General features: G+C 64.0%; 48 protein-coding genes (2 of these 48 running past the window's edge). 24 read left to right on the forward strand and 24 right to left on the reverse strand.

Going from position 1 to position 57,671, the window contains the following annotated elements; genetic code table 11:
* From ACQY4T_RS24470 to ACQY4T_RS24495, 6 genes are all read left to right on the forward strand, one after another.
* A protein-coding gene (locus ACQY4T_RS24470; protein WP_428535978.1) for an acyl-CoA dehydrogenase family protein crosses the window boundary here: on the forward strand, positions 1 to 848 show its 3' portion. The gene continues 280 nt to the left of window position 1, outside the view; 848 of the gene's 1,128 nt are visible here — the last part of the coding sequence; its start codon lies beyond the left edge, outside the window; the stop codon is at positions 846 to 848.
* Positions 849 to 858: 10 nt separating this feature from the next.
* Entirely contained in the window at positions 859 to 2,094 is a 1,236-nt protein-coding gene (locus tag ACQY4T_RS24475; RefSeq protein WP_428535980.1) for an acyl-CoA dehydrogenase family protein, read from the forward strand.
* Positions 2,091 to 4,205, forward strand: a complete 2,115-nt coding sequence (locus tag ACQY4T_RS24480) for an acetate--CoA ligase family protein (RefSeq protein WP_428535982.1) — start codon at positions 2,091 to 2,093, stop codon at positions 4,203 to 4,205. The genes ACQY4T_RS24475 and ACQY4T_RS24480 overlap by 4 nt, the downstream gene beginning before the upstream one ends.
* Before the next feature lie 13 nt (positions 4,206 to 4,218).
* Entirely contained in the window at positions 4,219 to 5,130 is a 912-nt protein-coding gene (locus ACQY4T_RS24485) for a TauD/TfdA dioxygenase family protein (RefSeq protein ID WP_428535984.1), read from the forward strand.
* Between the two features lie 179 nt (positions 5,131 to 5,309).
* On the forward strand, positions 5,310 to 6,038 hold the full coding sequence (gene aqpZ, locus ACQY4T_RS24490; RefSeq protein WP_428535986.1) for an aquaporin Z: 729 nt from the start codon (positions 5,310 to 5,312) through the stop codon (positions 6,036 to 6,038).
* 151 nt (positions 6,039 to 6,189) lie between these two features.
* Positions 6,190 to 7,056 (forward strand): SDR family NAD(P)-dependent oxidoreductase, encoded by an 867-nt coding sequence (locus ACQY4T_RS24495; protein WP_428535988.1) that lies wholly within the window; start codon positions 6,190 to 6,192, stop codon positions 7,054 to 7,056.
* Between the two features lie 130 nt (positions 7,057 to 7,186).
* Here ACQY4T_RS24495 and ACQY4T_RS24500 read toward each other — a convergent pair whose 3' ends face one another.
* The 3 genes from ACQY4T_RS24500 to ACQY4T_RS24510 are packed head-to-tail and all read right to left on the reverse strand — an operon-like array spanning position 7,187 to position 9,373.
* On the reverse strand, positions 7,187 to 8,182 hold the full coding sequence (locus tag ACQY4T_RS24500) for a Gfo/Idh/MocA family protein (protein WP_428535990.1): 996 nt from the start codon (positions 8,180 to 8,182) through the stop codon (positions 7,187 to 7,189).
* A complete protein-coding gene (locus tag ACQY4T_RS24505; protein WP_428535992.1) occupies positions 8,179 to 8,847 on the reverse strand; it encodes an HD domain-containing protein in 669 nt (222 codons plus the stop codon). Before ACQY4T_RS24505 ends, ACQY4T_RS24500 begins: the two co-directional genes overlap by 4 nt.
* Positions 8,848 to 8,866: 19 nt before the next feature.
* Positions 8,867 to 9,373, reverse strand: a complete 507-nt coding sequence (locus ACQY4T_RS24510; RefSeq protein WP_428535994.1) for a hypothetical protein — start codon at positions 9,371 to 9,373, stop codon at positions 8,867 to 8,869.
* 171 nt (positions 9,374 to 9,544) lie between these two features.
* Here ACQY4T_RS24510 and ACQY4T_RS24515 point away from each other — a divergent pair, with 171 nt between their 5' ends.
* A complete protein-coding gene (locus ACQY4T_RS24515; RefSeq protein ID WP_428535996.1) occupies positions 9,545 to 10,414 on the forward strand; it encodes an SMP-30/gluconolactonase/LRE family protein in 870 nt (289 codons plus the stop codon).
* Here ACQY4T_RS24515 and ACQY4T_RS24520 read toward each other — a convergent pair.
* Entirely contained in the window at positions 10,408 to 10,689 is a 282-nt protein-coding gene (locus ACQY4T_RS24520) for a cell envelope biogenesis protein OmpA (protein ID WP_428535998.1), read from the reverse strand. The two genes, ACQY4T_RS24515 and ACQY4T_RS24520, sit on opposite strands and share 7 nt — an antisense overlap.
* An 88-nt stretch (positions 10,690 to 10,777) precedes the next feature.
* Positions 10,778 to 12,184, reverse strand: a complete 1,407-nt coding sequence (locus ACQY4T_RS24525; RefSeq protein WP_428536000.1) for an alpha,alpha-trehalose-phosphate synthase (UDP-forming) — start codon at positions 12,182 to 12,184, stop codon at positions 10,778 to 10,780.
* Positions 12,185 to 12,384: 200 nt separating this feature from the next.
* Between ACQY4T_RS24525 and ACQY4T_RS24530 the strand changes: the two genes are divergently transcribed.
* From ACQY4T_RS24530 to ACQY4T_RS24555, 6 genes are all read left to right on the forward strand, one after another.
* Positions 12,385 to 13,437: a glycosyltransferase family 4 protein gene (locus ACQY4T_RS24530; RefSeq protein ID WP_428536002.1), complete on the forward strand. Its 1,053-nt coding sequence runs from the start codon at positions 12,385 to 12,387 to the stop codon at positions 13,435 to 13,437.
* A 94-nt stretch (positions 13,438 to 13,531) separates the two neighbouring features.
* Positions 13,532 to 15,136 carry a GMC family oxidoreductase gene (locus tag ACQY4T_RS24535; protein ID WP_428536004.1) on the forward strand — a complete coding sequence of 535 codons (1,605 nt, stop codon included), beginning with the start codon at positions 13,532 to 13,534 and terminating at the stop codon, positions 15,134 to 15,136.
* Positions 15,133 to 15,894, forward strand: a complete 762-nt coding sequence (locus ACQY4T_RS24540; RefSeq protein WP_428536006.1) for an SDR family NAD(P)-dependent oxidoreductase — start codon at positions 15,133 to 15,135, stop codon at positions 15,892 to 15,894. The genes ACQY4T_RS24535 and ACQY4T_RS24540 overlap by 4 nt, the downstream gene beginning before the upstream one ends.
* A gap of 72 nt (positions 15,895 to 15,966) precedes the next feature.
* On the forward strand, positions 15,967 to 17,544 hold the full coding sequence (gene guaA / locus ACQY4T_RS24545) for a glutamine-hydrolyzing GMP synthase (protein WP_428536008.1): 1,578 nt from the start codon (positions 15,967 to 15,969) through the stop codon (positions 17,542 to 17,544).
* 265 nt (positions 17,545 to 17,809) lie between these two features.
* Positions 17,810 to 18,664: an alpha/beta fold hydrolase gene (locus ACQY4T_RS24550; protein WP_428536010.1), complete on the forward strand. Its 855-nt coding sequence runs from the start codon at positions 17,810 to 17,812 to the stop codon at positions 18,662 to 18,664.
* A gap of 96 nt (positions 18,665 to 18,760) precedes the next feature.
* Positions 18,761 to 20,011, forward strand: a complete 1,251-nt coding sequence (locus tag ACQY4T_RS24555; RefSeq protein ID WP_428536012.1) for a flavin-containing monooxygenase — start codon at positions 18,761 to 18,763, stop codon at positions 20,009 to 20,011.
* Here ACQY4T_RS24555 and ACQY4T_RS24560 read toward each other — a convergent pair.
* The 10 genes from ACQY4T_RS24560 to ACQY4T_RS24605 form a co-directional block, all read right to left on the reverse strand.
* The gene (locus ACQY4T_RS24560; protein WP_428536014.1) at positions 19,995 to 20,501 is read right to left on the reverse strand and encodes an aromatic-ring-hydroxylating dioxygenase subunit beta; all 507 of its coding nucleotides are present in this window, start codon (positions 20,499 to 20,501) and stop codon (positions 19,995 to 19,997) included. The genes ACQY4T_RS24555 and ACQY4T_RS24560 overlap by 17 nt on opposite strands.
* A 46-nt stretch (positions 20,502 to 20,547) precedes the next feature.
* Positions 20,548 to 21,885, reverse strand: coding sequence for an aromatic ring-hydroxylating oxygenase subunit alpha (locus ACQY4T_RS24565; RefSeq protein ID WP_428536016.1), 1,338 nt, complete (start codon positions 21,883 to 21,885; stop codon positions 20,548 to 20,550).
* 93 nt (positions 21,886 to 21,978) lie between these two features.
* Complete coding sequence (locus tag ACQY4T_RS24570; RefSeq protein WP_428536018.1) at positions 21,979 to 22,884, reverse strand: VOC family protein; 906 nt, start codon at positions 22,882 to 22,884, stop codon at positions 21,979 to 21,981.
* A gap of 120 nt (positions 22,885 to 23,004) precedes the next feature.
* On the reverse strand, positions 23,005 to 24,045 hold the full coding sequence (locus ACQY4T_RS24575; RefSeq protein WP_428536020.1) for an ABC transporter ATP-binding protein: 1,041 nt from the start codon (positions 24,043 to 24,045) through the stop codon (positions 23,005 to 23,007).
* Positions 24,045 to 25,061, reverse strand: coding sequence for an ABC transporter ATP-binding protein (locus ACQY4T_RS24580; RefSeq protein ID WP_428536022.1), 1,017 nt, complete (start codon positions 25,059 to 25,061; stop codon positions 24,045 to 24,047). Before ACQY4T_RS24580 ends, ACQY4T_RS24575 begins: the two co-directional genes overlap by 1 nt.
* A 1-nt stretch (position 25,062) precedes the next feature.
* Positions 25,063 to 26,073: an ABC transporter permease gene (locus ACQY4T_RS24585; protein ID WP_428536024.1), complete on the reverse strand. Its 1,011-nt coding sequence runs from the start codon at positions 26,071 to 26,073 to the stop codon at positions 25,063 to 25,065.
* Positions 26,073 to 27,116 (reverse strand): ABC transporter permease, encoded by a 1,044-nt coding sequence (locus ACQY4T_RS24590; RefSeq protein ID WP_428536026.1) that lies wholly within the window; start codon positions 27,114 to 27,116, stop codon positions 26,073 to 26,075. Before ACQY4T_RS24590 ends, ACQY4T_RS24585 begins: the two co-directional genes overlap by 1 nt.
* Before the next feature lies 1 nt (position 27,117).
* Positions 27,118 to 27,837, reverse strand: coding sequence for an SDR family NAD(P)-dependent oxidoreductase (locus tag ACQY4T_RS24595; protein WP_428536028.1), 720 nt, complete (start codon positions 27,835 to 27,837; stop codon positions 27,118 to 27,120).
* A 51-nt stretch (positions 27,838 to 27,888) separates the two neighbouring features.
* Positions 27,889 to 29,514, reverse strand: coding sequence for an ABC transporter substrate-binding protein (locus ACQY4T_RS24600; protein ID WP_428536030.1), 1,626 nt, complete (start codon positions 29,512 to 29,514; stop codon positions 27,889 to 27,891).
* 54 nt (positions 29,515 to 29,568) lie between these two features.
* Positions 29,569 to 30,315, reverse strand: coding sequence for an SDR family NAD(P)-dependent oxidoreductase (locus ACQY4T_RS24605; RefSeq protein ID WP_428536032.1), 747 nt, complete (start codon positions 30,313 to 30,315; stop codon positions 29,569 to 29,571).
* 486 nt (positions 30,316 to 30,801) lie between these two features.
* Here ACQY4T_RS24605 and rutA point away from each other — a divergent pair, with 486 nt between their 5' ends.
* Entirely contained in the window at positions 30,802 to 31,884 is a 1,083-nt protein-coding gene (gene rutA / locus ACQY4T_RS24610; RefSeq protein WP_428536034.1) for a pyrimidine utilization protein A, read from the forward strand.
* Between the two features lie 20 nt (positions 31,885 to 31,904).
* Here the strand turns inward: rutA and ACQY4T_RS24615 are convergent, their stop codons facing one another.
* Positions 31,905 to 33,359, reverse strand: a complete 1,455-nt coding sequence (locus tag ACQY4T_RS24615) for an amidase (protein WP_428536036.1) — start codon at positions 33,357 to 33,359, stop codon at positions 31,905 to 31,907.
* Between the two features lie 549 nt (positions 33,360 to 33,908).
* Here ACQY4T_RS24615 and ACQY4T_RS24620 point away from each other — a divergent pair.
* Genes ACQY4T_RS24620 through ACQY4T_RS24640 form a run of 5 tightly spaced genes read left to right on the forward strand, consistent with a single transcriptional unit; the run spans position 33,909 to position 39,077 of the window.
* Positions 33,909 to 35,483, forward strand: coding sequence for an ABC transporter substrate-binding protein (locus ACQY4T_RS24620; RefSeq protein ID WP_428536038.1), 1,575 nt, complete (start codon positions 33,909 to 33,911; stop codon positions 35,481 to 35,483).
* A gap of 9 nt (positions 35,484 to 35,492) precedes the next feature.
* A complete protein-coding gene (locus tag ACQY4T_RS24625) occupies positions 35,493 to 36,521 on the forward strand; it encodes an ABC transporter permease (protein ID WP_428536040.1) in 1,029 nt (342 codons plus the stop codon).
* The gene (locus ACQY4T_RS24630) at positions 36,518 to 37,372 is read left to right on the forward strand and encodes an ABC transporter permease (RefSeq protein WP_428536042.1); all 855 of its coding nucleotides are present in this window, start codon (positions 36,518 to 36,520) and stop codon (positions 37,370 to 37,372) included. Before ACQY4T_RS24625 ends, ACQY4T_RS24630 begins: the two co-directional genes overlap by 4 nt.
* On the forward strand, positions 37,369 to 38,259 hold the full coding sequence (locus ACQY4T_RS24635) for an ABC transporter ATP-binding protein (protein WP_428536044.1): 891 nt from the start codon (positions 37,369 to 37,371) through the stop codon (positions 38,257 to 38,259). Before ACQY4T_RS24630 ends, ACQY4T_RS24635 begins: the two co-directional genes overlap by 4 nt.
* Positions 38,256 to 39,077 carry an ABC transporter ATP-binding protein gene (locus tag ACQY4T_RS24640; RefSeq protein ID WP_428536046.1) on the forward strand — a complete coding sequence of 274 codons (822 nt, stop codon included), beginning with the start codon at positions 38,256 to 38,258 and terminating at the stop codon, positions 39,075 to 39,077. The genes ACQY4T_RS24635 and ACQY4T_RS24640 overlap by 4 nt, the downstream gene beginning before the upstream one ends.
* A 501-nt stretch (positions 39,078 to 39,578) precedes the next feature.
* Here the strand turns inward: ACQY4T_RS24640 and ACQY4T_RS24645 are convergent.
* A complete protein-coding gene (locus tag ACQY4T_RS24645; protein WP_428536048.1) occupies positions 39,579 to 41,270 on the reverse strand; it encodes a hydantoinase B/oxoprolinase family protein in 1,692 nt (563 codons plus the stop codon).
* A complete protein-coding gene (locus ACQY4T_RS24650; protein WP_428536050.1) occupies positions 41,270 to 43,354 on the reverse strand; it encodes a hydantoinase/oxoprolinase family protein in 2,085 nt (694 codons plus the stop codon). The genes ACQY4T_RS24645 and ACQY4T_RS24650 overlap by 1 nt, the downstream gene beginning before the upstream one ends.
* A 369-nt stretch (positions 43,355 to 43,723) precedes the next feature.
* Here ACQY4T_RS24650 and ACQY4T_RS24655 point away from each other — a divergent pair, with 369 nt between their 5' ends.
* From ACQY4T_RS24655 to ACQY4T_RS24665, 3 genes are all read left to right on the forward strand, one after another.
* Positions 43,724 to 44,707, forward strand: coding sequence for an isopenicillin N synthase family dioxygenase (locus tag ACQY4T_RS24655; protein WP_428536052.1), 984 nt, complete (start codon positions 43,724 to 43,726; stop codon positions 44,705 to 44,707).
* A gap of 118 nt (positions 44,708 to 44,825) precedes the next feature.
* Entirely contained in the window at positions 44,826 to 48,626 is a 3,801-nt protein-coding gene (locus ACQY4T_RS24660; protein ID WP_428536054.1) for a hydantoinase B/oxoprolinase family protein, read from the forward strand.
* A gap of 357 nt (positions 48,627 to 48,983) precedes the next feature.
* Entirely contained in the window at positions 48,984 to 49,322 is a 339-nt protein-coding gene (locus tag ACQY4T_RS24665) for a hypothetical protein (protein ID WP_428536056.1), read from the forward strand.
* A 473-nt stretch (positions 49,323 to 49,795) separates the two neighbouring features.
* On the opposite strand, the gene ACQY4T_RS24670 is transcribed toward ACQY4T_RS24665, so the two are convergent.
* The 6 genes from ACQY4T_RS24670 to ureE are packed head-to-tail and all read right to left on the reverse strand — an operon-like array spanning position 49,796 to position 54,808.
* Positions 49,796 to 50,632, reverse strand: a complete 837-nt coding sequence (locus ACQY4T_RS24670; RefSeq protein WP_428536058.1) for an urease accessory protein UreD — start codon at positions 50,630 to 50,632, stop codon at positions 49,796 to 49,798.
* Positions 50,629 to 51,255, reverse strand: coding sequence for an urease accessory protein UreG (ureG, locus tag ACQY4T_RS24675; protein WP_428536060.1), 627 nt, complete (start codon positions 51,253 to 51,255; stop codon positions 50,629 to 50,631). The genes ACQY4T_RS24670 and ureG overlap by 4 nt, the downstream gene beginning before the upstream one ends.
* On the reverse strand, positions 51,252 to 52,958 hold the full coding sequence (gene ureC, locus ACQY4T_RS24680) for an urease subunit alpha (RefSeq protein WP_428536062.1): 1,707 nt from the start codon (positions 52,956 to 52,958) through the stop codon (positions 51,252 to 51,254). Before ureC ends, ureG begins: the two co-directional genes overlap by 4 nt.
* Before the next feature lie 15 nt (positions 52,959 to 52,973).
* Positions 52,974 to 53,669 (reverse strand): urease subunit beta, encoded by a 696-nt coding sequence (gene ureB, locus ACQY4T_RS24685; protein ID WP_428536064.1) that lies wholly within the window; start codon positions 53,667 to 53,669, stop codon positions 52,974 to 52,976.
* 25 nt (positions 53,670 to 53,694) lie between these two features.
* The gene (locus ACQY4T_RS24690; RefSeq protein WP_428536066.1) at positions 53,695 to 54,369 is read right to left on the reverse strand and encodes an urease accessory protein UreF; all 675 of its coding nucleotides are present in this window, start codon (positions 54,367 to 54,369) and stop codon (positions 53,695 to 53,697) included.
* Positions 54,359 to 54,808, reverse strand: coding sequence for an urease accessory protein UreE (gene ureE, locus ACQY4T_RS24695; protein ID WP_428536068.1), 450 nt, complete (start codon positions 54,806 to 54,808; stop codon positions 54,359 to 54,361). Before ureE ends, ACQY4T_RS24690 begins: the two co-directional genes overlap by 11 nt.
* A 512-nt stretch (positions 54,809 to 55,320) precedes the next feature.
* On the opposite strand from ureE, the gene ACQY4T_RS24700 reads away from it, so the two are divergent.
* Positions 55,321 to 56,868: an ABC transporter substrate-binding protein gene (locus ACQY4T_RS24700; protein WP_428543064.1), complete on the forward strand. Its 1,548-nt coding sequence runs from the start codon at positions 55,321 to 55,323 to the stop codon at positions 56,866 to 56,868.
* 50 nt (positions 56,869 to 56,918) lie between these two features.
* Positions 56,919 to 57,671, forward strand: the 5' portion of a protein-coding gene (locus ACQY4T_RS24705; RefSeq protein WP_428536070.1) for an ABC transporter permease. It continues 204 nt past the right edge of the window; 753 of the gene's 957 nt are visible here — the first part of the coding sequence; the start codon lies at positions 56,919 to 56,921; its stop codon lies beyond the right edge, outside the window.

A 57,671-nucleotide genomic window follows, 5' to 3' on the forward strand; every position in this document is an offset into this window, starting at 1 on the left:
CGACCGAGGCGATCATGCTGTTCGGGTCGGAGCAGCAGAAGCAATCCTGGTTGCCGAAGCTGGCGGCGGGCGAAGTGATCGGCACATTCGCATTCGCCGAACGGCCCGGACCGTTCGATGCGACCAGACTGACCGCATCGGTCGCCGCCGGTCGCCTGACCGGAACCAAGCTGGCGGTGCCGGACGGCGACATCGCCGACCTTGCCGTGGTCGCCACCCATGGCAGCGGCGGCGGCGCCTGGCTGCATCTGGTCGACCTGAAGGGCGCCGGCGTGACCCGAGAAACGGTGGTTACGTTCGATCCGACCCGATCGCACGCCAAGATCGAATTTTCCGCTGCCCAGGCCGAACCGCTGCCCGGCAGCACCGGCGCCAGGACGGTGCGCACGCTGCTGGACTATGCGGCGGTGCCGATGGCATTCGAGCAGGTGGGCGGCGCGCAAGCCGCGCTGGACATGGCGAACGCCTACGCCAAGGAACGTTTCGCTTTCGGCCGGCCAATCGGATCGTTCCAGGGGATCAAGCACAAGCTCGCCGATATGTATATACAGGTCGAGCTGGCCCGGTCGAATGCTTATTACGGCGCCTGGGCGGTGCACAGCAATGCGGCCGAACTACCGATCGCGGCCTCGGTCGCCAGGATCGCCGCCTGCGAAGCCGGCTGGTTCGTTACCAAGGAAAACATCCAGACCCACGGCGGCATGGGCTTCACCTGGCAGATGGACTGTCACCTGTATTACCGGCGCGCCAAGCTGCTTGCCCTGAGCCTGGGCGGTGCGCGGGAATGGAAGCACCGCCTGGTGAACGAATTGCGCGCCCGCAACACCACCGACCTGGAAGCGGCATAGGAGCAGCCCCATGGATTTCGACGACACCCAAGAAGAAGCCGCATTCCGCGCCGAGGCTCGGCGCTTCCTGGACACCAACGCCGAACGGCGCAAGCCCGGCGCAGTAGAGGGCTACCGGCGCGGCCAGGACGCCCCCGGCGCGATGCAGCGCGCCAAGGACTTCCAGCGCCGCAAGTACGAGGCCGGCTTCGTCGGCATTCATTGGCCCGTGGAATGGGGCGGCCGCGGCGGCAGCCAGATCCAGAACGTCATCTACAACCAGGAAGAAGCAAAATACGACGTGCTGTCGGGCATCTTCACCATCGGCGTCAGCCTGGCGCAACCGACGATCTGCAGTTGGGGCACCGCGGAACAACGCGACCGCTTCGTCAAGCCGGCGATGCGCGCCGATGAGGTCTGGTGCCAGTTGTTCAGCGAACCGGGCGGCGGATCCGACCTCGCCGCGCTGCGCACCAGGGCCGAAAAGCATGGCGACGAATGGGTGGTCAACGGCCAGAAGATCTGGAACTCCGGCGCCCACTACAGCGATTTCGGCATCCTGGTCGCCCGCAGCAATCCCGACGTGGCGAAGCATGCGGGGCTGACGTTCTTCATCCTGGACATGAAGACGCCCGGGATCGAAATCCGCCCGATCCGCCAGGTCTCCGGATCGTCCCATTTCAACGAGGTGTTCTTCGACAATGTCCGGATTCCCGACAGCCGCCGGGTCGGTCCGGTCGGCGCCGGTTGGAAAGTCGCGCTGACCACGCTGATGAACGAACGTCACGGCATGCGCGATGCGCCCGGCCCCGATGTCACCGAACTGTTCCGGCTGGCGCAATCGATCGACCTGGAAGACGGCCCAGCGATCGACGACTCGGCGGTGCAGGAAAGGCTGGCCGAGTTCTATACCCGCTCGCAAGGACTGAAATACACCAAGTTCCGCGGCATGACGGCGCTGTCGCGCGGGCAAACGCCGGGACCTGAGTCCTCGATCATCAAGGTCGTCGCGGCGAACAAGCTGCAGGACATCTTGTCATACGGCCTGGACATGATCGGCATGGCCGGACCGACGATGGGCGAGGCAATGCCGGTCGCCGGCATATTCGAGGAAGCCCTGCTGTATTCTCCGGCGCTGCGCCTGGCCGGCGGCACCGACGAGATCATGAAGAACATCATCGCCGAACGGGTGCTGAGGCTGCCGCAGGATCCGCGTGCCGACAAGGGACTGCCGTTCCGCGACATCCCGACCGGGGCGCGAAAGTGACCTCCCACAAGCTGCACAGCTTCTTCTGGCCCGAATCGATCGCGGTGCTGGGGGCGTCACCCGACCTCCATCGTATCCGTGGCCGGTTGTTTCGTCAGTTGCGCGACAACGGCTATCCCGGCCGCGTCCTGCCGATCAACCCAAGCTATCAGGAACTCGATGGACTACGCTGCTACCCCTCGATCTGCGCCGTCGAGGGCAGTATCGATCTTGCGCTGATCGCGATCCCCGCCGCCGGCGTCGCCGCCGCGGTCGACGAATGCGCCCGCGCCGGCGCCAAGAACGTGCTGATCATCAGTTCGGGATTCGCCGAGGAAGGCGGTGCCGCGGGTGACATGCAGGCCGACCTTCTTGCGGTAACAAAACGGACTGGAATCCGAGCCTGCGGGCCGAACTGCGAAGGCTACTATAACGCACTGGGCCGCGTCGCGACCACCTTCAGCCCGACGGTGGAAACCAAGGAACAGGACGATCGCACCTTGGTCTCGCAACGCCGTGTCGGGGTCATCGCCCAGTCCGGTGGTATCGGCTTCGCACTGTTCAACCGCGGCGCGGCGGCCGGGCTCGGCTTCAGCTATGTGATCTCCACCGGCAACGAAGCCGACCTGACAATGGCCGACTTCCTGGACTACATGGTGGAAGACCCGCAAACCCACGCGGTGATGCTGTTCTGCGAAGCGGTGCGCGACGGACCCGGCTTCGTCGCGGCGCTGGAAAAAGCTCGTGCGCTCGGCAAGCCGGTGATCGCCATCAAGGTTGGTCGTTCCGATGCCGGCAAGCGAGCCAGTGCATCCCATACCGCATCGTTGTCCGGATCCCACACCGCCTATCACGCGATCTTCGAGCGCTACGGCGTGATCGAGGCCGAGGATGCCGACGAAGCGGTCGCCATCGCCGGCGTCGTGCTGACCTGCCCGCTGCCGACCGGAAGGCGCGCCGGGATCATCACCGTTTCCGGCGGCGGCGGTGCCTGGATGGCTGATACCCTGTCGGCGCACGGGCTGCTGGTGCCGAACCTCTCGGCGGCATCGCAGGCCGCGCTGCGCCCGCTGATGCCGTCTTATGGCGCATCGGGCAATCCGGTCGATGTCACCGCGCAAGGGTCCAACACCGGCCCCGCCATGATGACCGTGATGGAACACCTGGCTCGCTCGGACGAGATCGACATCATGGTGCTGGTGACCTCCCTCGCCAGCGAGACAAGGGCGTCGCTGGACGCCGACCGGATACGAGCGGTGGCGGATCGCTGCGGCAAGCCGATGACGGTCTGGAGCTACACGCTGCCCTCGGCGTTCGGACGATCCGCGGCGGCCGGGTGCGGGCTCTTCGTGCACAGCGATCTGCGCAACGTCGGCGTGGCGATGGGCAAGTTGGCCAGCTACGCCGAGGCGTTGCGGCGGCCGTTGCCGGACCCGTTCACCCCGGTGTCCGGCCGATTGTATCCCGGACTGCCACCGGTGGTGCCGGAGTATCTGGCCAAGCAGGTGCTGGCAGCCTGGCTGCCCGATACGCCGGAACAACTAGCAGGGTCGCCGGAGGAAGCCGCCGATGCGGCGGACCGCCTGGGTTTCCCGGTGGCGCTGAAACTGCAGTCGCCAGACTTGCCGCACAAAACCGAGGTGGGTGGGGTGAAGCTGGCGCTGGCCGACCGCGCCGCTGTCGCCGGTGCATATACAAATATGCTGACGAATGTGGGACACCGAGCACCGGGGGCAAAAATCGACGGCGTGCTGGTGCAGCGGATGGCGCCGCGCGGGTACGAACTCGTCATCGGCATGGTGAACGATCCGACCTTCGGCCCGATCATGATGCTGGGCTTCGGCGGCACCACGGTGGAACTGTTCGGCGACGTGGTCCACGCGCCGGCCCCTCTCGATGAAGCCGAGGCCACACGCCTGATCCTGTCATTGAAAGCCGCTCGTCTGCTGACCGGTTTCCGCGGCGCCGAACCGATCGATCTGGCGCCGCTGGCGGCCTTGGTCGCGGCGCTGTCGCGAGCGGCACTGACTTTGACCGATCAGGTGCGGGAATTCGAGTTGAACCCGGTGATCCTGCACGCAGACGGATCCGGGCTGACGGTCGCCGATGCGCTGCTGCTGATGAAACAATAACGGAGGGCGTGGCATGCTGGGCATCGAACCGACCGGCGCGATCCTTGGCGCCACCGTTCGCGGCATCGATCTCGCGCAGCCCATGCCCGAAGCCGCCTTCGGCCAAATCCTGCTGGCGCTGGGTCAGCACGGCGTGCTGCGGTTTCCCGACCAGCTTCTGGACATCGGCGACGTCAAGCGTTTCTCCGAACGGTTCGGCGAAATCCAGGGCAATCCGATCCGCTCCGTCGATACCACCCAGCCGTACCCCGAGGTCGGCATCCTGTCGAACGTCAAACAGAACGGCGTCTATATCGGCAGTCCCGACGCCGGCCAGGACTGGCACACCGACATGTCGTATCGGGAGACAATCGGCTTCGTCAACGTGCTGTATGGCATCCGCATTCCTCGTCGCGATGGCAAGCCGCTGGGCGGCACCGCGTTCGCCAACATGGCCGCGGCGTACGATGCGCTGCCGCCCGACATCAAGACCAGGCTGGACGGCATGACCGCCACCCACGACTTTGAAAAATTCTGGGAGCACATGCGCCAGCACAAGGCAAGTGGCCGGCCGGCGATGACCGACGAACAACGCAGGTGGCGTCCGCCGGTGGTGCATCCGGTGTTCCTGACCCATCCGATCACCGGGCGCAAAGTGCTGTACTGCAACGAAGGCTATGCGGTAAGGATCAACGAACTGAAGCAGTCGGAAAGCGACGACATGCTGGATTTTCTGTTCCGTCATCAGTTGGAAATGCGATTTCGCTACAAGCACGACTGGAACGAAAACGACCTGCTGATCTGGGATCACCTGGGGACCATTCATCGCGCCATTGCCGATTATGGCCCCGACGAGATCCGCCTGATGCGCCGTTGCCAGGTGATGGCGACAAAGGTTTTCGATCCGGCGTTCCTGCGACCGGCGTTGCAAGCCGCCTGCGCCTGAGGCTCCGCCTTGAAGCTGTCACGCATCCTCACGGGATCGTTAAATGCCAAAGGCATCAAATACATATCAGATGCTATAGGCCCGAAAACGTTGGGCCTGCGTCCGGAAGTTGGCTGTCTACAGGGTGATCCGCGGCGGCCGTTTCTTGTATGTAGTGGGGGGAGCTAATGCAGGACGATATGGCACGTCGGGTGACCGCCGAGCTGTTCGGTACATTCTGGCTGGTGTTCGGCGGATGTGGCGCGGCGGTTTTGGATGCCGCGTTTCCCGAGTTGGGGATCGGCTTTCTAGGGGTGGCGTTCGCGTTTGGGTTGACCGTGCTGACGATGGCCTATGCGGTCGGGCCGATTTCCGGCGGCCATTTCAATCCGGCAGTCACCCTGGGCCTGTGGTCGGCCGGCCGCTGCGCGAACAAACACGTGGTCCCATATATCATTGCTCAGCTTATCGGCGCGATCGCAGCGTCGGCGGTATTGTGGCTGATCGCATCGGGCAAGCAGGACTGGGCCCCGAAGGGATTCGCGGCGAATGGCTACGGCGACCTCAGCCCGGGCAAATATTCGTTGACCGCGTGCCTGATCTGCGAACTGGTGATGAGCTTTTTCTTTCTCTATATCATCATCGGAACGACATCGAAGGGTGCCGCGTCGGGCTTCGCCGGCATTCCGATCGGGCTGGCGCTGACGCTGATCCACCTCGTTTCGATCCCGGTCACCAACACCTCGGTCAATCCCGCGCGCAGCACCGGCCCGGCGCTGTTCGCCGGTGGCGCCTACATCGACCAGCTCTGGCTGTTCTGGGTGGCGCCGATCGCCGGTGCGATGTTGGCCGGCGCGGTGGCGCGTTGGATGTATGAGCCGGACACAATGGTGCACACGACCGTCATGGAGGATCGTCGGACCGCCTGACCTGGCGGTCGGCGCCTCCGGCCGCCCGGCCACGCATCAGCCAACACGGGTGACCTGAGCAAGCACAGCTAGACTCACGTTCGCGACGGCTGACACACTGGCCACCAAGGCGATATCGGGCGAAGATAGCGTGAAATAGGGAAACCGTCCGATGCTCAAGCCGTCAGAGGCCAAGCTCTCAGGGAAAGTCGCGATCGTCACCGGCGCCAGCCGGGGCATCGGTCAGCAGATCGCCGAATTGTTCGCCGCGCAAGGCGCCAAAGTGATCTGCGCCGCGCGCACGCTGAACGAAGGCGAGCACCGCATGCTCGAAGGCTCGCTGTCGCGCACCGTCGGCCTGATACGCGACAAGGGCGGCGAGGCGACAGCGGTGACCGCCGACGTTTCGGTCGAAGCCGAATGCCTGGCGCTGGTGCAGGCCGCTCGAGAAAACTACGGCGCGATCGACATCCTGGTGAACAACGCCGCACTGAACTATTATCTGCCGACCGATACCTATCCGACCAACCGCTGGGTGCGCTGCTTCGCGATCAACGTGCATGCTCCCTTCATCCTCGCCAAGGCGGTGCTGACCGACATGATCCCGCGCCGCCGCGGCGCCATCGTTAACATCAGTTCCGGCGCGGCGATCGGACCAGGTCGCGGCCCGTACGACGACAAGACCGTGCGCGGCGGCGTGATGTACGGCGCCACCAAAGCGGCGCTGGAGCGCTTCACCCAGGGCCTGGCACAAGAGGTCGAGCAATACGACGGCATCAGCGTCGCCGCGGTGTCGCCGTCGCAGGTGGTGCCGACGCCGGGCACCATCCACCACAAGCTGGTCAGCGGCATCGACGACCCGAAGGGCGAGCACCCGATGCTGATGGCCCGGGCCGCGCTGCTGCTGGCGAGTGAACCGGCGCACACCGTCAACGGTCGGGTGACCTACAGCCAGCAGATCCTGAAAGAATTCGGCTGGATCGAGCAAGCAACCGGCCGCGGCGTCACCACCAGCGGGTCGGGCTATTCCCTGGTCTGACCAGAGGCGGCCACCAGAGGCGGTCTCACCAGAGGCGGTCTCACCAGAGGCGGTCTCACCAGAGGCGGTCTCACCAGAGGCGGTCTCACCAGAGGCGGTCTAACCAGAGGCGATCTGAGCAGCGGCACCGTCACCCGACGGAGACCGGCGCTCCGCCGGCCGCCGACGCCGCCACCGCCTCGAACACCGCGACACCGTGGATGATCTGATCCAGCGGTGTCGGGAAAGGCCGCTTGGCGACGATGCTGGCAGCGAACGCCTCCAGCTCGGCGTTCAGCATGTTGAAGCCTTGGGTCTCTGTTACCTCGGGGTCACCGGCGCCATGCGCGCCGCCACCGGCCGCCGGGACGAAACGGAACAGCGTCATCGGATGTCCGAGCACCTCGGCGAAGCCCTTGGTGCCATAGACCGCCATGCGGTAGTGCGGTGTCGCGGCGGTAGAGCAGAAGATGTGGCCCGAGGCGCCGTTGGCGAAGCGCAGCAGGACATCGGTGGTGTCATCGGCGAGCGGCGCCGCGCGCCTTGCCACCTCGGCATAAACCTGGCGGATCGGGCCGAACAAATCGATCATCCCATCGACCAGGTGCACCCCGATCGCGGTCATCGCACCCGCCGGCGTCTCCTCGGGACTGGCGCGCCAGGACTCCTGCGCCATGGAGATGCCGGCCAGCGCGGTCTGCTCGGCGCTGATCGTCACCAGGGTGCCCAGCCGGCCACTGCTGACCGCTTGCTTCAACAGACGCATCGACGGATGGAAGCGTCGGTTGAAGCCGATCGCCAACACGACACCGGCGGCGTCGGCCGCCTGCCGCGCACGCGCCGCCTCGGCAAGCGACAGGCTGAACGGTTTCTCGACGAAGACATGCTTCCCGACGGTGGCAGCGCGGATCACCTGACCGGTATGCTGGGTGTGAGGCGTGGCGAAAACCACGGCGTCGATCTGCTTATCGTGCAGCGCCTCCTCCAGTGACCCAACCCAGCGCAGCCCGGCCTCGGCGCAGAACGCGGCAGCGGTCGCCTGGGCGCGGGTCTGGGCGATGGTGAAGCGGATCGCCTCACTGCCGCGCACGCTGTTGACCAGGTTCTGGCCCCACCAGCCAAGTCCGACGATCGCAGCCCGTATCATTCACTTTTCCCTTCGATTTCATCCAGCAGAGCCTGCACGAAGCGCCGCATGGTGCGGGTTCGCGCATCAGCCAGTGCCTGGCCGGCCTCGGTCTGAAAATTCCCCGCCACCCTGAACAGCTTGGCGCCGAAATGGTCCAGTGCGAAGCGGCGGTCGTCCAGATCCCGCCTGCCCGCCGGCGGGTCCGCCGGATCATACAGCCCAGACCCCATGCGCCCGGCCACATAGAAACAGCGGGCAATGCCGATGGCACCGATCGCATCCAGCCGGTCGGCGTCCTGCAGGATGCGCGCTTCCAGCGTTTCCGCCGCTATGCCGGCAGAGAAGCTGTGTGCCTCGATCGCGTGCGCAGCGGCGTCGATCCTCGGTGCTTCCCAGCCCAACCCCGCCAATATGGCGCGCGCTCGGGATGCCGCCAGACGCGAGGCCTGGGACCGCAGCGGCGAGTCTTTTTCCACCGCCACGCAATCATGCAGGATGACGGCCGCGGTCAGCACGGCACGATCACAATCCGCTTCGCGACCAGCGATCGAGGTCGCATTTTGCCAGACCCGCAGCAAATGCGACCGGTCGTGCGAGCCGTCGTCGCCGTCAGGACCCAGCGCCGCCAGCAAGAGCGCCGCGAGCCCCGCCTGATCAGTGAAATTGGCTTCGATCCAGTCCATGCGTCCGCTGCGGCGGCGTTCAGCGATCGCGTTTGCGTTGCGCCACCTTGATCGCCTGGGACACCCGCCCGATCTCGCGCGGGTCGCTTTTGACAGTCGGCCGCGCGCTGACTTTCGGCGCCATACCCTTGTTCGCCGAACGGCCAGGGGCGGGATGCTGCGTGGCCGCGGCAGCGCGCTTGCGCGCCACCGCCTTGCGCATGACCTCGGCCTGGGTCGGTGCGTTCAGTTTGCGCAGCGCCGCCGTCACCCGCTGCAACGCCTCGACCAGCGCCTGAGCCTTGGCCTCGGTCCCGGTGTTGTCGCGCGCCGGGGTGGCGCCGCGAGGCTTCCCCTTGCCGCTGATTTCGCGGCTCTGCTGGCGGCCGATGCGGCGGGCTCGGTCGCGAGCATTGCGCAGCCGTTTTCCCAAGGCCTGAAGCTGATCCTTCGAAAGATTGGCAACGCCGGGTGGCCGGGTCTGATCCACCATCTCGCGTTCCGCCACACTGAGCAGGCGATCGTCGGCGTTGGATGGCTCGTTCATGGCACGGTTCCTATGACAGGCGGCCTATTCAAGCTCTACGAGATCTCGAAACCCACTGGTGTCGCCCAGCCGGATGCAGGATAATCCGCTCTGAAATCGGCGCAATCCGGCAACTGGCTGGATCGGCGACGGATCGGGCGCCGTCAATCTTGGGCGCAGAAGGACAGCCACATGAGTGACTTCGAACTGGTCTGGGACTCGCGCTGCGGCGTGGCCGAGTCGCCAGTGTGGGACGCCGCCGAGCGGCGGGTGATGTTCTGCGACATCGACGGCAAGCGCATCAACGCCCTGTCGATCGACAGCGGAGCCCGCGAATCCTGGGATTTCCCAGACATCGTCGCCAGTTTCGGCCTATGCCGATCAGGCCGCCTGGTGGTCGCCCAGCGTCATCACGTCGTGCTGTTCGACCCGCTATCCGGCGCGCTGACCAATCTCACGGACAAGATTGCCGAGCCGCCGACCAATCGGCTGAACGATGGCAAGGTCGGACCGGATGGCGCATTCTGGGTCGGCAGCATGGACGGCAACTCACCACGCCAGAAGGTCGCCGCGCTGTATCGCGTCACCGCGGACGGTCAGGTGACCAAGCAGGAGGATGGCATTGCCGGATCGAATGGTCTGGCCTGGTCGCCGAACGGGCGGATCATGTATCATTCCGATTCGACGGTCGGAATCATCCAGGCGTGGGATTTCAACCCGGTCACAGGCGCTCGCGACAATCATCGCATCCTGGCGCGCCTCGCCAGTGAGGACGGTCGCCCCGACGGCGCCGCAACCGACGCCGACGGCAACTATTGGTCGGCCGGACCATCGGCGGGATGCCTGAACTGCTTCAGTCCAACCGGAGAGTTGCTGCGCAAATGGCCATTCCCGGTGCCCGGCCCGACGATGCCGTGCTTCGCCGATGGCGGCTTGTACGTGACCTCGCTGCGCGACGGTAAACCGGCCGAGGTTCTGGCCGAGTTTCCCACGCTTGGCGGCCTGTTCCGAGCCGACGCGCCGGCATCCGGCGCCCGGGTCGGACTGTTCGCCGATCAATAAGACCGATACGCCGGCGGATAGTCCTGCCGATAGCGCGGCGGCGGTGGTTGTGGCGTGGTCGCCGCGCCGCCGACCGCGCCAAGCGCTCCGCCAGCCAGTCCGCCCACCAGCGCACCGCTGCCACCGCCGGCCAGGCCGCCCACCGCGGCCCCCGCCCCTGCCCCCAGCAATCCGCCACCCACGGCACGCTGGTTCGGATCATAAGGGTCGGTGCAGCTGACGACCGCCACCGCGATCCCCAGCAGCAGAGCGCCCGTCGCGACAAACCTTGGCATCCCGATCCTCGTTCCTGTAACGACACGCCATATAGGCAGCATCGTCAGCGCCGCCGAGTCGCGGAAACGTCACGATATAGCGACGAACTCAGGAAATCGCGCGCAGGCGCGGTTTCGCCGGCTGGGTATCGGGAACCCCTAAATGGTTAAGGAACACAGAACAGAACTGCCGCGCGGTACTGGTGCGGACCTTTTCGTGCAACGCCTGCCAGCGCTCCCGCCGCTCTTCCAGTTCCATCGCCAGGGCGATATGCATGGCCTCGGCGATCTCGTCGGAATCGTAGGGGTTGACGATCAGCGCCTCAGTCATTTCCTCGGCCGCCCCGGCGAAGCGGGACAGGATCAGCACGCCGGGGTCCTCGGGATCCTGCGCCGCGACGAATTCCTTCGCCACCAGGTTCATGCCGTCGCGCAACGGAGTGACCACCGCGATGCGGGACAGCCGGAAGAACCCGGCCAAGGTGTCGCGCTTGACCGCCCGCGTCATGTAGCGCAACGGCGTCCAGTCGAATTCGGAGTAACGCCCGTTGGTGTCACCGACGATCCGGTCGAGTTCACGCCGCAGACGCTGGTACGAGCCTTGCTCTTCGCGCGATCGGGCCGCGATCTGCAGGAAACTGACCTGTCTGCGATGCTGCGGATAGTTGGCGAAAAACCGGCCGATCGCCTCGAACCGGTTGATCAGGCCCTTGGAATAGTCCAACCGATCGACGCCGATCGCCAGCCCGCCCTTGCTCAGGCTGTCGCGCAGCAACCTGGCATCCGACCCGCGCGCGGCGGTGATTGCCTGTTCCGAGAACGCATCGGCATCGATACCCACCGGATCGACGATCGCGCGCACCGCATGGCCGCGCCAGTTGAAGCGGCCGTCGGGATCAGGATGGACGCCGAAGTTCTCGGCCACGCAGTCAAGGAAGGCGGCGCGGTAGCTGTGGGTATGAAAGCCCACGACGTCGTAGGCGCACAGGCTGTTGAGCAACTCGCCCGATCGCGGCAGGGCATTGAAGATCGACGGCGGCACGAACGGCGTGTGCAGGAAGAACCCGATGCGGTTGGTGACGCCCAGCGCACGCAATTCGGCGGCCATTGGGATCATGTGGTAGTCATGCACCCAGATCATGTCGTCGGGCCGCAACAACGGCAGCAGCGCCGCGGCGAACTGACGGTTCACCGAGCGATAGCCGCCATAATCCTCGGTCTTGAAGTCGAGCAGCCCGAGCCGGAAGTGCAGCAATGGCCACAGCGCGCCATTGGAGAAATTGACGTAGAACGACCGGTAGTCGGCTTCGGTCAGGTCGATCGTGGCGTAGGTGATGCCATCGGACCGCTGAATGTGCGTGGTCCCCGATCCACGCGTGGATCGCCGCCCGCTCCAGCCGAACCACAAGGACCCGGGTCGCAAGGCATCGGCCAGGGCGACCGCCAGCCCGCCGGCCTTGGCGCCGCGTTCCGACGGAAGCGGCACTCTGTTGGAAATGACAACCAGCCGCGCCATTCGCACCCCCAGTATGATCGGGGCCGCCGAGGCGGCGCCGTTTCGCCTGCCTAAACGCAAACCCGGCAGCGTGGTCTCCCTGGCGTGGTCACATCGGTGTGAAGGTGCCGAGTTTGGCGGCTTCATGACAGGTCCGCCGCAAAAAAACCCGATCCGGGCGGCATGACTGGTTGCCTTGGAAGACCGGGAGCCAGCTTATCATGCGTATAGCCCAGATCGCGCCACTGACTGAATCCGTTCCGCCGCGCACCTATGGCGGGACCGAGCGGGTGGTGTCGTACCTGACCGAGGAACTGATGGCGATGGGACACGACGTGACCCTGTTCGCCAGCGGTGACTCCATCACGACCGCGAAACTTGAATCCGCCTGGCCGTGCGCGCTGCGCTTCGACGCCACGCTGCGCGATGCGATGGCACCGCAGATGCTGTTGATGGAGAAGGTCTATCAACAGGCGCAGGACTTCGATGTGCTGCATTGTCATCTGGACTACTGGCCGTTCTCATTGCTCAGCCGGCAGCAGACGCCGTTCATGACCACCCTGCATGGCCGGCTCGACCTGCCGGAACTGACGCGGATCTATGACTGCTTCGCCACCGCGCCGCTGGTCTCGATTTCGGACGCACAGCGCCGTCCGCTGCCGCATGGCAACTTTATCGGCACCGTGCATCATGGCCTGCCGCCCGACCTGCTGACGCCGCAGCCCGGCAAGCGTGACTATCTGGCGTTCCTGGGTCGGATCTGCCCCGAGAAGTCTCCCGACAAGGCGATCCGCATCGCGCGCGCCGCTGGCATGAAGATGAAGATCGCGGCCAAAGTCGACCGGGTCGATCGCGAGTATTTTGAAACCACGATCCGCCCGCTGATCGATGGTCAGCAGATCGAAATGATCGGCGAGATCGGCGACGCCGAGAAGCCAGCGTTCCTGAGCGGCGCCAAGGCGCTGCTGCTGCCGATCGACTGGCCCGAACCGTTCGGCCTGGTGATGATCGAGGCGATGGCCTGCGGCACACCGACCATCGCTTTCCCCGCCGGTTCGGTGCCCGAGGTGATCGATCACGGCGTGACCGGCTTTATCGTCCACGACGAAAGCTCCGCCGTTGCCGCCGTGGCACGGCTCGACCGCCTCGCCACCGGCATCATCCGCGACCGCTTCGAGCAGCGCTTCACCGCCCGGCGCATGGCCGAGGATTACGTGTCCCTCTATCGCCGCATGGCGGTGAAATCCCGGCCGGCGTTGCGGGTTGTGACCTGAATTCAGCTAGGACCGGACAGCTCACGTCTGGTCAACGCCGGCCGGTTCCGCTTCACTGGCCGCTAGAACGGCGGCCAGCAGGGGGAACCGCGGCATGCAAGCGGGCAAGGACTACGACTTCATCATTGTCGGCGCCGGCTCGGCCGGCTGCGTGTTGGCCAATCGCCTGAGCGCCGACCCGAACACAAGGGTGCTACTGCTGGAAGCGGGCGGCAAGGACACCGATCCGTGGATCCACATCCCCGCCGGGTTCTACCGCAACATCTACAACCCTAAGGTCGCCTGGCATTTCGAGACCGAACCGGTTGCGCAACTGAACCACCGCCGCGTCTCCTGGCCGCGCGGCAAGGTGCTGGGCGGATCGTCCTCGATCAACGGTTTGATCTACATCCGCGGCCAACGCCAGGATTTCGACCTGTGGCGCCAACTCGGCAACACCAGCTGGTCGTATGACGACGTGCTGCCGTATTTCCGCAAGGCCGAGGATCAGGAACGCGGCGCCGACGACTACCACGGCGAAGGCGGCCCGCTCGGGGTATCGGACCTGAAGACCGACCATCCGCTACACGACGCCTTCCTGGCCGGTGCGCAAGAGGCGGGTTACCAGCTCAATCCCGACTTCAACGGCGCCGAGCAGGAAGGCGTCGGGCCGCTGCAGTTGACGGTCAAGGGCCGACGCCGGTGTTCCGCCGCCGCGGGTTACCTGAAGCCCATCCGGTCGCGCGCCAACCTGACGGTCGAAATCCACGCGCTGACGCATCGGGTGCTGCTGGACAACCAACGCGCCGTCGGCATCGAATACAGCCAGAACGGCGCAATCTATCGCGCGACGGCCAGAAAAGAGGTGTTGTTGTGCGGCGGCGCGATCAACTCGCCGCAGATCCTGCAACTGTCCGGCATCGGCCCGGGCGCGCTGCTGCAGTCGCTGGGCATCGAGGTGCAGCACGACCTGCCCGGCGTCGGTGAGAACCTGCAGGACCACATCGGCGGCCGCATCATCCACCGTTGCATCGACGGCACGGTGACGATGAACGAAATCTACCACAACTGGCTGCGCCGCCTGTACGCGGGCGCCGAATGGATCCTGGCTCGGAAGGGCCCGCTGATGACCGGCGCTGGACCGATGGGGCTGTTCGTCAAGACCCGACCGGAGCTGGACAGCCCCGACGTACAGTATCAGTTCCTCGCCGGCAGCACCGAAAAGACCGGGGAACCAATGCACCGCTTTCCCGGCTGCACCATGGTCGCCATTCCCTGCCGGCCGGAGAGTCGCGGCTGGCTGCGCATCCAGTCGCCCGATCCGACAAGGCCGCCGGCGATGCAGCCGAACTACCTGTCCACCCAGGCCGACCGCGACACCATCGTCGCCGGCCTGCGGGTGACGCGCCGGATCTTCGACACCGCCAGCCTCCGTCGATACTGCAAGGAAGAGATCTACCCCGGCCCGCGGGCACAAACCGACGAGGACCTGCTGAACCATGTCCGCGCCACCGCCGGCACCACCTTCCATCAGACCAGCACCTGCATGATGGGTCCCGGCCCGAAAGCGGTCGTGGACCCCGACCTGCGGGTCAAGGGTCTGCGCGGTTTGCGGGTGATCGACGCGTCGGTGATGCCAACCGTGGTGTCGGGCAACACCAACGCCACGGTGATCATGATCGCCGAAAAGGGAGCGGACATGATCCTGCAAGCGGCATGAGCCCGATCGAGCAAACATTCGCCGGCAAGGTCGCCCTGGTCACCGGCGCCGGCAAGAATATCGGACGCACCATTGCGCTGGACCTGGCGGCACGCGGTGTGTCCGTGGTGGTCAACGGCCGCAGCGACCGCTCCGCGGTCGATGGCGTGGTCGCCGAGATCAACGCCGCCGGCGGTCAGGCGATCGGCTGCCTGGCGGATGTGTCCGACCCGGCGGCGACCCAATCGATGATCCAGGCAGCGGTGGCGGCGTTCGGCGGCATCGACATCCTGGTCAGCAACGCCGGACTGCGCCGGCAGACCCCGTTCCTCGAGATGTCCTTCGCCGAATGGCGCGAGATCCTCTCCGTCGCCCTCGACGGCGGTTTCATCCTGGCTCGGGCCGCGGTGCCGCACATGCTGGGCCGCGGCGGCGGCGCGATCGTCGCACTGTCGGGAATCTCGACCCATGTCGGCACCCCCAACCGGTGCCACGTGTCGGCGTCAAAGGCCGGGCTGGAGGGCTTGATGCGGGCGCTCGCGGTGGAACTGGCGCCGCACGCGATCACCTGCAACACGGTCGCTCCGGGCGCGGTAAACACCGTGCGCGGGACGTCCGCCGGTGCCCTGCCGAGCAGCCTGCGCGACAGCGGACCGCCTCTGGGGCGCAAGGCCGACATGGCGGAAATTTCCGCCGCGGTGCGGTTCCTCGCCGGCCCCGAGGGGCGTTACATCACCGGCCAGACGCTGCACGTAAACGGCGGGGCTTTCCTGACCTGACACGCGCCGCTTGCAAAGCCGCCGGCCGCATGGTCCAAGGCGGCGGATCAAGCGCTGGGGATGACCCAATCGATGACCGATTCCCTGCCTGATCCGGCGAACACGCCCGAACGCATCCTGATCCTGGATTTCGGCAGCCAGGTGACCCAGTTGATCGCCCGCCGGCTGCGCGAATCCGGGATCTATTGCGAGATCTGGCCGTTCAACGCCGATGCCGCCAGGATCGCCGCCTGGGCCCCGCGCGGCATCATCCTGTCCGGCGGCCCGGCCTCGGTGCACGAGGCGGTATCGCCGCTCGCCCCGCCGGCGGTGTTCGACCTCGGTGTCCCGGTGCTGGGCATCTGCTACGGCGAACAACTGCTATGCCATCAACTCGGAGGCGCCGTAGAACCATCCGAACACCGCGAGTTCGGCCGCGCCTATGTCGAAATCGCCGATGACTGCGCGCTGTTCCACGGCACCTGGGCAAAGGGCGGCCGGGAACAGGTCTGGATGAGCCACGGTGACCGGGTGACCCGCCTGCCGCCGAGTTTCCGGGTCGTGGCGACAAGCGACGGCGCCCCGTTCGCCGCCATCGCCGACGACAGCCGCCATTTCTACGGCGTGCAGTTCCATCCCGAGGTGGTGCACACGCCGCATGGCGCGCAGTTGCTGCGCAACTTCACCCACGAGGTCGTTGGGCTGTCCGGTTCGTGGACCATGGCCGGGTTTCGCGCCACCGAGATCGCCAGGATCCGCGCCCAGGTGGGCGCTGGGCGAGTGATCTGCGGACTGTCGGGCGGGGTTGATTCCTCGGTCGCGGCGGTGCTGATGCACCAGGCGATCGGCGAGCAGTTGACCTGCATTTTCGTGGACCACGGCCTGCTGCGCCAGGGCGAAGCCGAGCAGGTGGTGGAAACGTTCCGGGAACGGTTCAACGTTACGCTGGTGCATCGCGATGCCTCCGAGCTGTTCCTGGGCGCGCTGGAAGGGATCAGTGACCCTGAAACCAAGCGCAAGACGATCGGGCGGCTGTTTATCGAGGTGTTCGAGCAGGAGGCCGGCAAGATCGGCGGCGCCGACTTCCTGGGTCAAGGCACCTTGTATCCGGATGTGATCGAAAGCGTCAGCTTCACCGGCGGTCCATCCGTTACGATCAAGTCACATCATAATGTCGGTGGCCTGCCGGCGCGGATGCGGATGAAGCTGATCGAGCCGTTGCGCGAATTGTTCAAGGACGAGGTCCGCGCGCTGGGCCGCGAGCTTGGCATGCCGGAGGCGATCATCGGGCGGCATCCGTTTCCCGGGCCTGGGCTGGCGATCCGCATCCCCGGCGCGGTGACGCGGGAAAAGGCCGATCTGCTGCGCCGGGTGGATGCGATCTACCTTGAGGAGATCCGCCTGGCCGGGTTGTATGACGCGATCTGGCAGGCGTTCGCGGTGCTGTTGCCGGTGCGCACGGTCGGCGTGATGGGCGACGGCCGCACTTACGATATGGCCTGTGCATTGCGCGCGGTCACCAGCACCGACGGCATGACGGCGGATGTCTATCCGTTCGAGATGGCGTTTCTGACCCGGGTTGCCGGGCGGATCGTCAATGAGGTCAGGGGGGTCAACCGGGTGACCTATGATATCACCAGCAAGCCGCCGGGGACAATCGAGTGGGAATGATTTTGGTCCGTCCGGAGGCTATCCCGCAGCGTCCCAAAGACCCAAACACCTCCCAAACAGAACCCGGCATGATCACCGTTGCCTGATCAGGGAGACCGGTTCGGCCTTGGTCACATACGTCGAGCAGGACCATTGTCGCCAGTGCCGGCGTCGGACCATTTGCCGGGGGCGCCCTCGCCGCCCAGCTGGAACCGCTCAATTGGTGACACACCGGGCCATCTGGTTTGTTGTAGAAAGGTTATTGGTCAGGTCATAGGAGCAAGACATGCCGTTCATCGCATCGAATGGCCTTACCGAGGCGGACACCAGCAAGACCATCGCGGCCGGTGGCATGACGGTGCACTATCACGATGTCGGTTCGGGGCAGCCGGTGCTGTTCCTGCACTCTTACGGTCCCGGCACCACAGCGTGGATCACGTTCTACAAGGCGGTCGGTGTGCTTTCGCAGCATTTTCGTTGCATCCTCATGGACATGCCGAATTTCAGTAAGACAGGCCCTATTGTCTACCAGGAGGGCGTGCACGCGCTGCAGGCTCGGACCGCAGTCGCCTTACTGGACGCGCTCGGCATCGAACGGGCGAAATGGGTTGGCAACTCGCAAGGCGGGCAGTCGGCGATGGTGGCGGCCATCAACCACGCCGAACGGGTCGAGAAGTTCGTCATGGGCGGTTCACATATCGGCACCGGCGGTGATCGCTACCTGATGGCCAATCGCCCGTCGGAGGGCAGCCGGGCCACCCGCGATGCGATCGATGACCCAAGCCGCGAGAACATCCGGCGTTATCTGCGCGTCCATATCGACGATGAGAACCTGGTGACCGATGAGCTTGTGGACTACATCCACCATGCATACACGTGGTCGCCCGAGTTGATGGCGGCCCGGAGCAAGTCGGTCAGCGTGCCGCACGACTACACACCCGAGCTTGCCGGCATTCAGGCGCCGGTACTTCTGATTCATGGGCGATACGACAGGATGGTTGCGTTCGAGATAAGCATCGCGATTCTGAACCATGTTGCCGACTCCCGGGTCGTTCTGCTGAACAACTGTGGGCACTGGGCGCCGTTCGAGAAGCCGGCGGAGTGGACGGCTCATGTCCTGACCTTTTTGCGGGGCTACTGAAAACGATCGTGCCCGAAAGCGTCCCAACCCTGTGCACCACTTCGGGTCGTAACTACAGGAGAACGATGATAGCAAAGTCGGGAAGGGCAGCCGACCGTGTCGATTGAGCAAGTCAATACCTTGATTGTTGGCGGGGGTCAGGCCGGGCTGGCAATGAGCGAGCAACTGACAAGGCGAGGCCTGCCGCACGTCGTTTTGGAACGCCACCGAATTGTCGAGCGCTGGCGGACGGAGCGGTGGGACGGATTGCACGCGAACGGACCGGCCTGGAGTGACAGCATGCCGGGCCACCCGATCCCTGGGGTCCAGCCCGACGCTTTCGCGACCCGCGACCAGATCGTGGATTATTTTATTGCCTACGCCGCAGCGATCAAAGCGCCGGTGCGATGCGGCGTGGAGGTGAGGACCCTAGTCCAGCGCGAAAACGGCGGCGGTTTCTGCGCGGAAACCTCACATGGGCCGATCGACGCAGCCAGCGTGGTCGTCGCGACCGGGCCGTTTCAACGCGCCGTGGTCCCCGCCATCGTGCCGCCGGACGCGGGAATGATCCAGTTGCACGCGAGCGGATACCGCAATCCAGGCCAGCTTCCCGACGGCGCGGTGCTGGTGGTCGGGACCGGCTCCTCGGGCGCGCAGATCGCCGAAGAACTGTTGCGGGCGGGACGCCAGGTTTATCTGTCCGTCGGTCGGCATGTCCGGCCACCCAGACGCTACCGGGGGCGTGACTTCGTCTGGTGGATGCACCAGCAGGGGTTGTGGCACCTGCCCGTCGGCGAGCTAGCGCCAATGCACGTCCCGCTCGCGTTCAGTGGCGCCTATGGCGGCGTTTCCGTCGATTATCGAGCGCTGGCCGCGCGCGGGGTGGTGCTGGTCGGGCGGGCGGAAGGGTTTCGCGATGGGGTGATGTCTTTCGCCGCTGATCTGGCGGGAAGCCTGGTGGCGGGCGACGCGTCGTGCCTCGCCTTCTTGAACCAGGCAGATGCGTTCGCGGCTGAACAGGGTCTTGAGCTTCCAGAAGAACCCGAGGCGCGAGTCATCGCACCGGATCCGACGTGCGTAGTTGATCCAATCCGGGAGTTGCAGCTGCGCGACGAGGGGATTGGTTCAATTATATGGGCGACGGGTTATACGCTAGATTTCGACTGGCTGCGGGTCCCGGTGTTCGATGAACGCGGCGCGGCGATCCATCGCCGGGGGGTGACGGAGGTACGTGGGCTGTATTTTCTGGGACTGCCATGGCTGTCCAAAAGGACGTCGTCGTTCATTAGTGGAGTCGGGCACGACGCAGCCTGGCTAGCCGGTTACATCGCCGCGGCCGGGAGCGTGCAGGCTACAGGAAAACGCTGAGGTTCTTGTCCAGCAGCACGTTCGCATCGAGCACAATCATGCGCCTAGCGACTTTCCATACCCCATCGACCTTCCGCAGCACATCCTCCCTGCATCCGGACAACAACTGAGAATCCGTCTCCAGATGGGAGCGGTAAACCATGAAGGCCGTCCTTGCCTGCACCTCACCGTTGTCCAGCTTGTCCGCCTCCAGGTTGCCGACCAGGTGACGGGTGCGCGACGGCGGTTCCTCCGCCCATGCCATCCCGGTGTCGAGCCGGGTCACCCGCATCTCCAGGTAGCGCTTGTCCTCCTCCAAAATTGCCAGGTCGCCGAGTGACGTCAGCTCTCGCTGCAACTCTCGCCGCGGAACGTTCTTGCGCCGGGGCATGAAGTACAACACGTCGTCGGTGAAGATATCCAGCCACTCTCGGAACTTGCGTTCGTCCAGCAACCAAGCCTCCCGGATGTAGAACGGCATCAGCTCCAGCCACAGTAGCTGTTGTGGCATGATGCCCCCTGCACCGCCCGCCCTCGCTTGTTCTGTCGTCACTGCGCTAACCCTGCATCGTTGCGGTGCCGTCGAACCGCGCCCGGATTGGTTCCAGCGGGATGTCGGCCCAGCTTTGCGCGTTCATGAACTGCTGCCAGCGCATATAGAACAGGCGCTGGTTGTTCTCCGAAATGTATCGTTCGGAGATCAGTCCCGGATAGTCCGGATGCTGCGCCTCGTGCCCCACGCCCATCGACAGGTCCTGGGGAAGATGACGGGACATGCGGCTGGTGCTCGACTCGGTCACCTGACGCCAATTGTCGACGTCGTCCTGCTCGAACATTCCCGCGGCGCCATTATTAGCCTGGCTGCCGATCCGGATCACGCGTTTCAGTTCCTCGGGCGCATCCCGGTCCAGCAGTACGAAGTGCCAGAACTCGGTCTTCAGCGGACCGCGCGGCAAGGCCAGCCGGAACCCGAGGACCCCGTTTGGGAAGATGGAATGATTGCCAAGCTGTACCCCGCGGGCACGCAGCGGGCCGAGCCGCCGCTCGACCTCGACCATCGTCGAGGTATGGTAATCCTCAAACAGTCGCATCGTCTCGGTCGACACGCCGTGCAGGTATCGCGGCATGTTGTCGTTACCATCCCGGAACGTGAGCGCGTGCCCGTTGACAAAAACATGCTTGTTGGGGCTCTCGAACTGATCCGCATGCGACAGCCGAGGCCTGCCCAGGAAACGGCTCTGCACCGCGGCGCTGGAGAGATGACTGGTGGGGACGTGATAGTTGTCCGAGCAGTTGTCCACCATTGTCTTCCAGTTGGCGGGCTCCAGCCATTTTGTCGGGCCCAGGGCCTGCATGCCGCCGTCCCGCCGATTGAAAACGGTATCAAGATACCACCGCGCGTCGCCCAGATACGCCTCCAGGCTCGGTGCGTCCTTGGCCCAGGTCGCGAAGATGATTCCCGCGTAAGTCTCGAGGCGCGCCTCGATGAGACCCAGGGATCGAAGGTCGAGTTCGTTATAGTAGGCCTCCGACTCGCCCGGGACGTGTTCCAGGGTGCCGTCGTTACGATAGGTCCAGCCATGATAGGCGCACATGAAGCGTTTGGCATTGCCATCGTCGCACCGCGCGACGCGGTTGCCGCGGTGCCGGCACATGTTCAACAGCGCGTGCAACTTTCCCTGGCCATCGCGGGTCAGGATGACCGGGTCTTCACCCATGTAGGTGTGGAAATAGTCATCGACCTCAGGCACCAGGCTCTCGTGTCCGATCATCAGCCAGGCGCGCCCGAAAATCTTCTCCATTTCCTCATCGTAGATCGCCTGGTCGCTGAAGATGCCGCGGTCGATTTTACCAGTGGCCGGGTCGATGACGGCGTATTTTTGAGTGGTCCCCATCGCTGCATCCTCGCTCGCGGGGTGGCATTGTCAACACAACCAGTTTACGATTGCCAAGATCTCGGAGCCATGGTTTCGCCCGTTCGAGAAGGTCTAACCGCGAGGACCGTGGCCCCATATGCTGGTGGCGCGATAATCTTGCACGGTCCATTTACTCTCGTCGTCGATAGTACGCCCGCCCCACCCGTATTCAATATTGAAGCCGGACGGCGACACCACGTAGAATGAAATCATCAGATCGTTGGTATGGCGGCCTAGACGGCCTGTTTCGATACCGCGTTGCTGCATGATGTCCATCGCTGCCCCAACATCGTCCAGCGACTCGACTTCCACCATGAAGTGCTGCAGCCGCTTTACCCCTGAGGCGAGCCCTGGCACCAATGCCATCGAATGGTGCCTGGGATTCACATGGGTGAATGTCAGTGCCACCGTCTTGCCACCGCGCTCGACATGGATGTAGTCGGTCAGCTTTACACCGAGACCAAGCATGTAGAAGCGCAATGTCTTGTCGGTGTCGTCAGCCTTCAGCACGATATGGCCGAGGCCGAGCTCCTGCGCCTTGAAACGGCCGATGCCGCGCGGCGACAGGAGCGGTGTCCGGTCGAGTAACGGCCCGTGGAAGACTTCGACTGTGAGGCCATCGGGATCCTTGAAGCGGATAAGGCCGAGGGCCATTCTCGCGGCGGCATCCTCGCGCGTCGCTTCGGTCACCTCGACGCCCATCGCGCGCACCTGAGACGCGATATCGTGCATCGCATGCGCGTCCTTGGCTTCCCACCCAGTGTGCAGCAGGTCGTCTTCACCGGTCGGGAAAAGAGCAAATCGTTGGTGGTGATCGTCGATTCGGAAATAAATTTCACCGCGAGGGCCGGCGCCGTTTTCCTGTAAGCCGAGAGCTGACGTGGCAAAGTCACGCCAGCCGAGCAAGTCGGAGACGCCGATACCCAGATAGCCAAGCTGAGTTACTCCGGTGCGTATACGTGGTGACTCGGATTTCATAATGGCTCCTTCTCGGACAGGTCGATGATCTGGCCGTCCGTAAGTTTACCTCTTAGGTGGCGTCGTTGCCCAGAACAGCGGTTGATGAGGTGGCAGGTTGACCTAGGGGGTTCGCAAGCGTCAGGAAGGCGTCGGGGCGCCCACGCTGAGGATGCGTTCGGATTCCGCCTGAAACCGGTCGAACATGTCGGAGGGTCGGCGCATCGCCTTCAGCTCCTCGTGGCGGATGCAATGCACGCGGTGGTTGTTACCCAGATCGACTGAAGGCGGGATCGCCGTTTGGCAGGCGCCGATCACGAACGGGCAGCGGGACGCCAGGAAGCATCCGGTCGGCAGGTTGATCGGGCTCGGGATTTCGCCGGACAGGCTGACATCGAAGTGTTGCTGCAGGTCGGGATTGGGCAACAAGACGGACGACAGCAGTCCGACGCTGTAGGGGTGACGTGGCTGGGCGAACAGGCTGGCGGCCTCGCCTTGCTCGACGATCATGCCGAGATACATGACGGCGATGCGGTGGCTGACGAAGCGCACGGTGCTGAGGTCGTGCGAGATGAACAGATAGGCGGTGCCGAGCTTTTTCTGGATGCCGACCAGGAGTTCGATGATTTCGGCGCGGGCGGTGGGATCGAGGGCGGAGGTGGGTTCGTCGAGCACCACCAGCTTAGGACGGGTGATCATGGCGCGGGCAATGCCGACGCGTTGCTGCTGGCCGCCGCTGAGTTCGGCGGGGTAAAGCTGCAGGGTGCGGCGGGCGAGTCCGACGAGCTCCAGTGCCTCCAACACGCGTTCGGATCTTTTCTTGGATGACACGCCGAGTGCGGTCAGCGGTTCGGCGATGCAGGCGCCGATGCGCATTCTGGGGTCCAATGCGTCGGCGGGTTCCTGGAACACGATCTGGATCTGACCGCGCAATGAGGCCGAGTTTTTTCGCCGCGTGGTCAGCAGGTCGGTGCCGTTGAAGCTGATGCGGCCGCTGGAGATGTCCGTCAGGCCAAGAATGGATCGCCCGACGGTCGTCTTGCCGGAACCGCTTTCGCCGACGATGCCAAGAGTCTCGCCGGGCTCCAGGGTGAAAGAGATGCCGTTGACCGCCTGGACGACATTGCGCGAGCCGGCGATCGGAAAGTGTTTGACGAGCTGGCTGACCTCGAGCAGCGGCATCAGCGTGACACCGGGAAATGGCAGCGAACGAAGTGACCGGAAGCGAGTTCGTGCAGGGCGGGGCGGTCGCTGCGGCAGCGTGGCTGGGCCAGGGGGCAGCGGGCTACGTAGGGGCAGGCGGTTGGTTCGCTGGTTGCTCCCGGCAGGGGTTCGGGGCGGGCCCACATCTGGCGCAAGCGCTGATTATAGGAGAACGCAGCCATCAGCATGATCGTGTAAGGATGGGCGGGGCGGAAGAAGAAGTCCTCGCGGGCTGCAAGTTCCATGATCTCGCCGTTGTAGATCACGGCGACGCGGTCGCAGAAATGCGCGGTGATGCCGATGTCGCGCGTGATGAACAGCATGGAGCTGCCGCGATCCTGGGCGAGGCGGCGGAGCAACTGCAGGATCTGTGCCTGCACGGTGACGTCGAGGCCGCTGGTGGCGTCGTCTGAGACGATGAATTTTGGCGAGCAGATCAGGGCAATGGCGATGACGATGCGCTGGGCCATGCCGCCGCTCATTTCATGCGGAAAGGCTTGCATCCGGCGCCCAGGATCGGGGATCTGCACGGCGCGGAGGATGTCGAGAGCGAGGCGGTGTGCGTCCCGCTTAGGAACTTTCAGGTGGACACGGGCAACATTGGCGATTTGCTCGCCGACCGTGAGCAGCGGGTTCAATTCGCTGCGCGGGTTGGGCACGATCATAGAGATGTCGCGGCCGCGCATGCGCTGCATCTCGACCTCCGGCAGGGGCATCAGGTTCTTACCTTCGAAGACCAGTTCTCCTGAGGCGATGCGGCCGGGTTCGGGCGGGAGGCGCAGCAGGCTGCGGGCGAGGGTGGTCTTGCCGGCGCCGGATTCGCCGACCAGGCCGAAGATCTCGCCGCGTTCGATGCGCAGATCGAGGTTCCTGATTGCGACTCTGGGGGTGCCGGTTATGGCGGGAAATTCGACCGTCAGGCGGGTGACGTCGAAGGTGGGCGGGGCTTTGGTGGTAGGCGCTTCGGTCTGGAAGTGGTCGCTTAGTTCCAGCATGTCAGCGTCCGATTCTGGGATCGATGGCGACGTAGATCAGGTCGACCACGAGGTAGACGACCAGGGAGAAGATCGCGGAGAACAGGACGAAGCCCAGGACTGGGTAGATGTCGGAATTCAGCACGCCCTGCACGGCGTATTGGCCGGCGCCCCCCCAACTGAAGACGATTTCCACCAATACCGCGCCCCCGAGCAGATAACCGTAGAGGACGCTGATGATGGTGACGACGGAGGGCAGGGCGTTGCGTAAGGCGTGGCGCACCACCATGCCGTGGGGCAGGCCGGACAGCACCTCGTAACGGCTGAAATCGGATTGCAGCATCCGGTCCATGGTGGACTGGGTCATTTTCAGGATCGGTCCGGCGTTGATCAGACTGAGGGTCAGGACGGGCAGGCACAGGTGACTGAGCGCGGACCAGAAGGCGTCCCAGTTGCCGGCCAGCAGGCTGTCGACCAGCAGAAAGCCAGTGACGGTGGGTGGCGGCAGGATGGCGAAGTCGATGCGGCCGAGTGGGGCGGGGACGACCTGGAGGACGGTGTAGAACAGGAAGATCAGCACGAGCGCCAGCCAGAAGTCGGGCAGCGAGCCAGCGGTGAGGCCATACAGTCCGGCGGCTCGGGCCACGATGCCTTTTTCATTGAATGATGAGGCGATGCCGAGCGGTATGCCGATCAGGATGGCTCCCAGCAGGCCCAGGGTGACCAGTTCGAGGGTCGCTGGGAAGCGCTGCAGCAGGTCATCGAGAACCGGCCGCGTGGTCTGCCAGGAGGTGCCGAGGTCGCCGTGGATCAGGTCGTTCAGGAAGTGGACGAACTGGATAGGCAGGGAATGGTCGAGACCGAGCTTGGTGCGCAGGCCGGCGACTGATTCGGCGGAGGCCATGGGACCGAGCATCAATACGGCCGGGTCGCCGGGGACGGATTTGATGAGGAAGAAGCTGACCAGAAGGATGCCGAACAGTTGCGGCACAATGAATAGCAAGCGATGGCCCAGGAAGGAGATGATCCGCATCAGACATTCCTTGCCATTCTTGCGCTGTCCCCGCGCGTTGCCGTTCCTGCGTGGTCCCCACGCGTTGCCGTTCCTGCGTGGTCCCCACGCGTTGCCGTTCCTGCGCTGTCCCCATGCGTTGCCACTCGGGCGCGGTCGCAGAGGCTGACGTCACGGATCAGCCGACGCACTTTGACTGGGTCGCCGAAGACCTCGACGCTGTTGCCGACCAGGGAGAAGCCAAAGACGGTGGTGGCCAATGCCAGGCCGGGAAAGACTGACGGCCACCATTCGCCGGTTACGACGTTTTGGAAGCCGGTGGCGATCATGCTGCCCCACTCCGGGCTCGGGGCGCGCACACCGGCGCCGACGAAGCTGAGGCCGGCGGTCAGCAGGATCGACCAACCGACGTTGACCGAGAGCTGAGCGAGAGCGGGTCCCATGGCGTTGGGGATGACGTGGCGCAGGATGGTCTGCCGGTCGGACAGGCCGGCGACCATGGCGGCCTCGACGTAGCGCATGTCGCGGATGCCCATCACCTGGGAGCGCATCAGGCGCAGGTAGATCGGGATATTGACGAAGGCGATGGCGAAAACAACGGTCTGGATGCTTTGGCCGAGGCTGGCGACGAGGGCGATGGCAAAAACGAAGACCGGGAAGGCTTGCAGCACGTCGGCGAGGCGCATGATCAGGAAGGCGATTTTGGAGCGGATAGTGCCGGCTCGGCTGTAGTAGCCGACCCAGGCGCCGAGCAGACAGCCGACCGTAGCGGAGATCAGGGTGCCCAGGACGGCGATGGTGATGTCGATCCGTGGGCCGTACAGGACACGCGAGAAGATATCCATGCCGACGGCGTCGGTTCCAAGCCAATGGAGGTGGTTGGGGGGCTGCAGGAACTGGGCTGGATCGGCCTCGATCGGGTTGTAGGGGGCGATCAGCGGAGCCAGTGCTCCGGCCAGGATGGCGACGCTTACAATCAGGTAGCCGAGGGCGAAACTGGGGCGTGCGGCGGCGATGCGCAGTGCGGTGCGCAGGCGCGACGGCTGGCTCGCTAAGGGTGGCATGTCAGATCATGACGTCGCCGCCGTTCATGTTGAACGACGCGCCAGTGTAATAGGAACCTTCGTCGGAGGCGATCAGGACGAGTGTGGGGGCGACTTCCTCGACATTACCGTAACGGCCGAGCGGCAGCTCCTGGAGTTTCTGGGCTTTCCATTCCGCCGAACCAATTTTCGACATGGCGGTGTTGATCGGGCCAGGGCAGATGGCGTTGACGGTGATATTGTAAGCAGCAACTTCATAGGCGAGGGATCGGGTGAAACCAAGCACTCCAGCTTTGGCGGCGGCGTAGTGGGTAAGCTGGCGGCCGCCCTTGTGGGCAAGCTGCGAGCTGGTGCTGACGATACGGCCCCAGCGGCGTTTCATCATGCCGGGCAGCACGACGCGGGTGCCAAGGAAGACGCTGCGCAGGTTCACTGCGATCATCTCGTCCCAGGTTTCGACCGACATGTCGACAAGTGCGACGTGGGTGTTGATCCCGGCGTTGTTCATCAGCACGTCGATCTGGCCGAGCTGTTGTTCGGCGTCGGTCAGGGCTTTGGTAATAGATGTTTCATTGGAAACATCTGCGCTGTGGGCGAAGCCCCTGACGCCCAAAGCCTGGATTTCGCCCGCGACCTGTTCGGCATTTTCCGTAATGCGGTCGATGACGGCGACGTCCGCGCCTTCCTTGGCAAAAACCAGGGCGATGCCGCGGCCTATGCCCCGCCCACCGCCGGTTACCACGCATTTCTTTCCCTGTAGACGACCCATCATACGCCCCTTTGTTCGAACCGATCAGGCTCGGGTGAAGTCCTGAAAGCGAAGATTGTTGGAGGTGTAGTAGGTGAAGCCTTTCAGCGCTTTCTTCCGGCCGATGGCGTATTTCGGGTAGACCATGAAGCCCCACGGGGCTTCGTCCATCACGATTTTCTGGACTTGGGTGTAGATACTCTTGCGGCGCGAGTCGTCGAGCGTCTCCATGCCCTGCTGGATCAGCTTGTCTACCTCGGGATTGGAATAGTTGCTGTAGTCGACAAAGCTTTTTGACGAAAAGTAAAGCGCGGTGGAATAACCGGGGTCCGGTGTCCAGGGTGAGTCAAAATAGAAGATGATGGGCTTCTGGCGGCGGCTAACGTTTTCGTAGAAAACCCCGGCCGGGAGCTTGTCGAGGACGGCCTCGACGCCAACGCGGCGGAGTGAGGTCTGGAAGATGAGCGCGATCGGCTCCTGCACCGGGTTGCCCGCGTCGTAGCTGATGGTGGTCTTGAAGCCGTTGGCGAAACCGGCTTGTTTCAGCAAGTCTTTGGCTTTGTCGAGATTCTCATCGTAATCGAAGAAGCTGTAGTCGGCCATCGGGTAGCCTTGCGGGATGCAGGCAGTTTGTTTCGACGCCAGGTCGTAGTAGACGGTCTTGATGATCTCGTCGCGGGGCAGCAGGTAGTTCATGGCCTGCCGCACCTTGACGTTGTCGAACGGCGGGATCTTGGCGTTCAGCTCCAGCCACAATCCGTAGGACGCAGCGACCGCGTCGAATGTCGCCATCGGCGAGGTCTTGAGCGAGAGATACTCGCGCGGAGCGAGGAACTGGGCAATGTCGACCGCGCCGCCCTGCAGCAGCGAGAGGCGGCTGGCGGAGGACGGGACTTCGCGCATCACCACGGTGTCAAAGTAGGGCTTGCCGAGGTAGTAGTCGTCACGAGCCTGGAACACCGCTTGCTGGCCGCGGATGATGTCCTTCATCCGGTAGGGCCCGAAGCCGGCACTGCTGTTCTTCAAGAAGTTGTTGGCCCACGGATCATCGGTGGTCGAGACCTGCTTCATTTTGACCTGGTCGTAGATCGGTGAGCCCAGGTTGCAATGCAGCTTCAGGATCAGCGGTGTCGGCTTGGGCAGATAGAACGAGACGACCTGGGGTGATTCGACGGTGATCTGATCGAGGTCGGCGATGCCGAGCATGCGTGTCATGAAGGTGCCGTTGCCCTTGCTGTTGAAGCGGCGGGCCCACGAATACTTCACGTCCTCAGCGGTGAGAGGGTTGCCCCAGGTGCTTTTGACGCCTTCGCGCAAGGTGAAGGTCACCTTTTTGCCGTCCGGTGACAGCTCCCACTTCGTCGCCAGCTTGCCTTCGAGGGCGAGTCCATAGGGCTGGTCAGGATGGACGCCGATGTCTTCACGCATCACATCGGGGGAGGCAGGATCAGGGATCTTCTTGTAGGCAATCAGGTTGTCGTAGAGCGCGCCGGTGGAATCGACGGTGCCCAGGCTGACGTCGTAGTCACCGTCGAGACCTTGCGGAGTGGCGGGGGAGGCGATGACCAGTGTCTTGCTAGTGTCGGCGGCGAGCGCTTCGCCGGAAGCGGCTGTGGCGGCAATGGCGGCGGCGGCTTTAAGGAAGTCTCTGCGATCAACTTGGTTGGGCATGGTGACGGCCTTTGGGTTGGAGCGGCCTGAGCCGCCCGTCAGCAGGGGAGAGTTTTAGATCATGACGTCGCCGCCGTTGGGGTTGAGCGAGGCGCCGGTGTAGTAAGACCCCTCGTCGGAGGCCAGCGGGACGGCTGTCGGGGCGATCTCCTCGACCTTTCCGAAACGGCCGAGCGGCAGTTCGGCGCGTTTGCGGGCACGCCACTCTTCGGAAAGCCCGGCGGACAGGTCAGTGTCGATCGGGCCCGGGCAGATGGCGTTGACGGTGATGCCGAACTCGGCAACCTCGTAGGCCAAGGAGCGGGTGAAGCCCAGAATGCCGGCCTTCGCGGCGCAGTAATGGGCGAGTTCGACGCCACCCTTGTGCGCGAGCTGGGAGCTGGTGCTGATCACGCGCCCCCAGCGCTGGCTGATCATTCCGGGAAGTACCAGACGGGTACAAAGGAAGACGCTGCGCAGGTTGATGGCAATCATGCGGTCCCAGGCGTCCACCGACATGTCGACGACAAGGCCGCTGTCGCCGATGCCGGCGTTGTTGACCAGGACATCGACGCTGCCGAGTTGTTCGGCAACCTGGGCGAATGCGGCAGCGACGGAGGATTCGTCGGACACGTCAACCGTAACGGCACAGGCGGAGACGCCGAGGGCCATGACATCGTGGGCCGTCTTTCTTGCCAGGTCTTGATTGCGATCAAGTATCGCTACATCCGCGCCTTCCTGCCCGAACGCCAGCGCGATGGCTCGGCCGATGCCGCGGGCGCCACCGGTGACCACGCATTTCTTGCCTTTCATCCGGTTCATCAAACTCTCCTGCGCAAAGGGTCGACTAGTCTGGTATCAAACGAAATTACCTATACTTGAGATTGTCTTGAACCAGTTCACCTTGAACGGGAGACTGATCGGACACCCGATTTGTCCATAATGATCTTTGCCATCAGTTGGAGATATGCTGCAGGAACCATGCCATAGCGTGCGGTCGGGGTATCTGTCGGCACGGCCGCAGACGCGCCGGATGACATGATCAATCTACAGGCAAAAGCCTAGGCGATAGGCCAATAGCTTATCCGGCGGCAACCCCCGAGCGGGTCCGTCAGTCGATGACTGACTGGCTTGCATGGTGGACACTCCAGGCCGATCCCGCAAAAAACCCGCCGCGCCTTCGACCATCACGACGGGACGCCTGTCAGCCGACCGGGCGGCGTCTCGCCGGCACGCGCGGGCTTTGCCGCGCAGACCGCTTGGCACGCCGTTTGCTATGTTGCAGCGTCAGCGACGATGAGGGTCAAAATGGATATCGGCGTCTTCATTCCGATCAACAACAACGGCTGGATCATCTCAGCCACGTCGCCCCAGTACATGCCCAGCTTCGAACTGAACAAAACGGTCGTGCTCAAGGCTGAAGCGTACGGCTTGGACTTCGCCCTCTCGATGATCAAGTTGCACGGATTCGGCGGCAAGACCGAGTTTTGGGATCATGGGCTGGAGAGCTTCACACTGATGGCCGGGCTCGCCTCGGTTACCAACCGGATCAGACTCTATGCCTCCGTAGCCGTATTGACGATCCCGCCGGCGATTGTCGCCCGCATGGCATCGACCATTGCCGATATATCAGGCGGCCGTTTCGGGGTAAACATCGTCTCCGGCTGGCACAAGATCGAATACAGCCAGATGGGACTTTGGCCCGGCGACGAGCATTTCGGCAGTCGATATGATTACAGCACGGAATACGTCACTGTCATGAAGCAGCTTTGGGAAACCGGACGCAGCGACTTCAAGGGCAAGTATTTCCAGATGGAGGACTGCAAGCTCAGCCCCCGCCCCGCCAGTCCGGTGAAGCTGGTGGCAGCCGGCCAGAGCGACCGCGGCATGGCATTCGCCGCGCAATACTGCGACTTCAATTTCTGCTTTGGCGAGGGTTTGAACACGCCGACCAAAGGCGTCGCGGTGCCGACCCGTATGCTGGCGCACGCCGACAAAGCCGGGCGGGATGCAGGCAGTTACATGCTCTATATGGTCATCGCCGATGAAACAGACGCCGCGGCGATGGCGAAATGGGATAACTACAACGCCGGTGCGGATCAGGACGCACTGGCTCATCTTCTGGGCAAAGCTTCGGAGGACACCGCGCCCTCCGAGACCTCGATGGCCACCACGATCCAGCGCTCCGCGTCGCCGATTAATTTCAGCATGGGTACGCTCGTGGGATCGTATGCCCGCGTCGCAGAGATGTTGGATGAGGTGGCGACCATGCCGGGGGTGAAAGGGATCATGCTGACCTTCGACGACTTCATTGTCGGGATGGAGGACTTTGGCACGCGCATCCAACCGCTTTTGCGCTGCCGTAAGGATCGGACACCGGCTGCGGAATAAGGTATAATCCGCGCAAGCAATCACAGCCCGAACCGCTCCAGCACACCCGGCCACTTCGCCGCCCACGGACGCGCACGCTCGAAAGCGCCGGACGCACCCAGCACGCTCTTGTCGTCGAGGTGACGGCCAATGATCTGCAAGCCGACCGGCAGCCCATCGTGGGTAAAGCCGGCGGGAATGCTGGCGGCCGGCTGACCGGTCATGTTGGCCGCGAAGGTGAAGCAAAGCCAGTCCGCCGAGCGTCCCATGCGCCGGTCAATGACCTCGGGTCCCTGCATGTGCACCGGGAACGCCGGCACTGCGACAGTCGGCGTCAACAGCAGGTCATACTTGGCCATGAAGCGCCACATGACGTTGCATAGCCGCTGGCGGCCCATCCGAGCACTGGTAAAATCCTCCGCCGTCCAACGCCGCTGTAGCAGCTCCACCAGATGCGGCGACATCGCCCGCTCGTGGCCCTTCATCATCCGTCGCATGCCCACCAGGTCGGTATCCGCGGCAACCAACGCCCAGAACGTCGCGGACTCGTCGCCAAAGCCCGGATCGGCCCGCTCGACCGTGCACCCCAGGTCACTTTCAAACGCCGCGACAGCCTCCGACACGACACGACGTACCTCAGGGTCAACGGCCGCAAAGCCCCAGTCCTCGCTGTAGGCAATCCGCAAGCCTTTGATGTCGCCCTTGGTGGCTTCGACGTAGTCAAAATCCGCCGCCGGAATCGAGTAGCGGTCGCGCGGGTCCGGTCCGGCAATCACACTCAGCATCAACGCCGAGTCAGCGACGGTGCGGCTCATCGGCCCAATGTGTTCCAACGACTCCCAGCTCGATACGCCAGGATATCGTTCATCGCGGCAACCGGGATACAGCGCCACCCGGCCCATCGACGCCTTGATGCCGTAAAGCCCGCACAGAGCGGAAGGGATGCGCACCGATCCGCCGCCGTCGCTGCCAATGGCAAATGGTGCCACGCCCGCTGCAACCGATGCCCCCGACCCTGCGCTGGACCCGCCCGAGGTCATCGCCGTGTTCCACGGATTGCGCGTGGTAGGAAAAACCGGATTGTGCCCGACACCGCTGTAACCGAATTCCGGGACGTTGGTCTTGCCGATAATGACGGCGCCCGCCGCCTTCAATCGCTCGACCACGATATCGTCCTCATCCGGCACAAAGTCATGGTACAACGGCGAGCCCATAACCGTCGGGATGTCCTTGGTTGCCACCAGATCCTTGATGCCGATCGGCACGCCGCCCAACGGACCGGCATCCTCGCCAGCATTGATCTTGCTATCGACCGCGCGGGCAGCGGCGCGCGCCACCTCCGGAGTAGGCGTGCAGAAGGCGTGCAGATGCGGCTCCAGCACGTCCATCCGGCGCAGCACCGCCTCGGTTACTTCGACCGCCGATAACGCCTTGGCGCGGATGTGCCCCGCCAGTGTCATTGCGTCCATGCGGCAGATTTCGTTGTCCGTGGTCATCGGTCTATTTTCACCTCATGCAGCGAAATGATAGGCAGCGACATGATCGCCGCGCGGGGTATGGATGGGCGCCTTGCCGTCCACGGTCCTCCCGGTCTGCTGATATAAACAAGATCGATGAACGTGCCGCCAATATCGACCCCGATACGCGTCGCCACACCTCACTCTCCGTCCTTGCCCGGACCGCGAGCAATAGGCTTACCCAAGACCATGCCGCCCCGGTTCCCTTGCAAAAGGCAGCCTGCTAGTCGTTCTCTGCCAGATCCGCTGCAGGTTGCATCTCTTATGGCTGTCCGACAATCCGTCAGGACAATCAATATGAACGAACAAGTATATCGCCCATAATCCGAGTCGTTGTATGACAAATTTACAGGCATCCGCCTGGTCCAGGTCAACGCTATGGACCAACACGCTCGACACACCTGCCACGGTCACAAAATGTTTGAAATATTTTCTCGACACGGCCCTATTCACCAAATGCATTGCTGAACACAATGCAGACGTCCGCTGTAGCACCACGGACAATATTCAGGCACCGCGGAGAACAGCATGAGAGGCTTGCAACCAACCCTGCTCGCGATGGCAATCGCGTGCGGCGCCACCTCCTCCGTGCAAGCGGCGACGGTGCTACGTCTGGACAACTCAGCCCCGGCCCAGCTCGATCCGGACAAGGAGACGGATTATTCCGGTTCCATCCTGGCCTTCAACCTATACGATACGCTTGTGCTGACAAAGCAGGGCGCGGCAGGCGTCGGTCCGCATGTGGCCAGCAGTTGGACCAGCGACGCCACCAACTACACCTTCAATCTGCGACCCGGAATCAAGTTCCACAACGGCGACGCAATGACCGCGGAGGACGTGAAATACTCGTTCAATCGCATCATTGGCCTGCAGCAGGGCTTCTCCTACCTGTTCGCCAAAACGGTGCCGTCGGTCGACGTGCTTGGTCCAACCCAGGTGCGTTTCACCCTCAAGCAGCCGTTCGCGCCATTCCTCGCGTCGTTGACCCGGCTGGCGATTCTCGACAGCAAACTGGTGAAATCGCACGCCACCGCCGGTGACCCCTGGGCGGCGAACTGGATCGCCACCAATGATGCCGGCAGCGGCGCCTACAGCGTCGTCTCGCACGACCCGCAAAGCCTGACGGTGATGCAAAAATTTCCCGGTTACTTCCTCGGCGTCGGGCCGACCGCACCGGATGAAGTGCGCATGTCCTATGGGCTCGACGCCCCCACCGTTCGCACCTTGATGGCCAGCGGCCAACAGGACATCGCTTCCCAGTGGCTGCCGCCCGAAGTCAAGGCAGCCCTGCTCGCCCGCCACGATATGCACGCGCTGCAATCGAGTGGTGCCGGCGAATTCTACATCAAGATGAATACCACCAAGCCGCCGCTCGATGACGTCCACTGCCGGCGTGCCCTGGTGGATGCCTTCGACTACAAGACCGCGCTCGACCTGGTCCGCGTCAACGCCAAGGTCGTCATGGGCAAATCGGCGAACGGCCCGCTGCCGACCGGCATGATGGGCGCGCTGGACACCCCGGCGATCCACCAAGACCTGCCGGCGGCACAATCCGAACTCAAGCAATGCAAGTACGACCCGAAGCAGCAGACGCTCGAGATCGCCTGGGTCGCCGAGGTGCCGCTGGAGGAGCGCTACGCCCTGCTGATGCAGTCGAACTTCGCCCAGCTTGGCTTCAAAAGCACGATCACGCGGATACCCTGGTCGCTGTTCAGCGACCGCGCCTCCAAGCCCGAGACCACGCCCGCCATCTCCCAGATCTTCATTACTGCAACGACACCAGATCCAGACTCGCTGATCTACAGCATGTATGACTCCAAAGTCCCGAGCACCTGGCAGTCGACCGAGCATCTGAATGATCCGGAGGTCGATAGCCTGCTCGATCAGGCGCGATCGGCGCAGGATAGCGGCGCGCGGACCAAGCTCTACCAGCAGCTTGGGCAACGCCTGATCGCGCTGGCGCCAACCATCTACGCCTACGACCAGGTCTCGGTCTTTCCCGCCCGAGACGCGGTGCAGGTCCCCGCGCTGCAGAACGCCGAGAACGAGTTCGACCTCGACGCGATGGGCTTTACCTTCCGCCTGATGCAAATGCCGCATTGAGCGATTGACATGAACCCGATCCTCCGCGTGCTGCTCTACCGGTTGGGGTCCGCGGTGCTGGTGCTGTTCGGGGTCTCCATCGTGATCTTCGTCATTGCCCGGGTGATCCCGGGTGATCCGGCGCGGATCGCGCTCGGTGCCAACGCAAGCGCACAGCAGGTCGCCGCACTACGGGCGGCGCTGTATCTCGACCGGCCGTTGCCGGCGCAATACGCCATCTTCCTCGGCAACCTGCTGCACGGCGATCTCGGCCAATCGCTCTACACCAACCGCCCGGTCATCGACGACATCGCGGCCTTCCTGCCGGCAACGCTGGAGCTGATCTTCGTCGCCGCCCTGATCATGGTGCTGATCGGCATGCCGCTCGGCGTGCTGGCGGCACACTGGCGCGGCAGCCCGATCGACCATGCAATCCGCGGCGCGGCGGTGATCGCCGTCTCCGCGCCAAGCTTCGTCTGGGCGGTGGTTTTCATGCTGCTGTTCGCCTACTGGCTGCCCTGGTTCCCGATCGCCGGCCAGCTCGGTCAGTCCACCCCCGCGCCACCGGACCTCACCGGCTTCGTCATGCTCGACAGCCTGCTGGCGGGCGAGTGGACCACACTGGGCGATGCGCTGTACCACGTGATCCTGCCGGCGGCGGCCCTGGCGATGGCCGGCATCGGGCAGACCACGCGGATGATGCGCTCCAGCCTGATCGAGATCTACGACCGCCCGTTCATCGAGATGGCGCTGGCCTTCGGCTTCACCGGCCGCCGCATCGCCACCCGCTGGGCGCTCCGTCCGGCGCTGATCCCTACCCTGACCATCCTCGGCCTCGATATTGCCGCCCTGCTCGGCAACGCCTTCCTGGTGGAGAACGTGTTTGCCTGGCCAGGCCTGTCGCGCTACGGCGTCCAGGTGATCCTGCGCAAGGACCTGAACGCGATTATCGGCACCGTGCTGATCATCGCCTCCGCCTTCATTGTCATGAACATTGTCGTGGATCTGTTGGCAAACCTGCTCAACCCGCGCATTCGCCTGTCGGAACCACGCGGTTGACGCCAAATGAGGGACAGGCCGCACGGACCTGGGCCCGCTTCCGCCGCAAGCCAGCGGCAATCACCGGCCTTGCCGTTGTCCTGCTGGTGGCGCTGGGCGCGATCTTCGCCGGGTTGATCGCGCCGTTCCCGTCCCATGTCGGATCCGTGGTGGATTTCGCCAACGCCAACCAGCCGCCGCATCTGCCGTACCTGTGCGGCACCGACCTCGTCGGACGCGACCTGTTCAGCCGGCTGCTGTTCGCCTACCGGCTGTCGCTGTTGCTGGGCGTGGTGGTGTTGGCCATCGCCGTGCCGATCGGCGTCGGCATTGGCCTTGTGGCAGGCTATACCGGGGGGTGGGTGGAATTCGCGCTGCTGCGGCTGACCGATGTGTTCCTCTCGGTGCCGCCGCTGGTCCTGGCGATGTCGATCATGGGTTTCCTCGCACCCACACTGGTCAACGGCATGCTCGCGGTCACCGTCATGTGGTGGCCCTGGTACACCCGCCTGACCTTCGCGATGACACGAGCCGAACGGTCAGAGGGCTACGTGCTCGCCGCCGAGGTGGTCGGCGCCTCGACGACCCACATCCTGCTGCGCGAGATCCTGCCGAACTGCCTGCCGGCGATCCTGACCAAGATGACGCTGGATTTCGGCTTCGTCATCCTGATCGCCTCCTCGCTCAGCTTCCTCGGCCTTGGCGTGCAGCCGCCGACACCCGATCTCGGCTCGATGGTGGCGGACGGCGCCAACTACCTGCCTGATTCATGGTGGCTGACAGTGTTCCCGGCGCTCGCCATCCTGGTCGTGGTGCTCGGCTTCAACCTGCTCGGCGATGGCTTGCGCGAATCGCTTGAGGACGGACAGTGACACCGCCTGTTCCGGAACTGCCCGCACCGCCCGTCCTGGAACTGATCGACCTGCGGCTCGGCTTCGGCACGACGCAGGTGCTGCACGGCATTTCGCTGCGCGTCGGGCGCAGTGAGAAGGTTGCGCTGGTCGGGGAATCAGGGTCTGGCAAGTCAGTCACCGCCCGACTAGTGCTTGGTCTGCTGCAGGGCCAGCGCAGCGTGCAGGTGGACGGCGCCATCTTGTTCGAGGGTCGCGAGATCGGCGACCCCGCCCGGCTGCGAGGCACAAGTATCGCGATGATCCTGCAGGACCCCACCTCTTCGCTAAATCCGGTGTTTCCGATCTCGGCCCAGTTCCGGGAAGTGTTGCGCCGCCGCCAGCCCCATCTGGGTCGGGCCGAGGCTGACCGCATCGCCACCCGACACCTGGAAAGCGTTTCAATCCACCAGCCGGCACGCGTCCTCGCGTCCTATCCGTTCCAGCTCTCCGGCGGGATGAATCAGCGGGTGATGATCGCGATGGCGCTGGCCAACCACCCGGCGCTGCTGGTCGCCGACGAGCCGGGCAGCGCCCTGGACGTGACGGTGCAGGCGCAAACCCTGGCGCTAATGGACGCACTGATCCGCGACAGTGGCACCGCCGTTCTGTTCATCTCCCACAATCTCGGTGTGGTGCGGGAATTCGCTGACCGCATCTACGTGATCTACCGTGGCCGCATCGTCGAGCAGGGCGCCACGCAGCAAGTCTTCGCCGCCCCCGGCCATCCCTACACAAGGGCACTGTTCGACGCCGTGCCAAAGCTGACCGGAGGCCTGCCCAGCGTGCAGGACACCGAAACCGATTTCCACGCCCCGATGGTCGATCATGCGCCAATGGTCGATCGTGCGTCAGGACGCCCGGTATGAATCAGCCGCTGCTGGAGGTGCGGGATCTGGACAAGGTGTTCCAAGTCGGCCGCGCCACGGTGCAGGCGTTGCGCCAGGTCTCGCTCACACTTGAACGCGGCGAGTGTCACGCCGTCGTCGGCGAATCCGGCTCGGGCAAATCGACCCTCGCCAACCTTGTGCTCGGTTTGACGCAGCCGAGTACCGGCAGCTTGCTGTTCAACGGAAAGACGCTGCCGGCGCGCCGGCCACTGGCGCTGCGCCGAGCGATCCAGTTGGTGCAGCAAAATCCGCTGTCGGCGCTCAACCGTGCCCGCACGATCGGTGCAAGCTTGCGGCTGCCGCTCGATGTGCACGACATCGGCAACAAGCGGGAGCGCCTGACGCGGGTCGGCGGGTTATTGCGGGAAGTCGGCCTGGATCCGTCGCTGGCAGGACGGTTGCCCGCATCCCTGTCCGGTGGCCAACGGCAGCGCGTGGCGATCGCCCGGGCCTTGGCCTGCGCACCCGCGTTGCTGGTGCTGGACGAGCCGACGTCGGCACTGGACGTGCTGGTGCAGGCCCGAATGCTGCAGTTGCTGCAGGCGGTAAAGCAGCAGCACGGCCTGACCTACCTGTTCATCACCCACGACCTTGCGGTGGTGCGCAGCATCGCCGATCGGGTCACGGTGCTTGAGCATGGGCGGGTGGTAGAAACCGGCACCGTCGCCGAGGTGTTCGCCGCCCCCCGCGAGCCCTACACTCGCCGCCTGCTTGCCGCGGTGCCGGTTGTTTCGGCAGCGGATGCAGCGCTGCGCGATCGACTTCGTGCCGAAAGTGCGGGGGTCATGGAGAACTGACAGCGGCCGGCGGTGCGGCAGGGGCTCGCGCCTGGTGATTGCTCAGGCTGGCTCGTCTTGCGTGCGTAACCGATCCAGCAACTTTCCGGCCGGAGTCGCGAATGCGTTCCGTGCATGAGTCAACCAGCGAATCTGCGAATGACACGTATGCTTCCAGCGCGCTGACCGCGACGCGATGGCAGCCCATATGCGGTCACAAGGCACGAGACGGTATCGGCTCTGTGGCCTCCGACTGAAGGAGTATGGATATGAGACATTTACTGTTTGCGGCTGCCGCAGCCCTGGCAATTGCGAGCGCGGCGCCGGCTTTCGCGGCAGGTGGTGGCGGTGGGGGTGGCGGGACCGACAACCCGATGCCGTCCGCGCAGTCCAACACAGCCAGATAGCATGCCACGCGAAGCCCCGGCGCGTTCGCCGGGTACCGGCTCTTCTATTTCAAGGCCGGTCTGAGCCGGCCATTAAATACTGATAAGTGCGGCCCTCACCGTGCTGCTCACCAGTTTATGAACCGGTGAGTGGCTCCTGAACGTAGCCATAACTTTCCTGTGCCTCCTCAGGCGTAACGGTGCCATCCCGCAGGTCATCCCGCACCGACTGCCGCAGTCGCTCCAGCGGTGGGCCGAAGCCACCGCCGTTGCCGGTCACCACACCCACCACGTCGCCTTGGTTCAGTGGAACACCGGTGGCGAAAGCGTGGCGCTCTACCGTTCCTGAAGCACGGCGAATTTGAATGTAGTTCACGGTGCCGGGCTGACCGCCGGACAGACCCCACGGCGCAATTCGCGACCGGGTATAGCCGCAGGTCAGAAAGCAGTTGTCGGAACGAATGCGGTAATCAATTTTGATGCCCCTGCCGCCGCGATACCGTCCGGCTCCCCCGCCCTCGTCGTTCAGCCGGACACTCTCCACGAACAAGCCATTGCGCGCCTCGGAGATTTCGGCTGGGCAGTTGAAGGTTTCACCGTGAAACGCCGAGAACGTCGCCGTCGCACCGTCCTGCCCGTCAAAAGCGCCCCAGCCGCCCAGTTCCGGCTCAACTATGGTGAAATGCCGCCCTGTATCGGGGTGCGTGCCACCGATCACCGTGCCGCAGATCGAGGCGAAATGGCCCGCCGGCAGCCGATCCGGCATATGTGGCGCGAGGCATCGCCAGATCAGATCGTAAAGTCGGATCTCGGTCTCGAAGTAGAAACCGAGCGCGGCGGGTGGCTTGGCATCGAACAAGGAGCCCGGCCGGGTTAGCAGTCGCAACGGCCGAAATGTGCCACCATTACAAACGGTCCCGGTCTCGGTCAGCCCCTTCAGGATCATTTGTGCGACGACTGTCGCGCCGTCCAGGCAAATGTTGGACGGTCCGTTCTCCTGGTCCGGATTGTCACGCAGATCGACGGTGAATTTCTCGTCGGTTATTTCGACAGCAACATTGAATATCCGGCCGTCATCCTGCTCCTCGGCCAGCTCGAAACGGCCTTTGGGCAGCCGGCGCAGCGCTTTCAGCGTGACCTGTTCGCCATAATCGAGATGACGGCGAATGGCCTCCAGGTAGCTTTCCCGGCCGTACTTCTGCACCAACTCGCCGATGCGGCGTTCACCCAGGCGCACCGCAGCAATCGCTGCCCACATGTCGCCATGCAGAAAATCCGGCAGACGGGAATTAGCCCGCATGATCTCGAGCACCGGCCCAATCGGCTCGCCGCGGGAGAACAGCTTCACCGCCGGCAGCCGCAATCCTTCCTGAAAGATCTCGGTCGCATGGGTGGACATCGACCCGGGCACCGCCCCGCCGACATCGTTCCAATGCGCGATATTCGCCGTCCAGGACACGATCTCGCCATCGGCGAAGACCGGCATCACGATCACCGCATCGTTCAGATGGGTCACCGCGCCATAATGCGGATCGTTGGTGATGAAGATGTCACCCGGTTCGATCGCGCCCGGCGCGCTGTGCCGCGCGCGCACCACCTTCACCGCCTTGTCGAGCACGCCGACGAACGCCGGAATGCCGGAGCCGGAACTGGCCAGTTCGCCCTCGGCGTCGGTCAGACCAGTACCCATATCAAGCACTTCGTAGATGATCGCACTCATCGCGGTCTTACGCATGGCGACGAACATCTCGTCGCTGACGGCCTGCAGCGCGCTCTGAATGATCTCGACGGTGATCGGGTCCAACGCCGCCGCTATTACGTCCGCCATCAGATTTCCTCGCCGATCGTGATGTGGATGTTCCCATAGCGGTCGATCGAGACAAGCTGTCCAGGATGTACAACGGTGGTCGTGCCGCTCTGTTCAATCACAGCCGGACCGCGAAATTCCATACCTGGCTCCAGCCGCTCACCGTCGTGGATCGCCGCCTCATGCATGCCTTCCAGCCCATAATCGACACGGCGAAGGCCCTTCACCGTGGCGGCGAGACTAAGCCCGGTCACCGGGCGCTCCGCCACGCCAAGTTTGCCGACCGCCGCCGAGGCGACAACGTGCAGCCCGACGAACTCCACCGGCGCATCAAGCCGGTAGGTGTAGTGCCGCTCGTAGATCTCATGGAACGCGGTCCCTACTGCCTCAACGTCGGCGGCGGTGAATGCACCGCCGGGAATCGGCACCTCGACCGAATGTTCCTGGTTCTGGTATCGCATCCGGCCATAGCATAGAAAACTGATCTGTTCGGAGGCAATACCCTCGGCGGTGTATTTCGCTATGGCGCGATCTACGACTTCACGGATCAGCGCATCGATCATCGGCGCGCTGGCTTGTTCAAAATCGAGCAGACGGGTCACCATATAGTCGCGCCGCAAGTCCGACATCAGCATGCCCCAGGCGGAAAACACCGCCGCCGCGGCGGGCACCACCACTTTGCGCACACCAAGCTCCGCCGCGAGCGCCGCGCCATGCATGCCGCCGCCGCCGCCGAACACCACCATGGTGAAGTCGCGTGGATCGTAGCCGCGGTTCACCGAGATCAGCTTCAGCGCATTGACCATGTTGTTGTTGGCAATCCGCACGATGCCACGCGCGACCTCCGGCGACGACATGCCTAACTGCCGTGCCAGCACATCCAACGATCTGCTCACCGCCGCAATATCGGCGATGACCTCGCCGCCACAGAAATAGTCGGGATTAATCCGGCCAAGCGCCAGGTTGGCGTCGGTTGTGGTGGCGTCCTGGCCACCTCGGCCGTAGGCGGCCGGACCCGGCACGGCGCCGGCGCTTTGCGGCCCGACATGCAGCTTGCCGAGATCGTCACTCCAGGCGATCGAACCGCCACCATTACCGATCTCGATCAGATCCACCACGGGGACCATGATCGGGTAACCCGCGCTGGTCGGACTGCGCTCGATCCAGTAATCCGAAGTCAAGCGAACCTGTCCATTCTCGATCAAGGAGCATTTGGCCGTCGTGCCGCCGATATCGAGCGCCAGCACATTCGCCTCATTGATCAGCCTCCCCAACTCGGCTGCGCCCCAGACGCCGCTGGCCGGCCCGGACTCGACCATAGTTATCGGAATCTCCGAGACTGTGTCGAGTGTTTCGATGCCACAGTTGGACTGCATGACATACAAACTGCCACCAAATCCGGCGTTGGTCAGTTCATTACTAATTCGACCCAGGTAGCGTTGCGCCACGGGCTGCACATAGGCCGACAGAACGGTTGTGCTGGTGCGCTCATACTCGCGCCACTCGCGGGTTATCTGATGCGAGCCGACAACACTGACCTCCGGCCACAAACGGCGGATTTCCAAAACCGTCCGTTCCTCATGCGAATTGTTGACATAAGCATGCAGGAAACAGACAGCCACGGCCTGCACGCCGACAGCACGAAAATCCTCCAGGATGCCGGGCAGCGGTGACAGATCCAGCGGATCCAGTTCCTCGCCCTTGAAGTTGATGCGCCCCGGCAGTTCCCGCCGCAATCGACGCGCCACGAAAGGCGGCGGCTTGACGTAGCGAAGGTTGAAGAAGTCGGGGCGGTTGCCGCGGGCGATCTCCAGCACGTCGCGAAAGCCGGCGGTCGTTATCAGTCCTGTCAGCGCCCCCTTCCGTTCGGTCAGCGCGTTGATCACCACCGTTGTTCCGTGTGCCATGAAGCTGATCTCGCGCAGCGGCACCCCGCTTTTACGCAGCACCTCGAGAACGCCGCGTTCGAAATCCGGTGGCGTGGTGTCGGCCTTTGCGACGCTTACGGTCTGGGCACCGGTGGCCGGGTCATGCCGGAAACTGACGATGTCGGTGAAGGTGCCACCAACATCGGTCGCCACCCGTATCTCGGGATGATGGCTCATACGCACCTGATCAAGGGGATTGTCTGGGCGAGTGTCTGGCGCGCAAGCAACAGGAACCCGACCGCCGCCAGCGGACCGAACGCCGTATCGAGCAAAGTGTCCAGTCGCCGCAACGATTATCGTGCATCTGTGCCCCCTCAGCAGAAACCCACACCCCTCGCCATGCGATGACTGCAACACGGCACCAACCTTTGGCCGCCAAAGCGTTTTTGGCAACCCTTAACTTACCTATGTTGGCAGGACGATTGTGCAGACACTCCGTTCCAGCGGCGGCCCGGGAATATCTACAACAAACGCCCGACGTCCGAAGTTGACCGAAGGCTCACATCGGGCGATTGTTCCGCCGAGGATGACAGAAAGGAGCCCGCCATGGCTCGCAACATTCCCGTTATCGACTTGGCCGACTACCTGCCAGGACAGCCCGGCGCCCTGCCGCAAACGGCACGCGCCATCCATGATGCCCTGACGGATGTCGGCTTCTTCGTCATTACAGGCCACGATATCCCCGCCGGATTGATCCGGCAGACCTTCGACGAGGCTCATCGCTTGCACGACTTGCCGATGACCCGGAAGCTCTCGCTGAAACTGAACGAGCACAACAACGGCTACATGGCCATGGGGCGCTATGCGGTCTGGACCTCCGACGTCAACACGAACGACAAGCCGGATTTGAACGAGGCGTTCTTCGTCAGGCGCGAACGCGATCCGGACAATGCGCTGCGCCAATCCGGCCGCCGCTTCGCCGGTCCGAATATCTGGCCGGACGCGGCCGAGATGCCCGGCTTCCGACAGCATGTCCTGGACTACACGAACGCCATGGAAGCGTTCACCAATCGGCTGTTGCCCGCGGTCGCGGTATCACTGGATCTTTCGCCGGAATATTTTTTGCCACATTTCGTGGACGGCCAGTTCAGCCTGCGTCTGTCGCACTATCCGCCCGTGCCTGCCGAGACCAATCAGTTCGGCATCGCGCCGCATACCGATGCGAATTTCATGACCTTCCTGCCGCAATCGGACGTGCCGGGCCTGCAGGTGCGAACCATGTCGGGCGAGTGGCTGGACGTGCCCTCCATTCCAGGATCGTTCGCGGTGAATTCGGGCGACATGATGCGGCGCTGGACCAACGGGCGGTTCCTGTCCACCCCGCACCGAGCCCTGCCCCCGGTGGGACAACATCGCTATGCCATCCCATTCTTCCTGGCACCCCATCTCGACACGAAGATCGAATGCCTGCCCACCTGCACCGGCCCGGACAACCCGCCTCGGTGGGAGCCGATCACCTACGAGGACTGGATCACAACCTGGACCAACGCGAACTATGACCCGAAGCGACAGCAGGATGTGGCGGCTTAAGCCTTTCAGCCTGACTGCGCAGACTGTTGGCTTGATCGCATGATTCGCGCGCCTTGGACGTTCCGCACCGCAATCAAATAATGCCCCTTGTTGCAGCTATACTAACCAGGATCACGCCATGACGGCCTCCCTCCGGCTTGGTTTCGACATCGGCGGCACCTTCACCGATTTCGTTCTGACCGACCCCGCCAACGGGGCGCTTCGGCTGCATAAGCGGCTGACGACACCGCACGACCCGGCGATCGGCGCGCTGGAAGGCCTACGCCAGATCATCGCCGACCACGGCGCCCGTTTCGAAGACGTCGCGGAGATCGTGCACGGCACCACCCTGGTCACCAATGCCATCATCGAACGCAACGGCGCCAAACTGGGTCTGATAACGACCGCCGGTTTCCGCGACGTGCTGGAGGCCGGAACCGAACAACGCTACGACATCTACGACCTGTTCCTGACCTTTCCCGACCCGCTGGTGCCGCGCCGGCGCCGTCTGGAGGTGGCGGAGCGGATCGATCGCGACGGCAATGTCATTACCAGCCTTGACGCCGAAGCCGTCCGGCAGGCAGCCCTTGAACTGCAACGCGTCGGCATCGAAGCCGTCGCCATCTGCTTCCTCAACGCCTACCGCGAGCCGAAACACGAGCAGCAAGCGGCCGCCATCGTCGCTGAAATCCTGCCCGGGATTCCAATCTCCGTCTCCTCGGACGTAGTGTCGGAGATCGGCGAATATTCCCGCTGTGTCACCGCTTGCGCCAACGCCTACGTGCAGCCGATGATGACCACCTACCTGCATCGGCTGGAGCGAGCGTTGCGCGCCGCCGGCTTCACCGGTCCGCTGCGGCTGATGCACTCCGCCGGCGGCCTGATGTCGGTCGCCGCGTCGCGGCAGTTCCCGATCCGGCTGCTGGAATCCGGTCCGGCCGGTGGCGCACTGGCAGCGTCCCTGCTCGGCGCCCGAGCGGGTCATACCGACCTCCTGGCGTTCGACATGGGCGGCACCACCGCCAAGGCGTGCCTGATCGAAGGCGGCCGCGCCCAGATCGCCCCGCTGCTGGAGGCCGGGCGTGAGCACCGCTTCAAAAAGGGTTCCGGACTGCCGATCAAGACATCCACCGTGGACATGATCGAGATCGGCGCCGGTGGCGGCTCGATCGCCTCGATCGATGCAGTCGGGCTGCTCCGCGTCGGCCCGCATTCGGCCGGGGCCAATCCCGGACCGGCCTGCTATGGCCAAGGCGGTCAACACCCCACCGTCACCGACGCAAACCTGCTGCTCGGCTACTACGACCCCGGCTTCTTCCTCGGCGGCAGCATGGCGCTGGACGTCGCCGCCGCCCGCGCCGCGATCGACCGGGTAGCGACGCCGTTGGGCCTGTCCACGGAGCAGGCGGCATGGGGCATCCACAAGGTGGTGGTGGAGAGCATGGCCGACGCGGCCCGCGTCTATCTGGTGGAACGCGGCAAGGATCCTCGCCGCTACGCCATGGTTGGCTTCGGCGGTGCCGGTCCCGCCCACGCCGCCGAGGTCGCCCGGGCGCTCGGGATGGCTGAACTGGTGGTGCCACCCGCGTCCGGCGCTGCCTCGGCGCTGGGCTTCCTGGCCGCACCGCTGTCAGCCAACCGGGTACGCTCCCGCCTCATGCGGCTCGATGCCGTGCTCGATCTCGCCGCGGTCGAGGCCATGCTGCGGACGCTGGAACAGGACGCCCGCGCCGAGCTCGCCGCCGGCGGCGTGAAAGAACGCCTGTCTGTGGAACGTGCCGCCGACATGCGCCTGGTCGGCCAGATGCATGAAATCAGCGTGCTCCTGCCGGAAACCCCGCTCGGTCCCGATAGCCTCGCCGCGCTGATCACTGCGTTCGAGGCTGCCTACACCACCCGCTACGCAGCGCTGCAACAAGGCGCCCAGGTCGAGGCGGTGAACCTGCGCGTCATCGTCACTGGCGCCACGCCGGCGCTTGCCCTGGATAATCAGCATGGGCAGGCGGCAATGGCCCGGAAAGGCGAACGCCGCGCCTGGTTCGGCGACGGGTTCCAGCTCGCGGCGGTCTACGACCGCTACGCCCTGACCGAAGCCTGCGAGATCGACGGCCCGGCCATCGTGGAGGAGCGCGAAGCCACCACCGTCGTGGCACCCGGCGACACCCTGCGGGTCGATGCCGCCGGCAACCTGCGCATCGCGATCGGCGCCGCCAGCAGCATGACCCTGGTGCGGCCCGACATGTCGCACGAACAGGCCCGCACCGCGATCGAGGCCGATCCGATCGCGCTGGAGATCATGTGGTCCCGGTTGACTACCGTGGTGGATGAGATGTGGATCACCATCATCCGCACCGCGTTCTCCCTGATCATCGCTGAATCGCAGGATTTCGCGTGTGAACTGCTGGATCCCCAGGGCGAGACGCTGGCGCACTCCCCGCGTGCCATGCCGGTATTCAACCTGACCCTGCCCCGCGCGGTGAAGGCCCTGCTCGCGCGCTTTCCGGTGCATACACTGCGGCCCGGCGACATGCTGGTCACCAATGACCCATGGCTGTGCGCCGGGCATCTGTTCGATATCGCCGTCGTTTCGCCGGTGTTCCGCGACGGCCGCGTCGTGGCGCTGGTAGGCACCGTGGGCCACGTCGCCGACATCGGCGGCACGCGCGACAGCCTGCGGGCGCGGGAAATCTTTGACGAGGGCCTGCAAATTCCGCCGATGATGCTGGCCCGCGCCGGCGTCGACAATGCCGACCTGTTCACCCTCATCGCCGAGAACGTGCGCAACCCGTCCCAGGTGGTCGGCGACATTCAGGCCTTCATGTCGGCCAACCGGATCGGCGCCCAGCGCCTGACCGCCTTCATGGACGAATATGGTCTGCCCGACCTCACCGCGCTCGCCGCCATCGTGCAGGATCGCTCGGAGCAAGCGATGCGCGCCGCGATCCGGGCCTTGCCGGATGGGACCTACACCAGCAGCGTGTCGTTCAGCCCGGTGGATCAGACGCTGACACTGCCGGTGCGGCTGACGGTCAGCGCAGACACCATCGACATCGACTTTGCCGGGGCGCCGCCACAGCTCGCCCAGGGCGGTGTCAACTCCACGATGAACTATACCGCGGCGCACGCAACCTATCCGCTTAAGTGCATGCTGACGCCGGAGGTGCGTGGCAACGCCGGCTGCTATCGTCCCTTCCGCGTATCGGCGCCGGAGGGCTCCATCCTGAATTGCACACGCCCCGCCGCTGTCGCCGCCCGCACCCGCACCGGCTGGTACTTGGCGCCGGCGATATTCCGTGCGCTGGCCGGGGCAGCGCCCGACGCCGTGCAGTCACCGACCGGCCTGCCGGTCGCGGTGAATGTCTCCGGCTACGATGCACACGGTGGTTTCTACGCCGACCACCTGTTCATGGGTGGCGGCCAGGGCGCAAGCACGCATGGCGATGGCAAGTCCGGGCTGCTCTACCCGACCTCCGCCGCCAACACCGCCATCGAGGTGTTTGAAGCGAGGGTTCCCGTGCTGGTGCAGCAGAAGACGTTCCTGACCGATAGCGGCGGCGCGGGTGAAACGCGGGGCGGGCTGGGCCAGCGGGTCCGCTTCCGCAAGCTACATGACGACGGGCTGCCGACACTGGCGGCGCTCTTCCCGGAAGGTGCCAAGGCGGTGCTGCCCGGTCTGGCATCCGGGCAGGCTGGTGCCCGTGCCTTTGCCGGACTGCGCGCCCCAGACGGTGCGCTGCTGCGCGATTGCGGCGCCGGCGAGCTGGTAACACTGACCCATACCAACGAGATTGCCGAGATTGTCTTTGCCGGTGGTGCCGGCTATGGCGATCCACGCAGCCGAACGCGTACGGACGTGGCCGCGGACCTGCGCGATGAGCGGATCAGCGACACCGCGGCACGCGAGACCTATGGCGCCGGCCTGGCAAACGCGGCGGAATAACGCTGCGGCTTTCCGCTGTCGCCATGCAGGGCGCCGAGGCGGCGGCGCGATCCTTCCGAAGCTCGATCTGCCGTCGCCGACCAATGCCGAAATCTGCTGCGCCTGTTTCAGACCATTCTGGCCAAAACGTCCAACAGGCGGATGCGCAGTATACTTCACCGCGTCATCCCTGCTTCATGCGCAAGCCAGAGGGGCAACATGACAGTTGATGCGATCGAGCGGCATCCCCAGATCATCAGCCTATCTGCAACACCTTGCTGCTAGTTCTCGGATCCATCGCAGTCGGGACGCACAAAAGCGTGATAACGTCCCTATTCGCTTCGGATTGAAGAAACTTCCTGAAGGTGTAGGTGCAGCGTGAGGCAAATTCAGGAGTTTGAAATGAAGAGTGTTCAACTGTCGGCCGTTGTTGTTGCTGCCGGCCTGCTCGTCGCTGGGCCAGTATTGGCCCAGAGCACAACGCATACCCACCAGTCCGCGCAAAAGCAGCCCACGGCTGGGGGCGGCGGTGGTGGTGGTGGCACCGATAATCCGGGGACGGGCGGCGCTACCAAGCAGTCCACCGCTGGCGGCGGTGGCGGCGGCGGCACCGACAACCCGGTTGGGGGCAGCGTCGCGATGAAGCAAAAAACGTCCAGCGGCGGCGGCGGCGGTGGCGGCACCGATGCTCCGCTGACCGGCGCGACGAAACAGTAACGCTCAGGCGTGATCGCTTGAGGTTGCCTTCACCGTCGACGTCAACTGCTGGCTGGATCACCCCGATCAACAACGACCGGGGTGATCCAATAGCGCCAGTCCCCAGCTACCTCCATCAGACCGCCCGGGTCATGCGACCGTTGCTACACCGCTTCCGATCAGACCTTCTTCCAGGATATTGTTGCGTAGTGTTGTCGAATTGGCACTGGTCGTCCGCATATCCACCACGACAGATACCGGGAGCCGCATGACGCTGACTGAACTGAGACTATGCGCGTTCATCTGTGTTCATCTGCGGTTAAAAATTTCTGCGGCGGCATCGTGGGTCAGTTGTGCGAGCCGGATCGAAGCGGTGCTTCAATAAGGTATTCAACCACAGATGCACGCCGATCAGCGCAGATATCGTCGACGCCGCAGCGCCCATCAGTAGCGCTGCTCCTGTTTCTGCCAACGCTTTGCGCTATGACAGGCGTCTATACCGCAGTTTTTCGGCCTGATCCCGGGTCACCGCCGAAAAGATGCTCCCGCGCCGCACAGCACGCCGCGCGCAATGCCCTGCGCAGATGCTGTCCATCGATTGCCACCACGCGCAGCCCGACGCCGATCTCCCGTGGCAAGGTCGAAGCGGCAGCATAGGTCTCTATCCCGCTCCCCACACCTGCCGCCATCCCGCTGCAAAGCGCTTCCAGCTCGGCCGGCGGCCGCGGGGCCACCACCAGCAGCATGCCATGTGCCCCATACGGTGCGCGCCGCCCACCGCGCTGCGGCATAACGTCGAGCTCGATGCGCTCCCGTAGCACGACATCACCCCCCGGCCGCTCGATGACCAGTTCGGAGCTGTAGCGGCGGAACGCCCGCCCCTGACCGGCCGGATCGTGCAGCAAAAAAGCCTCGGACAGCATGGCGACACCCGACAGTGCGACGCGCAGCAGCAAGCGTTGCGCCAGACACGACTGCGGAAACAGGATCCGAGGTTCCGGCAGATACTCGATCACGCCGCCGTCCTCGACCTCCAGCTCGACAGTATCCGTGGCGCATATGCCAACCGGGGCGCGATAGACCGCGGTAGCGCCCTGCGTCGTCACAAACGCCGCCGCGCCATTGCACACCCGGATGCGCTGCAACAGCGAGTCATCCGCCTGGATCGCGCCGCTCACGGTCTGCAGAATGAGCGTCAGCTTCCCCGCGGGAACCCGATCCAGCCGGAAGCCGCGCGACAGGGTGAACGGCCAGCGGAACACCCGCCGGTCCAGGTAGGTGCCATGATCGGGGTGCCGCTTGAAGCACAGGTCGAGCTGCGCGTCGCTCAACGCCGGAACAGCACCTCCCGTTCAAGGTGCTCCACCACCGCGTCGATGCCCTGGCCAAGCCGGCAATTGGTCGTCAGCACGGGACGCCCCGCCCGCGCGCTACGCGCTTCGGTCAGCATCCGCTCGAGGTCGACGCCGACAAAGGGCGCCAGATCGGTCTTGTTGATGATCAGCAGGTCGCAGCGGATCACCCCCGGGCCGCGCTTGCGTGGGATATCATCGCCCCCAGCCACGTCGATCACGAACATCCAGAAGTCGGTGAGGTCCCGAGAGAAAGTGGAGGCCAGGTTGTCGCCACCGCTCTCCAGCAAGATCAGCTCGACGCCGGGGAACCGCCGCTCCAACGCGTCGGCGGCCTCGATGTTGAGCGTCGGATCCTCCCGGATCACGGTATGTGGACAGGCCCCCGCCTCGACCGCCGAAACCCGAGCCGGGTCGATCAATCCGGACCGACGCAGCCGTTCGGCGTCCTCGGCTGTTACCAGATCGTTGGTGATGACCGCGAGCTCCACGCCACGGCGGCCAAGCGCTGGAATAAGCCGCTCCACCAGCGCGGTCTTGCCTGATCCGACCGGGCCGCCAATGCCGACGCGCGCCGCCGCCTGGGGACGAAGGCCGCTCATCGCAGCATATACCGGCGCGACAGCGGCACCCGGGCCGCCGGCGAACACATCAGCAATTTTCCATCGGCGCGAACCTCGAAGGTCTGCGGATCGACCTCGATATGCGGTCTGGCGGCATTGTGGATCATGTCCGACTTGCGCAGCGTTCGGACGCTCTTGATCTGAACCGCCTGCTTGGCAAGCCCGAGCTTGCGGCGGATGTCATTGTCGATGCCGAGCTTTGACATGAACACAACGCCAAGCTGTCCCGGCGCCGAACCGAGCTGACCCCACATCGGGCGGTGGATGATCGGTTCACACAGCGGCAGGCTGCCATTGCCGTCACCCATCGCCGCCCATGCGACAAAGCCGCTCTTCAGCACCATCCACGGTTTGATGCCAAACGACGCGCGTGGCCAGATCACCAGGTCGGCCAGCTTGCCCGGCGCGATCGACCCGACATGGTCATCGATGCCGACCGCGATGGCCGGATTGATGGTATACTTCGCGACGTAGCGCTTGATGCGTGCGTTGTCGGCGCGATCGGTCGTGTCCTCCGCCAGACGCCCGACGCGATCCTTCATGACGCTGGCCAACTGCCAGCATTTCGCAACGTTCTCCGCCAGCCGGCCCATGCCCTGGGTGTCGGTGCCGAAAATCGAGATCGCGCCCATGTCGTGCAGGAAATCCTCCGCTGCCATCGATTGGGCACGGATGCGCGCTTCGGCGAAGGCGACGTCTTCGGGCGCATTATAATTGAGCTGATGCGCGATCATGGTCATCGGCACCCCCTCTTCCAGCGCTGCCGCGGTAAACGGGTTGGTCGGGTTGGTCGAGGACGGGATCACGTTGGCATAGGAGTTGACCTTCAGCAGGTCGGGCGCATGACCGCCGCCCGCCCCTTCGACGTGATACATGTGGATCGTGCGATCGCCGATCGCTGCCAATGTGTCTTCGCAGAAGCCAAACTCGTTGATCGAATCGGTGTGCAGATGCACGGCAAAATCATTCCGGTCAGCCGCGATCAGCGAGCCGTCGATGACCGCTGGCGAGGCACCAAAATCCTCGTGTACCTTCACCGCCATGGCCCCGGCGGCAACCGACTCCTCGACCGCCGCGGGGTCGGAGCCGCCTTTGCCAAACAGCGCAAAGTTGAGGCAGGACGTCTCGGTGCCCTGCAGGAAACGGGCAAAAGTCGTGGCGCTACCGCTGGCGACCTCGAACACCGGCCCCGGGCTGCCACCGATCAGCGTCGTGGTGCCGCCGGCGAGGGCATGCTGTGATTGTTCCGGTGACTGGATATGCGCGTGGCACTCGATCGCGCCCGCCGTCACGATAAAGGCCGCCCCGGAAATCGCCGTCGTCGTATGGCCGACCACCAGATCGGGATGGACGTTCGGCATGGTGTCCGGATTGCCTGCCTTGCCGACGCCGACGATACGGCCGTCCCGGATCCCGATATCGCCCTTCACGATGCCCAGCTCAGCGTCGATGATCGTGGCATTCTGAATGACGATGTCCAGTGCTCGGTCAGAATATTTTGCACGCGCACTGAACCCCTCGCCGTCGCGCAAGGTCTTGCCGGCGCCAACCAGCAATTCGTGGCCATACACCGTGAAGTCGTGCTCGATCTCGGCCAGCAGGCTGGTGTCGCTTAGCCGCACCAGGTCCCCCGTGGTCGGCCCGTAGAGTTGCGCGTAGGCCCTGCGACTGATCGCCACCATCACATCACCCCGCTGTCACGCACCCAGATAACCCCGCGTCTGCGCCAATGCGATCGCCCGGTCGCGCGCACCATCCGCATCCAGCGGGCCCGCGACCAGCCCGGCCTCGCCCAACACGACGCGGAGGCCGCCGATCGGAACCAGCCGCACGGTTTTCGGAATGCCGGGCTCGAAGCGCACCCCGGCACCGGCGGGAATATCCAGTTTGTAGCCCCAGGCGCTGGCGCGATCGAAGCGCAGCGCGCGATTGGCTTCGAAGAAGTGCGCGTGGCTACGTACCTGCACGTCGCGGTCGCCGGTGTTCATCACCTCGACGCTGACCGTGTCGGCAGCGGGGAAGATCTGCAGCATCTCGTCGGGCGTGATGATCTCACCCGGCACGATCGGGTCTGCGATGGCATCCTGGCCGGGGTTGATCGGGTCGAAAATCGCAAGCAGTTTGGTGCCCTGCGTGAAGCTCGCCTCGACGCAAATTAGCGGGATCATCTCGGCGACCCCCGGCTGCACATCGTCCGTCGTCAGCAGCCGTCCGGCCAGGTCGCGGATGTCTTCGTAGGCCAGATCTTGCCGCGCCGCGGTCATGACCTCATCGCAGATCAAGGCGACCGCCTCGGGGTGGCTGAGCTTGATGCCGAGCGAGCGGTAGCGCCGCGCCAATTCCGCCGCGGTGAAGATGGTCAGGCGATCCATCTCGGTCGGCGTCAGGTTCATTGTCTTATCGATCCGCTGCCCGCGGTCATGTGGCAAACATCCGCATCTGTCGAGAGCGTGACACCGCGATATCCGTCAGCGGGGTAAAGCTCGCCAGCGGCGTGTTATCGGGTGGATCGACCCCCAGCAGCCGGGTCAGCACCGGACGCAGCGATATTGCAATTTCCTGCGCCTCGATATGGCCGATCGTCCCAAGTCGGACCGCGGCGCTCGTCAGGCTGCCAACCACCGCCCAGCCACCCAGCATCTCGGCCATTGGCAGGCTGAGCCCGGACGCCTTGAACACCACGCCCTGCATGACGGCCAGATGGCCCAGCCGCGGGTCCGCCTGGGTCATTTCGCGGTACGCCCGAGCGGCCGCACAGCCGAGCCGAACGAAGGTGCCAAGCAGCGCTCGCCCGGCCCGACGGGACCCGCTGCGGAGCTGCGCCGACAGTGTCGCTGCCTCGGCCTGCAGGTCGACCGCCGCCACCGCTGCGACATCGCTTGCCGCATAGCTCCGGCGCAGCAGGATACGGTCCATGCTGTTCCATCGATAGATCAGTTGTTCCTCGACAATCTCCTGCACGTCCGAAGCGTCGTCGAGCAAGTCATCCGCCGCCAGTCCCTCCAGTCCCCACGAGAAGGCGAACCCGCCGGACGGAAACGCGCTGTCGGCGAATTGCAGCGCGGTCAGTAACGCGGTGATGTCAGGCTGCATCGACCTCGTCCACCAGCCCCGCCGCCAGCAGTGGCTGTATACGGGCCCGATAATCATCCACCGGACCGTCCAGCAGCACCAGCAGGTCGGCTGTTTCAAAACGCACGCGCCAATGCAGGTTGCCGGCATTCCAGCCCAGTTGCAGCGCCGCGTCCTGGTTGCGCGCGCGCAGTCGCCAGACCTTCGTTGTCCCTATTCGAACAATGATCGCTCGGCTCGGTTCCAGCAGCAGAACGGCGCCGTTCACCAGTGCCTGGTCGCGGTCAAGACTGATCGCACAATCCGTTCCGCGATCAGTATCAAGGCGAAATCGTCGGCGTCCCACTTCGCTGTCGTCGACAAAGACATGCTCGACCGCACCGGCATGCTCAAGCTTGTGCAAACGCTCATGCAATGCCGTATCCCGCTCGTTTCCAACCAACCCATGGAGTCGCAGCAAGGCCGATTACTCCTGTCGCACGCGATCAGTGTTGATCAAGGCAGTTCCGCAGCGCCGACACTTGAGTACGAAATCATCGTCATTGGATATCTTGTTGTTCCCCCTGGCCTGCCGGCACCGACAACGCAAGTTCAATGCCAGCGCGAGGCGTGTGCCAAAGACCAGGCGATCGATCGCCCGGTCACCGCTTCCGCATGATCAAATTCCCAAATCTGCATAGTGTGCATGCACGACATTCGAGCGATGCCTACAAAGGTATCGACGATGCGTCATGTCATCGGGTTCGACCGCATTTGAAAGCCCCAACATCCCTACACATCAAGCGGCACCGGTCCCCGGCTCGACGAAGCCAAAGCAGTCCTTGGCACCGCACTTGCACACCAATGCAACCATGACCACCACGTCGATCCCCATCATGCAATCCGCGACGGTCGGTTTGCGTCCAGGAGACAACAGGAATGCGCTTGCTTACGTCGTGTCGAACGGCCGCCTGCCTTGGCATGACCTTGGCCATGGGGCTGGCCTTGGGAAGCGCCCCGGGGCATGCGGAGTCTGTGCTTCGCGTCGCCATGAGTGCTGCCGACATCCCTGATTGGACCGGCGCACCCGATCAGGGTTACGAGGGTTACCGCTTTGTCGGCTTCACCCTCTACGACAGCCTCGTCAACTGGGAACTACAAAAGAACACCGATCGTGCCGCCGATATCCGGCCCGGACTGGCTGAAAGCTGGGCCGTCGACCCGAACGACCACAAGAAGTGGATCTTCAAGCTGCGGCACGGCGTGAAGTTCCAGGACGGCTGCGACTGGAACGCGGATTCCGCCGTCTGGAACTTCAAGCGTGTCATGGACTCCAAATCGCCACAATACAACGTCCGCCATCACGCCATGCAGAGTTGGACGGTAACCAATATCGCCAGCATGGAAAAGATCGACGACTACACCATCGCCGCCCACACCAAAATCGAAGACTCACTGCTCCCGTATGAAATCGCGGGCTATTTCCAGATTTCCAACTGCGCGGTCTCCAAGCTGAACAACGACTACGCCGCCTTCGCCAAGCATCCGTACGGCACCGGTCCATACAAATTCGACAAAGTCGTTCCGCACGAACGCCTCGAACTCGTGAAGAATGCGGACTACTGGGATAAAGCGCGCGTGCCCAAGCAAGACCGCCTGGTGCTGCTGCCGATGCCGGAGGCATCGACGCGGGCCGCAGCACTGCTGGCAGGTCAGGTCGATTTCATCGAGGCACCATCGCCCGACACCATTCCACGCCTAAAAGAAGCCGGGATGATCATCATAACGGCGCCATATCCGCACAACTGGGATTATCAGGTTCGTGTCGACCGGCCACCGTTCAATGACATCCGGGTTCGACAGGCCGCCAACTACGCCATCAACCGCGACGACATGGTGGATATGCTGCAGGGTGTCGCAACACCGGGCTACGGCAAGTTTATCGAATCGCAGCCCTATTACGGGCATCCGATGAAATACACCTTCGATCTCGCCAAGGCCAAGGCGTTGCTGAAGGCTGCCGGCTGCGTGCCTTGCAAGTTCACCGTCGGGATCTCGACGTCCGGCTCGGGACAAATGCAACCATTGCCGATGAACGAGCTGGTGAAAGAGCAGCTCGAGGCCGCCGGCTTCCAGGTCACGCTGGCACCGATGGACTGGAACTCGCTGATCGACGTGTTCGTCGGCGGCGCCAAGAAGTATCCGCAATACGACGCCATCAATGTCAGCCTGTCCTCGATTGAACCGGAACAGGGCATGATGAAGAGCAGCATGACGCAGTATCAGCCACCCAATGGTGAAAACTGGGGCTACTACAGCGACCCGACGCTCGATGCCTTGGGCAATCAGGCGCTGGCAACGTTCGATGTCGCAAAGCGGAACGAAATCCTGGCCAAAATGCACGAAACCCTGGTCGCCCAGGCGCAGGAAATCTTCATCGTGCACGACCTCAATCCGCGCGCCATCTCCCCCAAGGTGCACGGCTTCAGGCAAGCCGAGAGCTGGTTCCAGGACCTCACCACGATCAGCATGTCCCCCTGATAGCAACTTGACGCCGTCGGGGCGCGCACCCGCCGGCAAGGAGCGCCGCAATGTGGCTGTATGCCGCCCGACGGCTGCTGATGACGATCCCCATCGCCATCGGTGTGACCGTCATCTGCTTCGCGTTGATCTATCTGGCACCCGGTAACCCCATCCAGAGTCTGCTGCCACCAGCCGCGACGGCACAGGACGTGGCCGACCTCAAGCACGCCTACGGCTTGGACAAGCCGATACCGATCCAATACTTGATCTGGGTCAGGCACGCCCTGACCGGCAACCTCGGCCTGTCGATCCAGAACAACCAGCCGGTCCTAGGCGAGGTCGAACGCGCGCTCGGCAACACTGTCCCAATCGCGGTGATCTCGGTCGTTCTGGCATTCGCGATTGCGTTGGCGCTGGGCATCCTCGCGGCAACCCATGTCGGCGGCATCCTCGATCGGATTGCCACCGCGATCGCCGTACTCGGGATCAGCGTGCCGCAATTCTGGCTCGGCGTCATTCTGGTCATTATCTTCGCCGTCGAACTGGGGTGGCTGCCCGCCGAAGGCATGGGGCCGCACGGTTCGGACGAATTCAGCTTCTTCCGCTGGTCCGATGCGAAGTTCGCCATCATGCCGATCATCGCGTTGACCCTCCTGCCGCTTGGCATCCTGATGCGCACCACCCGCGCCTCCATCGCCGAGGTGCTCGCACTGGATTTCATCCAGACCCTGCGCGCCAAGGGACTCGGGCGCGGCGCGATCGTGGTGCACGCCGTCCGCAACGCGTTGCCGCAAATCTTGGCAATGGCAGGCTTGCAATTA

The sequence above is a fragment of the Rhodopila sp. genome, from assembly GCF_965277825.1.
GTDB lineage: Bacteria > Pseudomonadota > Alphaproteobacteria > Acetobacterales > Acetobacteraceae > Rhodopila.

Excerpts from the sequence above, each read along its gene's own strand:
- ACQY4T_RS24475 (WP_428535980.1), top strand. The coding sequence starts at position 859 with ATGGATTTCGACGACACCCAAGAAGAAGCCGCATTCCGCGCCGAGGCT.
- ACQY4T_RS24485 (WP_428535984.1), top strand. The coding sequence starts at position 4,219 with ATGCTGGGCATCGAACCGACCGGCGCGATCCTTGGCGCCACCGTTCGC.
- aqpZ (WP_428535986.1), top strand. The coding sequence starts at position 5,310 with ATGGCACGTCGGGTGACCGCCGAGCTGTTCGGTACATTCTGGCTGGTG.
- ACQY4T_RS24495 (WP_428535988.1), top strand. The coding sequence starts at position 6,190 with ATGCTCAAGCCGTCAGAGGCCAAGCTCTCAGGGAAAGTCGCGATCGTC.
- ACQY4T_RS24500 (WP_428535990.1), bottom strand. The coding sequence starts at position 8,182 with ATGATACGGGCTGCGATCGTCGGACTTGGCTGGTGGGGCCAGAACCTG.
- ACQY4T_RS24505 (WP_428535992.1), bottom strand. The coding sequence starts at position 8,847 with ATGGACTGGATCGAAGCCAATTTCACTGATCAGGCGGGGCTCGCGGCG.
- ACQY4T_RS24510 (WP_428535994.1), bottom strand. The coding sequence starts at position 9,373 with ATGAACGAGCCATCCAACGCCGACGATCGCCTGCTCAGTGTGGCGGAA.
- ACQY4T_RS24515 (WP_428535996.1), top strand. The coding sequence starts at position 9,545 with ATGAGTGACTTCGAACTGGTCTGGGACTCGCGCTGCGGCGTGGCCGAG.
- ACQY4T_RS24520 (WP_428535998.1), bottom strand. The coding sequence starts at position 10,689 with ATGCCAAGGTTTGTCGCGACGGGCGCTCTGCTGCTGGGGATCGCGGTG.
- ACQY4T_RS24525 (WP_428536000.1), bottom strand. The coding sequence starts at position 12,184 with ATGGCGCGGCTGGTTGTCATTTCCAACAGAGTGCCGCTTCCGTCGGAA.
- ACQY4T_RS24530 (WP_428536002.1), top strand. The coding sequence starts at position 12,385 with ATGCGTATAGCCCAGATCGCGCCACTGACTGAATCCGTTCCGCCGCGC.
- ACQY4T_RS24535 (WP_428536004.1), top strand. The coding sequence starts at position 13,532 with ATGCAAGCGGGCAAGGACTACGACTTCATCATTGTCGGCGCCGGCTCG.
- ACQY4T_RS24540 (WP_428536006.1), top strand. The coding sequence starts at position 15,133 with ATGAGCCCGATCGAGCAAACATTCGCCGGCAAGGTCGCCCTGGTCACC.
- guaA (WP_428536008.1), top strand. The coding sequence starts at position 15,967 with ATGACCGATTCCCTGCCTGATCCGGCGAACACGCCCGAACGCATCCTG.
- ACQY4T_RS24550 (WP_428536010.1), top strand. The coding sequence starts at position 17,810 with ATGCCGTTCATCGCATCGAATGGCCTTACCGAGGCGGACACCAGCAAG.
- ACQY4T_RS24560 (WP_428536014.1), bottom strand. The coding sequence starts at position 20,501 with ATGCCACAACAGCTACTGTGGCTGGAGCTGATGCCGTTCTACATCCGG.
- ACQY4T_RS24565 (WP_428536016.1), bottom strand. The coding sequence starts at position 21,885 with ATGGGGACCACTCAAAAATACGCCGTCATCGACCCGGCCACTGGTAAA.
- ACQY4T_RS24570 (WP_428536018.1), bottom strand. The coding sequence starts at position 22,884 with ATGAAATCCGAGTCACCACGTATACGCACCGGAGTAACTCAGCTTGGC.
- ACQY4T_RS24575 (WP_428536020.1), bottom strand. The coding sequence starts at position 24,045 with ATGCCGCTGCTCGAGGTCAGCCAGCTCGTCAAACACTTTCCGATCGCC.
- ACQY4T_RS24580 (WP_428536022.1), bottom strand. The coding sequence starts at position 25,061 with ATGCTGGAACTAAGCGACCACTTCCAGACCGAAGCGCCTACCACCAAA.
- ACQY4T_RS24585 (WP_428536024.1), bottom strand. The coding sequence starts at position 26,073 with ATGCGGATCATCTCCTTCCTGGGCCATCGCTTGCTATTCATTGTGCCG.
- ACQY4T_RS24590 (WP_428536026.1), bottom strand. The coding sequence starts at position 27,116 with ATGCCACCCTTAGCGAGCCAGCCGTCGCGCCTGCGCACCGCACTGCGC.
- ACQY4T_RS24600 (WP_428536030.1), bottom strand. The coding sequence starts at position 29,514 with ATGCCCAACCAAGTTGATCGCAGAGACTTCCTTAAAGCCGCCGCCGCC.
- ACQY4T_RS24605 (WP_428536032.1), bottom strand. The coding sequence starts at position 30,315 with ATGAACCGGATGAAAGGCAAGAAATGCGTGGTCACCGGTGGCGCCCGC.
- rutA (WP_428536034.1), top strand. The coding sequence starts at position 30,802 with ATGGATATCGGCGTCTTCATTCCGATCAACAACAACGGCTGGATCATC.
- ACQY4T_RS24615 (WP_428536036.1), bottom strand. The coding sequence starts at position 33,359 with ATGACCACGGACAACGAAATCTGCCGCATGGACGCAATGACACTGGCG.
- ACQY4T_RS24620 (WP_428536038.1), top strand. The coding sequence starts at position 33,909 with ATGAGAGGCTTGCAACCAACCCTGCTCGCGATGGCAATCGCGTGCGGC.
- ACQY4T_RS24625 (WP_428536040.1), top strand. The coding sequence starts at position 35,493 with ATGAACCCGATCCTCCGCGTGCTGCTCTACCGGTTGGGGTCCGCGGTG.
- ACQY4T_RS24640 (WP_428536046.1), top strand. The coding sequence starts at position 38,256 with ATGAATCAGCCGCTGCTGGAGGTGCGGGATCTGGACAAGGTGTTCCAA.
- ACQY4T_RS24645 (WP_428536048.1), bottom strand. The coding sequence starts at position 41,270 with ATGGCGGACGTAATAGCGGCGGCGTTGGACCCGATCACCGTCGAGATC.
- ACQY4T_RS24650 (WP_428536050.1), bottom strand. The coding sequence starts at position 43,354 with ATGAGCCATCATCCCGAGATACGGGTGGCGACCGATGTTGGTGGCACC.
- ACQY4T_RS24655 (WP_428536052.1), top strand. The coding sequence starts at position 43,724 with ATGGCTCGCAACATTCCCGTTATCGACTTGGCCGACTACCTGCCAGGA.
- ACQY4T_RS24660 (WP_428536054.1), top strand. The coding sequence starts at position 44,826 with ATGACGGCCTCCCTCCGGCTTGGTTTCGACATCGGCGGCACCTTCACC.
- ureG (WP_428536060.1), bottom strand. The coding sequence starts at position 51,255 with ATGAGCGGCCTTCGTCCCCAGGCGGCGGCGCGCGTCGGCATTGGCGGC.
- ureC (WP_428536062.1), bottom strand. The coding sequence starts at position 52,958 with ATGGTGGCGATCAGTCGCAGGGCCTACGCGCAACTCTACGGGCCGACC.
- ureB (WP_428536064.1), bottom strand. The coding sequence starts at position 53,669 with ATGAACCTGACGCCGACCGAGATGGATCGCCTGACCATCTTCACCGCG.
- ACQY4T_RS24690 (WP_428536066.1), bottom strand. The coding sequence starts at position 54,369 with ATGCAGCCTGACATCACCGCGTTACTGACCGCGCTGCAATTCGCCGAC.
- ACQY4T_RS24700 (WP_428543064.1), top strand. The coding sequence starts at position 55,321 with ATGGGGCTGGCCTTGGGAAGCGCCCCGGGGCATGCGGAGTCTGTGCTT.